The sequence below is a fragment of the Mycobacterium sp. IDUB_24 genome (assembly GCF_055419385.1).
In genome coordinates this window covers 681,196-736,386 of record NZ_JBVAXO010000001.1, presented here as the reverse complement: position 1 = coordinate 736,386, position 55,191 = coordinate 681,196, and the positions used below count along the sequence as shown (strand labels likewise).

At 66.7% G+C, this 55,191-nt stretch carries 59 protein-coding genes and 1 pseudogene (1 of these 60 only partly in view); 29 read left to right on the top strand and 31 right to left on the bottom strand.

All coding sequences use genetic code 11. The annotated features are described in order from the left end of the window. The first annotated feature begins 331 nt into the window (after positions 1–331). Both ACZYZF_RS03655 and ACZYZF_RS03650 read left to right on the top strand, forming a co-directional pair. Complete coding sequence (locus ACZYZF_RS03655; RefSeq protein WP_463834556.1) at positions 332–598, top strand: hypothetical protein; 267 nt, start codon at positions 332–334, stop codon at positions 596–598. 159 nt (positions 599–757) lie between these two features. Further along, on the top strand, positions 758–1,567 hold the full coding sequence (locus ACZYZF_RS03650; protein ID WP_463834555.1) for a L,D-transpeptidase: 810 nt from the start codon (positions 758–760) through the stop codon (positions 1,565–1,567). Positions 1,568–1,694: 127 nt separating this feature from the next. Here ACZYZF_RS03650 and ACZYZF_RS03645 read toward each other — a convergent pair whose 3' ends face one another. Both ACZYZF_RS03645 and ACZYZF_RS03640 read right to left on the bottom strand, forming a co-directional pair. Beyond that, positions 1,695–2,180 (bottom strand): hypothetical protein, encoded by a 486-nt coding sequence (locus ACZYZF_RS03645; protein WP_463743482.1) that lies wholly within the window; start codon positions 2,178–2,180, stop codon positions 1,695–1,697. A 232-nt stretch (positions 2,181–2,412) separates the two neighbouring features. Then, complete coding sequence (locus ACZYZF_RS03640; protein ID WP_463834554.1) at positions 2,413–3,279, bottom strand: DUF732 domain-containing protein; 867 nt, start codon at positions 3,277–3,279, stop codon at positions 2,413–2,415. A gap of 161 nt (positions 3,280–3,440) precedes the next feature. Between ACZYZF_RS03640 and ACZYZF_RS03635 the strand changes: the two genes are divergently transcribed. Then, positions 3,441–4,280 (top strand): SDR family oxidoreductase, encoded by an 840-nt coding sequence (locus tag ACZYZF_RS03635; RefSeq protein ID WP_463834553.1) that lies wholly within the window; start codon positions 3,441–3,443, stop codon positions 4,278–4,280. On the opposite strand, the gene ACZYZF_RS03630 is transcribed toward ACZYZF_RS03635, so the two are convergent. Next, positions 4,281–5,129 (bottom strand): class I SAM-dependent methyltransferase, encoded by an 849-nt coding sequence (locus ACZYZF_RS03630; RefSeq protein ID WP_463835129.1) that lies wholly within the window; start codon positions 5,127–5,129, stop codon positions 4,281–4,283. Between the two features lie 158 nt (positions 5,130–5,287). Here ACZYZF_RS03630 and ACZYZF_RS03625 point away from each other — a divergent pair, with 158 nt between their 5' ends. Next, complete coding sequence (locus ACZYZF_RS03625) at positions 5,288–6,433, top strand: glycoside hydrolase 5 family protein (RefSeq protein WP_463835128.1); 1,146 nt, start codon at positions 5,288–5,290, stop codon at positions 6,431–6,433. Positions 6,434–6,446: 13 nt separating this feature from the next. Beyond that, the gene (locus ACZYZF_RS03620; protein ID WP_463834552.1) at positions 6,447–6,914 is read left to right on the top strand and encodes a hypothetical protein; all 468 of its coding nucleotides are present in this window, start codon (positions 6,447–6,449) and stop codon (positions 6,912–6,914) included. Positions 6,915–6,923: 9 nt separating this feature from the next. Here the strand turns inward: ACZYZF_RS03620 and ACZYZF_RS03615 are convergent, their stop codons facing one another. Continuing rightward, the gene (locus ACZYZF_RS03615; RefSeq protein ID WP_463834550.1) at positions 6,924–7,988 is read right to left on the bottom strand and encodes an alpha/beta fold hydrolase; all 1,065 of its coding nucleotides are present in this window, start codon (positions 7,986–7,988) and stop codon (positions 6,924–6,926) included. An 84-nt stretch (positions 7,989–8,072) separates the two neighbouring features. Between ACZYZF_RS03615 and ACZYZF_RS03610 the strand changes: the two genes are divergently transcribed. Beyond that, positions 8,073–8,966: a LysR family transcriptional regulator gene (locus ACZYZF_RS03610; RefSeq protein WP_463834548.1), complete on the top strand. Its 894-nt coding sequence runs from the start codon at positions 8,073–8,075 to the stop codon at positions 8,964–8,966. Here ACZYZF_RS03610 and ACZYZF_RS03605 read toward each other — a convergent pair. Together ACZYZF_RS03605 and ACZYZF_RS03600 are read right to left on the bottom strand one after the other, a co-directional pair. Further along, a complete protein-coding gene (locus ACZYZF_RS03605) occupies positions 8,963–9,316 on the bottom strand; it encodes a VOC family protein (protein ID WP_463743488.1) in 354 nt (117 codons plus the stop codon). The genes ACZYZF_RS03610 and ACZYZF_RS03605 overlap by 4 nt on opposite strands. A gap of 40 nt (positions 9,317–9,356) precedes the next feature. Beyond that, complete coding sequence (locus ACZYZF_RS03600) at positions 9,357–10,277, bottom strand: TIGR03619 family F420-dependent LLM class oxidoreductase (protein WP_463743489.1); 921 nt, start codon at positions 10,275–10,277, stop codon at positions 9,357–9,359. A gap of 111 nt (positions 10,278–10,388) precedes the next feature. On the opposite strand from ACZYZF_RS03600, the gene ACZYZF_RS03595 reads away from it, so the two are divergent. Continuing rightward, positions 10,389–11,168: an SDR family NAD(P)-dependent oxidoreductase gene (locus tag ACZYZF_RS03595; RefSeq protein WP_463834547.1), complete on the top strand. Its 780-nt coding sequence runs from the start codon at positions 10,389–10,391 to the stop codon at positions 11,166–11,168. Here ACZYZF_RS03595 and ACZYZF_RS03590 read toward each other — a convergent pair. The 5 genes from ACZYZF_RS03590 to ACZYZF_RS03570 all read right to left on the bottom strand — a co-directional run bounded on the left by ACZYZF_RS03590 (position 11,133) and on the right by ACZYZF_RS03570 (position 18,350). Then, positions 11,133–11,756, bottom strand: a complete 624-nt coding sequence (locus ACZYZF_RS03590; RefSeq protein WP_463743491.1) for a TetR/AcrR family transcriptional regulator — start codon at positions 11,754–11,756, stop codon at positions 11,133–11,135. The genes ACZYZF_RS03595 and ACZYZF_RS03590 overlap by 36 nt on opposite strands. A 7-nt stretch (positions 11,757–11,763) precedes the next feature. Then, positions 11,764–12,987, bottom strand: coding sequence for an FAD-dependent oxidoreductase (locus ACZYZF_RS03585; protein WP_463834546.1), 1,224 nt, complete (start codon positions 12,985–12,987; stop codon positions 11,764–11,766). Next, positions 12,980–15,145, bottom strand: coding sequence for an RNA polymerase recycling motor ATPase HelR (helR, locus tag ACZYZF_RS03580; RefSeq protein WP_463744153.1), 2,166 nt, complete (start codon positions 15,143–15,145; stop codon positions 12,980–12,982). Before helR ends, ACZYZF_RS03585 begins: the two co-directional genes overlap by 8 nt. Positions 15,146–15,259: 114 nt before the next feature. Then, positions 15,260–17,815 (bottom strand): DEAD/DEAH box helicase, encoded by a 2,556-nt coding sequence (locus ACZYZF_RS03575; RefSeq protein WP_463743493.1) that lies wholly within the window; start codon positions 17,813–17,815, stop codon positions 15,260–15,262. A 61-nt stretch (positions 17,816–17,876) separates the two neighbouring features. After that, the gene (locus tag ACZYZF_RS03570; RefSeq protein WP_463834545.1) at positions 17,877–18,350 is read right to left on the bottom strand and encodes a carboxymuconolactone decarboxylase family protein; all 474 of its coding nucleotides are present in this window, start codon (positions 18,348–18,350) and stop codon (positions 17,877–17,879) included. A gap of 94 nt (positions 18,351–18,444) precedes the next feature. Here ACZYZF_RS03570 and ACZYZF_RS03565 point away from each other — a divergent pair, with 94 nt between their 5' ends. Next, a complete protein-coding gene (locus tag ACZYZF_RS03565; protein ID WP_463744154.1) occupies positions 18,445–19,302 on the top strand; it encodes an adenylate/guanylate cyclase domain-containing protein in 858 nt (285 codons plus the stop codon). On the opposite strand, the gene ACZYZF_RS03560 is transcribed toward ACZYZF_RS03565, so the two are convergent. Continuing rightward, positions 19,253–19,894, bottom strand: a complete 642-nt coding sequence (locus tag ACZYZF_RS03560; RefSeq protein ID WP_463744155.1) for a cutinase family protein — start codon at positions 19,892–19,894, stop codon at positions 19,253–19,255. The genes ACZYZF_RS03565 and ACZYZF_RS03560 overlap by 50 nt on opposite strands. Positions 19,895–20,005: 111 nt before the next feature. On the opposite strand from ACZYZF_RS03560, the gene ACZYZF_RS03555 reads away from it, so the two are divergent. After that, the gene (locus tag ACZYZF_RS03555) at positions 20,006–20,383 is read left to right on the top strand and encodes a nuclear transport factor 2 family protein (protein WP_463743495.1); all 378 of its coding nucleotides are present in this window, start codon (positions 20,006–20,008) and stop codon (positions 20,381–20,383) included. A gap of 51 nt (positions 20,384–20,434) precedes the next feature. Continuing rightward, positions 20,435–21,154 carry an NUDIX hydrolase gene (locus ACZYZF_RS03550; protein WP_463743496.1) on the top strand — a complete coding sequence of 240 codons (720 nt, stop codon included), beginning with the start codon at positions 20,435–20,437 and terminating at the stop codon, positions 21,152–21,154. Between the two features lie 4 nt (positions 21,155–21,158). Here ACZYZF_RS03550 and ACZYZF_RS03545 read toward each other — a convergent pair whose 3' ends face one another. Further along, a complete protein-coding gene (locus tag ACZYZF_RS03545) occupies positions 21,159–21,599 on the bottom strand; it encodes a flavin reductase family protein (protein WP_463835127.1) in 441 nt (146 codons plus the stop codon). Positions 21,600–21,679: 80 nt separating this feature from the next. Beyond that, a complete protein-coding gene (locus tag ACZYZF_RS03540; protein ID WP_463834543.1) occupies positions 21,680–22,414 on the bottom strand; it encodes a TetR/AcrR family transcriptional regulator in 735 nt (244 codons plus the stop codon). 55 nt (positions 22,415–22,469) lie between these two features. Here ACZYZF_RS03540 and ACZYZF_RS03535 point away from each other — a divergent pair, with 55 nt between their 5' ends. Then, positions 22,470–25,319, top strand: a complete 2,850-nt coding sequence (locus ACZYZF_RS03535; protein ID WP_463834542.1) for an MMPL/RND family transporter — start codon at positions 22,470–22,472, stop codon at positions 25,317–25,319. Here the strand turns inward: ACZYZF_RS03535 and ACZYZF_RS03530 are convergent. Together ACZYZF_RS03530 and ACZYZF_RS03525 are read right to left on the bottom strand one after the other, a co-directional pair. Beyond that, a complete protein-coding gene (locus ACZYZF_RS03530; RefSeq protein WP_463834541.1) occupies positions 25,252–25,704 on the bottom strand; it encodes a VOC family protein in 453 nt (150 codons plus the stop codon). The genes ACZYZF_RS03535 and ACZYZF_RS03530 overlap by 68 nt on opposite strands. After that, a complete protein-coding gene (locus ACZYZF_RS03525) occupies positions 25,701–25,850 on the bottom strand; it encodes a hypothetical protein (protein ID WP_463834540.1) in 150 nt (49 codons plus the stop codon). The genes ACZYZF_RS03530 and ACZYZF_RS03525 overlap by 4 nt, the downstream gene beginning before the upstream one ends. Before the next feature lie 157 nt (positions 25,851–26,007). Between ACZYZF_RS03525 and ACZYZF_RS03520 the strand changes: the two genes are divergently transcribed. The 12 genes and pseudogenes from ACZYZF_RS03520 (at position 26,008) to ACZYZF_RS03465 (ending at position 35,247) form a co-directional block, all read left to right on the top strand. Further along, positions 26,008–27,009, top strand: coding sequence for an AAA family ATPase (locus tag ACZYZF_RS03520; protein ID WP_463834539.1), 1,002 nt, complete (start codon positions 26,008–26,010; stop codon positions 27,007–27,009). A gap of 7 nt (positions 27,010–27,016) precedes the next feature. Beyond that, a complete protein-coding gene (locus ACZYZF_RS03515) occupies positions 27,017–27,883 on the top strand; it encodes a DUF58 domain-containing protein (protein WP_463834537.1) in 867 nt (288 codons plus the stop codon). Then, positions 27,873–28,346, top strand: a complete 474-nt coding sequence (locus ACZYZF_RS03510) for a hypothetical protein (RefSeq protein WP_463834535.1) — start codon at positions 27,873–27,875, stop codon at positions 28,344–28,346. The genes ACZYZF_RS03515 and ACZYZF_RS03510 overlap by 11 nt, the downstream gene beginning before the upstream one ends. Continuing rightward, a complete protein-coding gene (locus tag ACZYZF_RS03505; RefSeq protein WP_463834534.1) occupies positions 28,337–29,299 on the top strand; it encodes a hypothetical protein in 963 nt (320 codons plus the stop codon). Before ACZYZF_RS03510 ends, ACZYZF_RS03505 begins: the two co-directional genes overlap by 10 nt. Next, positions 29,296–30,213, top strand: coding sequence for a VWA domain-containing protein (locus tag ACZYZF_RS03500; protein ID WP_463834533.1), 918 nt, complete (start codon positions 29,296–29,298; stop codon positions 30,211–30,213). The genes ACZYZF_RS03505 and ACZYZF_RS03500 overlap by 4 nt, the downstream gene beginning before the upstream one ends. Beyond that, entirely contained in the window at positions 30,210–30,896 is a 687-nt protein-coding gene (locus tag ACZYZF_RS03495) for a hypothetical protein (protein ID WP_463743506.1), read from the top strand. Before ACZYZF_RS03500 ends, ACZYZF_RS03495 begins: the two co-directional genes overlap by 4 nt. A gap of 48 nt (positions 30,897–30,944) precedes the next feature. Then, positions 30,945–31,544 (top strand): TetR/AcrR family transcriptional regulator, encoded by a 600-nt coding sequence (locus ACZYZF_RS03490; RefSeq protein ID WP_463743507.1) that lies wholly within the window; start codon positions 30,945–30,947, stop codon positions 31,542–31,544. Positions 31,545–31,736: 192 nt separating this feature from the next. Further along, complete coding sequence (locus ACZYZF_RS03485; RefSeq protein WP_463743508.1) at positions 31,737–32,456, top strand: hypothetical protein; 720 nt, start codon at positions 31,737–31,739, stop codon at positions 32,454–32,456. 10 nt (positions 32,457–32,466) lie between these two features. Further along, positions 32,467–32,894: pseudogene (locus ACZYZF_RS03480) on the top strand (hypothetical protein). Beyond that, positions 32,895–34,157 carry a cytochrome P450 gene (locus ACZYZF_RS03475; protein WP_463834532.1) on the top strand — a complete coding sequence of 421 codons (1,263 nt, stop codon included), beginning with the start codon at positions 32,895–32,897 and terminating at the stop codon, positions 34,155–34,157. It begins immediately after the preceding pseudogene. A 40-nt stretch (positions 34,158–34,197) separates the two neighbouring features. Next, on the top strand, positions 34,198–34,737 hold the full coding sequence (locus ACZYZF_RS03470) for a hypothetical protein (RefSeq protein ID WP_463743509.1): 540 nt from the start codon (positions 34,198–34,200) through the stop codon (positions 34,735–34,737). 66 nt (positions 34,738–34,803) lie between these two features. Then, entirely contained in the window at positions 34,804–35,247 is a 444-nt protein-coding gene (locus ACZYZF_RS03465) for a hypothetical protein (RefSeq protein ID WP_463834531.1), read from the top strand. On the opposite strand, the gene ACZYZF_RS03460 is transcribed toward ACZYZF_RS03465, so the two are convergent. Continuing rightward, positions 35,226–35,864 carry a TetR/AcrR family transcriptional regulator gene (locus tag ACZYZF_RS03460; RefSeq protein WP_463743511.1) on the bottom strand — a complete coding sequence of 213 codons (639 nt, stop codon included), beginning with the start codon at positions 35,862–35,864 and terminating at the stop codon, positions 35,226–35,228. The two genes, ACZYZF_RS03465 and ACZYZF_RS03460, sit on opposite strands and share 22 nt — an antisense overlap. Before the next feature lie 106 nt (positions 35,865–35,970). Here ACZYZF_RS03460 and ACZYZF_RS03455 point away from each other — a divergent pair, with 106 nt between their 5' ends. After that, positions 35,971–36,876 carry an alpha/beta hydrolase gene (locus ACZYZF_RS03455; protein ID WP_463834530.1) on the top strand — a complete coding sequence of 302 codons (906 nt, stop codon included), beginning with the start codon at positions 35,971–35,973 and terminating at the stop codon, positions 36,874–36,876. Between the two features lie 78 nt (positions 36,877–36,954). Next, the gene (locus ACZYZF_RS03450) at positions 36,955–38,316 is read left to right on the top strand and encodes an FAD-dependent oxidoreductase (protein ID WP_463834529.1); all 1,362 of its coding nucleotides are present in this window, start codon (positions 36,955–36,957) and stop codon (positions 38,314–38,316) included. 21 nt (positions 38,317–38,337) lie between these two features. Here ACZYZF_RS03450 and ACZYZF_RS03445 read toward each other — a convergent pair whose 3' ends face one another. Then, on the bottom strand, positions 38,338–38,790 hold the full coding sequence (locus tag ACZYZF_RS03445) for a 6,7-dimethyl-8-ribityllumazine synthase (protein ID WP_463743514.1): 453 nt from the start codon (positions 38,788–38,790) through the stop codon (positions 38,338–38,340). 9 nt (positions 38,791–38,799) lie between these two features. Next, on the bottom strand, positions 38,800–39,561 hold the full coding sequence (locus ACZYZF_RS03440) for an alpha/beta hydrolase family protein (RefSeq protein WP_463743515.1): 762 nt from the start codon (positions 39,559–39,561) through the stop codon (positions 38,800–38,802). A gap of 142 nt (positions 39,562–39,703) precedes the next feature. Between ACZYZF_RS03440 and ACZYZF_RS03435 the strand changes: the two genes are divergently transcribed. Beyond that, positions 39,704–40,615, top strand: a complete 912-nt coding sequence (locus ACZYZF_RS03435) for a mycobacterial-type methylenetetrahydrofolate reductase (protein WP_463834528.1) — start codon at positions 39,704–39,706, stop codon at positions 40,613–40,615. 34 nt (positions 40,616–40,649) lie between these two features. Continuing rightward, the gene (locus tag ACZYZF_RS03430) at positions 40,650–42,527 is read left to right on the top strand and encodes an HNH endonuclease signature motif containing protein (protein WP_463834526.1); all 1,878 of its coding nucleotides are present in this window, start codon (positions 40,650–40,652) and stop codon (positions 42,525–42,527) included. Positions 42,528–42,626: 99 nt separating this feature from the next. Here ACZYZF_RS03430 and ACZYZF_RS03425 read toward each other — a convergent pair whose 3' ends face one another. The 6 genes from ACZYZF_RS03425 to ACZYZF_RS03400 are packed head-to-tail and all read right to left on the bottom strand — an operon-like array spanning position 42,627 to position 46,051. Further along, positions 42,627–43,076: an SRPBCC family protein gene (locus tag ACZYZF_RS03425; RefSeq protein ID WP_463834525.1), complete on the bottom strand. Its 450-nt coding sequence runs from the start codon at positions 43,074–43,076 to the stop codon at positions 42,627–42,629. 38 nt (positions 43,077–43,114) lie between these two features. Further along, positions 43,115–43,372, bottom strand: a complete 258-nt coding sequence (locus ACZYZF_RS03420; protein ID WP_463743518.1) for a hypothetical protein — start codon at positions 43,370–43,372, stop codon at positions 43,115–43,117. A gap of 58 nt (positions 43,373–43,430) precedes the next feature. Beyond that, on the bottom strand, positions 43,431–43,766 hold the full coding sequence (locus ACZYZF_RS03415; RefSeq protein ID WP_463834524.1) for a barstar family protein: 336 nt from the start codon (positions 43,764–43,766) through the stop codon (positions 43,431–43,433). Positions 43,767–43,773: 7 nt separating this feature from the next. Beyond that, positions 43,774–44,592, bottom strand: coding sequence for an SDR family NAD(P)-dependent oxidoreductase (locus ACZYZF_RS03410; protein WP_463834523.1), 819 nt, complete (start codon positions 44,590–44,592; stop codon positions 43,774–43,776). Positions 44,593–44,597: 5 nt separating this feature from the next. Continuing rightward, a complete protein-coding gene (locus tag ACZYZF_RS03405) occupies positions 44,598–45,002 on the bottom strand; it encodes a nuclear transport factor 2 family protein (protein WP_463743521.1) in 405 nt (134 codons plus the stop codon). Further along, positions 44,999–46,051, bottom strand: a complete 1,053-nt coding sequence (locus ACZYZF_RS03400) for an alcohol dehydrogenase catalytic domain-containing protein (RefSeq protein ID WP_463743522.1) — start codon at positions 46,049–46,051, stop codon at positions 44,999–45,001. Before ACZYZF_RS03400 ends, ACZYZF_RS03405 begins: the two co-directional genes overlap by 4 nt. Positions 46,052–46,167: 116 nt before the next feature. Here ACZYZF_RS03400 and ACZYZF_RS03395 point away from each other — a divergent pair, with 116 nt between their 5' ends. Then, complete coding sequence (locus ACZYZF_RS03395; RefSeq protein ID WP_463744158.1) at positions 46,168–46,998, top strand: IclR family transcriptional regulator; 831 nt, start codon at positions 46,168–46,170, stop codon at positions 46,996–46,998. Here the strand turns inward: ACZYZF_RS03395 and ACZYZF_RS03390 are convergent. Continuing rightward, positions 46,964–47,674 (bottom strand): fumarylacetoacetate hydrolase family protein, encoded by a 711-nt coding sequence (locus tag ACZYZF_RS03390; protein WP_463743523.1) that lies wholly within the window; start codon positions 47,672–47,674, stop codon positions 46,964–46,966. The two genes, ACZYZF_RS03395 and ACZYZF_RS03390, sit on opposite strands and share 35 nt — an antisense overlap. A gap of 23 nt (positions 47,675–47,697) precedes the next feature. Further along, complete coding sequence (locus ACZYZF_RS03385) at positions 47,698–47,922, bottom strand: acyl-CoA dehydrogenase C-terminal domain-containing protein (protein WP_463743524.1); 225 nt, start codon at positions 47,920–47,922, stop codon at positions 47,698–47,700. A gap of 24 nt (positions 47,923–47,946) precedes the next feature. Between ACZYZF_RS03385 and hrpA the strand changes: the two genes are divergently transcribed. Further along, entirely contained in the window at positions 47,947–51,840 is a 3,894-nt protein-coding gene (hrpA, locus tag ACZYZF_RS03380) for an ATP-dependent RNA helicase HrpA (RefSeq protein ID WP_463834522.1), read from the top strand. On the opposite strand, the gene ACZYZF_RS03375 is transcribed toward hrpA, so the two are convergent. The 4 genes in view from ACZYZF_RS03375 to ACZYZF_RS03360 are tightly spaced (at most 48 nt apart) and all read right to left on the bottom strand, a layout consistent with a single transcriptional unit that may run on beyond the window. Continuing rightward, positions 51,841–52,746, bottom strand: a complete 906-nt coding sequence (locus tag ACZYZF_RS03375; RefSeq protein WP_463743526.1) for a fumarylacetoacetate hydrolase family protein — start codon at positions 52,744–52,746, stop codon at positions 51,841–51,843. Then, a complete protein-coding gene (locus ACZYZF_RS03370; protein ID WP_463743527.1) occupies positions 52,743–53,585 on the bottom strand; it encodes an alpha/beta fold hydrolase in 843 nt (280 codons plus the stop codon). The genes ACZYZF_RS03375 and ACZYZF_RS03370 overlap by 4 nt, the downstream gene beginning before the upstream one ends. Positions 53,586–53,633: 48 nt before the next feature. Beyond that, positions 53,634–54,827, bottom strand: coding sequence for an acyl-CoA dehydrogenase family protein (locus ACZYZF_RS03365; protein WP_463834521.1), 1,194 nt, complete (start codon positions 54,825–54,827; stop codon positions 53,634–53,636). Then, positions 54,820–55,191, bottom strand: the 3' portion of a protein-coding gene (locus tag ACZYZF_RS03360) for an acyl-CoA dehydrogenase family protein (protein WP_463834519.1). The gene runs 831 nt beyond the window's last position; 372 of the gene's 1,203 nt are visible here — the last part of the coding sequence; its start codon lies beyond the right edge, outside the window — the gene reads right to left on this strand; it ends in the stop codon at positions 54,820–54,822. Before ACZYZF_RS03360 ends, ACZYZF_RS03365 begins: the two co-directional genes overlap by 8 nt.

Genomic DNA, 55,191 nt, shown 5'->3' with positions numbered 1-55,191 from the left:
GTGGCCACCGCCTTCGGTGGGTGTCGCCGGTCCAGCGTTGGGCCGGGCCGGCGTCCTCCAGGGTCGCCGCGTTGCGTTCCTGCGACCCGACCGGCATGCAGGGCTGTTGCGTCGCCGTGACGCACTTCGGCTTGCCCAAGCAGTCACAGCAAACAATGTCAAATTCAGGAATGTGAATTACGTCTCTGTTCAAGCTCTTTGGATGTGTAAAAGACGTTTAAGAGGGATCCTTAAGGAGTCCACGGCCAACTCGATGCACCGTCTCAGCTTGGCCGAGCACGCTTGGCACTCAGTATGAAGTGTCGTGAAGCTCCGCTGGAGGTCATTGAACATGGCGACAAAAGCTGCCGGCTCGACGGTTATCGAGTTGGCGACGCACCCATTGTGGTGTTCGTCGCAGCGGTACGCCCGTGAGCTGGCCGCGGCCAAGCGCAGACACCCGTCGTCCTATCGGGCTGACGAACAGGGCGACGGGCTCGAGGTGGAGTCCCAGCGTCCGTCGCAGTCCGGGCTGCGAACCACCGCCCTGGTGACGCCTCTGGCGTGCGCTCGGGTCCTCACATTGCATACCGCCGGCGGCGAGGTCGCTGCCGACTGACCGTCTACTCGGCCGTGTTCGCCGTTTGACGGCCACCGTGGCCGAACCGTGACGAACGCTTGACCGAATTGTCTACGTGTGACTACACATTCGGACAGCTGCGGGCCCATACGATGACATCGTTCAAGATCATGGGGGCATCGCAGAGAGATCGGTTTGATGCGCGCGGTTTTTCAGGGTGTTCTCGTGCTGGTCGTCGTCGCCACGACCTACTTCTCCGGGGGTAGCAACAGCGTCGATACGGCAGCGGTGAGTCTTCCGCTGACGTCGACCATCGAATCGATCGCGCCGGCCGACGGCGCCGTCGTGGGTGTGGGTCATCCGGTGGTGGTCACGTTCAAGAACCCGGTCACCAACCGCCCCGTTGTCGAACGTGCCCTCGGGCTCAAGTCGACACCGGCACGTGCGGGCACCTACGAGTGGCTCGACGCCAATGTCGTGTCGTGGAAACCGGCCGAGTTCTGGCCGGCGCACAGCACCGTGATGTTGTCAGTGGGCGGTATGCGGACCGAATTCCAAACGGGCCCAGCCGTTATCGGTGTCGCAGACATCTCCGAGCACACCTTCACCGTGACCATCGACGGAATCGGTGAAGAGCCGCCGATCGATCTGCCGGCGCCGCACCACCTGCCGCACGCCGGCGAAGCGGGTGTGCTGCTGGCGTCCCTGGGCCGTCCGGAATATTCAACCCCGGTCGGCACATACACCGTTCTGGGGAAAGACCGCACCGTGAAGATGGACTCGAGCAGTGTCGGTATACCCGTCGATGCTCCTGACGGATACCTTCTCGACGTGGACTACGCGGTCCGCTTCACCGAGCGTGGTCTGTTCGTGCATTCGGCGCCGTGGGCCGTGCCGTCGATGGGGCTGGACAACACGAGCCACGGCTGTATCAGCCTGATCCCGGCCGCCGCCGAGTGGTACTTCAACACGGTGCACATCGGTGATCCGGTGATCGTCCAGGAATAGCGAATCCTGCTGCGGGGCTGGCCAAAAGCGCGAAAACCAGGTACCCCGTAGCACCCGTGACATCCCAAGGCACGCAAAAGGCGCCCGGCTCGTGAGCCGGGCGCCTTTCGTAATGCCAGTGGATGGACTAGCCACCGGCTCCGTCCGCGGGACCGGGCAGCGTCGGCGTGCCGGCGACCGGACCTCCGCCGGGTGACACGGTCGGCACACCCTTACCGGTCGCGGTGCCGGCCGCTATGACGACCGGAGCAGCGATAGGCGCTGCGGGCACGGGAGCGGCAGCCGGCACGACTGGCACCGGTGGCGGTGCCAGAGGAACCGGCGGAACGCCTATCGGGGGCGGCGCCAGCGGCACTGGAGGAGGTACCACCGGTGGCGGCGCCAGGGGTACCGGAGGAACGGCGGCGGGAGCAATGCCCGCGGCTTCCACTGCCGGAGCGGCGCACACCGGTGCGCCGGGCGCTGCGCCGGCCGCGTCAACGCATTTGTATCCGCCCGTCTTGAGTGGCAGCGCCGCTGCGTACGGGCTCAGTGCCACCGCGGCGGCCACTGCGGTCAGGCAGATTCCCGCGCTGACAGCAGCCTTGACTGTGATGTGGGCAAAGGTGGTCATCCCCGATCGACTCCCTTTTTTCGTGCTGAAATTACATCGATGGAAATTGGGTCGAGCGCAACCGTAGAACTGCCCGATACCGGTGTCCATACAAGTTCTCAGATGGTTGCGGGGATGACGCGTGAGCGAGCCGCACTCGTGACCACATCGTTTCCAAACGCCGGCGTCCGCCGTGATATGGAAGGTGCGGCGTCGACGCAAACCGTGCGTCAGAGCGTCATTTTCGCAAACATCACTGGCCGAGCTGCATCAGAATGCCCTTGGCCGCAAGCTGTTCGAAGCTATAGCTGAACTCGCCACGACGTCCGACCGAAAGGACGTAGCGATCCTGACCTTCGGTCAGTGGCACGGTGAAGGAGAAGGTGCAGTTGGCGTCACCGCTCTTACCTGGCCCGAGGGTGGTGGTGGCCAGGACCTCGCCTTTGCCGTTCTTGACGGTGACGGGAGTAGCGGGATTGACGTCGGCGTATCCGTTTGCGCCCTGGCATTTTGCTCCGTCGGAGACGATGCCCTCCGCCCCGGAATTGTCGGTGAGTACGAAAGTGCCCGTGACGTCGGCCTTTTCGAGGATCCGGAAGCCCTGGGAGAAATGCGGACAGAAGGTGTCGACCGCGATCTTGTCGGCGAGCAGACCTTGCTGCGGTTCGCCGTCTTCCAGCCGGCGGCAAACCTGCCGTCCGTGGGCGACGGCGTTGGCGTCTGAATTGAACTGATCGCTGAGCCCGGAATCCTTCAGTGCGTTGAGATATCCGGCTTCGGGCGCGGGTGGCGGCCTGCGGCCCGCCACCATCAAGATCCAGACCACGGCCGCGGTCATCACGATGATCGTCGCCGCGGCGGTGGTCCCCAGCCAGGTCGCCCTGATGCCCGACGTCTTCAGTTCGAGGTAGTCGGGCAGCATCCGCCCACCATCCGGATCGGTCGATGCTCTTCTGCCGTCACGTACCCGATTCGTCGGATGCCCGGTGATGAAGTAGCGGCCTTCGTGGCGCGCGGTGGGGTCCGGGCGCCACCCGGTGGACGCGGACCCGTGGATCTGCCCACAGCGACTGCAGGTGTCGGCATCATCGAGTGGTGATCCGCAATACGGGCAGGTCATAGCGAGCGATCCGCCACCGGCAATCGACAACGGTTCGTCGGCGTCATCGTCGGGCCATCTGTCATCACTACCCGTTATATGCCGGTCGGTTCGGTTACACAGCGGGCCGCTGATATTGGCTGTGGGAAATGCCGCGGTGAGGGTCGTATACCGTGCTAGCCATGACACGGGTGACGGTGATCACAGGCGGCGCGGGCGGCATGGGACTGGCTACGGCCAAGGTCGTCGGTAGGGAACAGACAGTGGTGTTGTGCGATGTCCGGCAGGAGCGCCTTGACGACGCAGCCACCGCCCTCGGGGACGTGGGGATCGCCGCCAGAATCGTCAACGCCGATGTCACCGACCGGGCCGCGGTCGACCGGTTGTTGGAGACCGCGGCCGGCCTGGGCACCGTCAGCGCGGTCATCCATACGGCCGGGGTCAGTCCCAGCATGGGCGATGCCGATTACGTGATGAGGACCAACGCTCTGGGCACATTGCAGGTGAACGAGGCGTTTTTCGCCACCGCGGCCGAAGGCGCGGCGATCGTCAACGTGGCATCTATGGCGGCGCACCTGCTGCCCGAGGAGGTCATCCCGGTGCAGCAGTTTCCGCTGGCGCTGCAGGACCAGGACCGGTTCCTCACCGAAATGCTGGCCGCGTGCAGCATGGCTCCCCAAGACATGCGCTCAGGATTTTCCTATGCGATCAGCAAGGCCTTCGTGAAGTGGTACAGCTCGTCACAGGCTGAGCGGTTCAACGCCCGCGGCATCCGGATCGTTTCGATTTCCCCGGGCTCCGTAGACACCGAGATGGGCCGGTTGGAGGAACAGGCCGGCGCGGGCGCGATGGTGGCCGATGCCGCCGTTCCGCGATGGGGCAAGGCCGAAGAGATGGCCGATCTCCTGGCCTACTGCGCCAGCGATCGGGCGGGTTACCTCACCGGCACGGACATCCTCAACGATGGCGGCGTCGTCGCCTCGATGCGGGAGCGGGCCCGGCTGGCCGCCGCAGGCGGTTAGTCAGCCGAACTCCAGCAGCGTGTAGGCGCCGCGGAACTGCTTGGTGGGCCGGAACTGCCAGAACGCCGGGAATGCGGTGCGGAAGAACCACCCGCGTCCGCTGGGCATCGGCAGATCATGCACGGCTTTGATACCGGGCACCGTGTGGGCCAGGTTCGCCAGTTCGGCCGGTGACATGCTGAACGGCATCGGCGGCACGCGGTAGTGCCGTGAAGACCGCATGCCCTTGGGCGCGAACTTCTTCACCAGTACAGGCGGCAGATCGAAGATCATCTGGCCCCCGGGAAAACGCTTCGCGCACTCGGTGATCAGGCCCACTGCCTCCTCGGGCTGCAGGTACATCAAGAGGCCTTCCGCGGTGATGAAGACACCGTCGGAGGCGTCCACCCCGTCCATCCAGCTGTAGTCCAGCGCTGACTGGGCCCGGGCGGCGATCCGGTCGGAGGTGGGCAGAAGCTGCCCGCGCAGTTCGACGATCGGCGGGAAATCTACGGTCAGCCAACGGAACCGGGCGCCGGGCAGCGCGGCGTCGAGTCGCCAGAAACTGGTTTGCAGACCTTCGGCCAACGCGACCACCGTGGCGGACGGGTGTTTGCTCAGGTACTGCAGGGCAGCCTTGTCGAAGGCCAGCGAGCGTAAGGCCATCTCCTGGCCGGTCCGGCGGCCGAACTTGTCGAAGTCACAGTCGATGGAATCGGCCAATTGGACGGCCATGGCATCATCGATGATGGGGTGGGGATGGCGGGCCTGAGCAGCCCGGCCGTTCAGGGTCAGCAGTGCGGTTTCCGAAACGCCGGTCAGGGTGCTGACCCCGACCCGCTTGGGGACCTTCTCGTCGTCCGCGTGCATCACCAGTGCAACGGTACCGGCGGATGCGGAGTCGACAACTCATCGTGGAGTTGGGATCGCTTGTGGTGGGTACCCGTCGAGCGCCACGCGTTTTACACAGGAGATGCCATTTGATTCGTAAGTTCAAGCAGGTCAACGGAAAAGACGACGGCGCCAGTATGGGCCGTCGTGCCGCGTTCAAGCTGTCGCTGCTGATCACCGCGGGTCTGTCGGTGGCCAGGGCGCCGCGGGCCGATGCGCAGATCGACGGCCACGGGGCCCGCTGGTCACCTGAGCGGGCGCACCGCTGGTACGCCGAGCAGGGTTGGCTGGTCGGCGCCAACTTCATTCCGTCGAACGCGGGCAATCAGCTGGAGATGTTCCAGCCCGAAACCTATGACCTGCAGCGGATCGACAGCGAGTTACGCATCGCCCGGTTGGCCGGGTTCAACACTGTGCGCGTCTTCCTGCACGACCAGCTGTGGGCCCAGGACCGCATCGGCTTTCAGAGTCGGCTGGCCCAATTCGTTGCTCTTTCCGCCAGCCACGGCATCAAACCGCTGTTCGTGCTGTTCGACTCCTGCTGGGATCCGTTTCCCCGGTTGGGGCGCCAGCGGCGGCCACGGCCCGGGATACACAACTCGGTGTGGGTGCAGGGTCCGGGTGCGCAGAACCTGGACGATCACCGGTACCGGCGAACGTTGCGTGAGTATGTCGTCGGCGTGATCAGCCAGTTCCGTCGTGACGAGCGGGTGCTGGGGTGGGACCTGTGGAATGAGCCGGACAATCCGTCGGCGACCTACCGTGACGTGGAACGGCAGGACAAGGTCGCCCTGATCGAAGAGCTGCTGCCGCAGGTCTTCGGCTGGGCCCGGTCGGTCAATCCCGTACAACCGTTGACCAGCGGTGTGTGGGACGGCCCGTGGGCTGACCCGTTGGCGCGTAGTCGGATGGCGACACTCCAGCTCGACCTCTCCGATGTGCTGACCTTCCACAGCTACGACGAACCGGCCGGTTTCGAGGCCCGGATCGGTGAGCTGGCACCGATGGGCCGTCCGATCATGTGCACCGAATATCTGGCGCGAGGCGAGGGCAGCACCATCGAGGGTGTGCTGCCCATCGCCAAACGACTCAACGTCGGCGCCTACAACTGGGGTCTGGTGGCGGGTAAGACGCAGACCTACCTGCCCTGGGACTCCTGGGACCGCCCGTACCGAACACCGCCGCCGCTGTGGTTCCATGACTTGTTCCATGCTGATGGTCGGCCCTACCGCGACGGTGAGGTCCGCACGATCCGGAAGCTGACCGGACGGCCGTACCCCTGACGACGGGATTGTCATGACGGGTGAGAAGCGCACCGCGCTGGCACTGTGGTTGTTCTCCCTGGCGTTGCTGTTCACCGCATGCTCGACACCGGACGCCACGTCCCCCGGGGACAGGTCGTCGGGAGATCAGGTCTCCGCGGCGAAGGCCGCCGAGTTCGGCGACGTCGCTCTGCCCGGGGGAGCCGAGGTGTTGGACACAGATTCAGACTCGGGCATCGACACCCGCTACCGGTTGGCGTTGCGGATGAACGCCGCACAGTTACGGGAGTTGTTGTCGCAGTTCAAAGAACAGCCCCAGGCCTCGGAGATTCCCCGCACCACACCGGTGATCGCCGGACCGCAGTTGTCCGATGCGCCGAATCCGCTGTATGCCCAGGATCGGGTCACCACCAAGGCCGGGCGGACGGTGTACCGCGACATCATCGTCGACGAGCGGTCGCCCGATGAGGTGTACGTGCATCTGTCGATATTTACCACCTGAGCGGTGACCTCAGCGGCCCATGCGGCTGACATCAGCGATGGCGGCGACGAAATGTTCCGGTGCTTCCTGGGGCACGTTGTGCCCGATGCCGTCCAGGACGCGGTGTTCGTAGGGCCCGGTGTAGAGCGCGCGGTACCCGGACCCGTCCTTGGCCGCACCGTCGAAGTCGGAGCCGATCGTGATGGTCGGCACGGTGACGGGCGGCTTTCCGGCCAGCCGTGCTTCCTCGGCGTCGTAGCGGGCTTCGCCGGGAGCCAGGCTGAGCCGCCAACGGTAGTTGTGCACCACGATGTCGACATGGTCGGGATTGTCGAACGCTGCAGCGGACAGCTCGTAGGTGGAATCGTCGAAGTGCCACAGCGGTGAGGCCTTGGTCCAGATCAGCCGGTTGAACTCTCGGGTGTTCTGGCGGTAGCCGAGTTCACCGCGCGGGGTGGCGAAGTAGTACTGGTACCACCAACCCAATTCGGCCTCCGGCGCCAGCGGCTTGAGGTTGGCGGCCAGGTTGACGGTGATGTAGCCGCTCACTGCGACCAGTCCTGCACAGCGTTGCGGCCAGAGTGCGGCAACGTTGTTGGCGGTGCGCCCACCCCAGTCGTATCCGCCGAGCACGGCGTCGGGGATGTCGAGCGCGTCCATCAGCGCGATGACGTCCTGGGCCAACGCCGCCTGCTGGCCGTTGCGCACGGTGCCGGCGGAGCGGAACGTGGTCGAGCCGAACCCGCGCAGGTAGGGCACGATGACGCGGAAGCCCTTCTCGGCGAGCAGCGCCGAGGCGTCGGCGTAGCTGTGGATGTCGTAGGGCCAGCCGTGCAGCAGGATCACCGGAGGCCCGTCGGCCGGCCCGGCTTCGGTATATCCGACGTTGAGATCGCCTGCGTCGATCTGTTTCACCGGGTTCAGGGTGTGCGTCGGTTTCGCGGGGATCCCGGCCGGCGATCCCGACGACGGTGCCGGAGTGGCGGGTGTGCCGCAGGCCGCCAGTGTCGCCGCCCCGGCGGCGGCCGCCGTGAGGAAGCCGAAATTCCTTCTGCTCAAACCGTTCACCGTTGCTGCTCCTTGTCGCCGGCTCATACCGTCCATTCCACCGTCGTTCGTCCATCAAGTCCAACGATTGGATCTGATCAGCCCCATCGACAACATAGATAGGATGACACGGTGGAGTTACGACAGATCGAACACTTCATCGCAGTGGCCGGCGAGCTGAGCTTCACCCGCGCCGCCGAACGCGCGCATGTCGTGCAGTCGGCACTGTCGACGTCGATCGCGAAGCTGGAGCGCGAACTCGGCGTGGAATTGTTCGACCGGTCGCGGCAACGGATCAGCCTCACCGCCGCGGGGGAGTCGTTCCGGCCCCACGCCTATGAGGTGTTGCACGCAGCTCGTGCGGCCACCGAATCTGCCGGTCAGTTCCGCGGGGCTCTCATGGGCACAGTCGAATTCGGTTCGCTGATCTCGTATGGGCCGGTCAATGTCGCCGGTGCGCTCGGCGATTTTCACCGGGCCCACCCGTTCGTGCGGCTGCGGTTGCGGTTGAGCCAATCGGGCGCGTCGGCCTACCTGGCGGCTCTGCTGGAGGGCTCGCTGGATCTGGCCCTGGTATCGCTGCCCAACCGGTTCCCGGCACAGCTGGACATGAAGCTGCTGTTCGAGGAGCCGATGGTGTTCGTGTGCCGTGACGACCATGGCTTGGCGCGCCGTCGTCGCCTCGATCTGGGTGATCTGGCCGGCGAGGACCTCGTCGGATTCCCACCCGAATTCGGGCTCCGGCGCCTGATGGACGAGGCGTTCCACCGCGCCGGTGTGCAACCGCAGACACAGTACGAGGTCCCGGCCGGATTCGCCGCGATCGCCGAACTCGTCGGCAACGGTCTGGGCACGTCCTTCATGCCGGCGTCCGAGGCGCGGCGCTTCGGTGATCTGCGGGCTGTTGCGTTGCGCGACCCGGTGCTGTGGCAGGTCTATCTCGCCGCACCGCCGGCGGTCCGGATGACACCGGCTGCGGCGCGGCTGGCCGAAACTCTGCTCGCCGCAGCGGCTTCGGCGCGCTAGCGGGCCAGCGGGCTGTAGAACACCAGGCCGTTGCCCTTGTTGTCGTAGACCACGGCTCGGCGCTCGTGGGCATCGTCATACGGGTGCTTGATGATTCCGCCGCCACTGGCCTCGATGGCCTTGGCGGCACCGTCCACGTCGGCGGTCTTGATCCCGACGACCACCTGCCCGGGGATCGGGTGGTCCACCGCGGTGGCCAGGGCCAGAGTGAGGGATCCACCGTCGAGGGCGGCGAAGTGGGCGCCGTCGCGGAACTTCAGCGCCATTCCCAAGGTCTCGCTGTAGAACCGGATCGACTCATCCAGATCGTCGGTCGACAGAATGATCATCCGCACGTCGTGGTCGCTCATGAGTTACCTCCTATGGCTGAACGCTTTCAGGTTAGGGGTATCAGGGCACCTTCGGTCTGATCTCCTCGATCACCCACTGGGCATAGTCGAGATATTCGGCGACACCGCTGACGGCGGGCAGCGGCACGGCGCTGACGGTGACGCCTTGCTCCGCCAGCCAACACAACCGGTCGACGATTTCCTGGGCGCTCATGCCGGACCGGGCATCGGGATCCTCACGCACGGCATGCGCCTCGCCGACCCGTCTGGTCGCCATGCCGTGCACGACATCGAAGTCACGTTCGCCGTATTCCGGCTGCGACTTGATGAACGCGATCCGCTCGGCCAGCTTTTCCGGAGGGGTGAGAAACGACCACCACCCGGTGGCATACTTCGCCGCGCGTCGGAGCGCCCCGTCCGCATCCCCGCCGATCCACACCGGAAGGTGCGGTTTCTGAATCGGTTTGGGTTCGACGGCGATGTTGTCGAAGGACACGTACTGGCCGTCGAACCGCGGGTTCTCACTGGTCCAGAGCTCGATGATGGCCGCCAGGTACTCGTCGGCAATCCGTCCCCGTTCGTGAAAGGGAACGCCGAGTAGCTCGAATTCCCGTTGCAGCCAACCGACTCCGAATGTGACCATCATCCGCCCACTGCTCATCCAGTCGGCCGTGGCCAGTGACTTGGCGAGGATGAGCGGATGCTGGAGCGGCAGCACCGTGATGCAGGAGTTGAGCCGTATCCGTGAGGTGGCTCCCGCAAGGTAGGCCTGTGCGACGGTGGACTGCAGATAGTGCGGCCCGGACAACTCGACGTGTTCACGCGGGATGGCGAAATGCTCGGGCACGGCGATCATGTCGTAGCCCAGCTCGTCGGCCCGCTTCGCCATCCGGGTCTGATCGGCGCCGGTGACTTCGGCTTCCCACGGCTGCATCGTCGCTTTGAGTCGCAGCATGTGGGGCAGGTTGAAGATGAATTTCACCCGGGCTCCGTTCCGTCTTGGATGCGTCAGCGTACAGAACTCTACATATATAGAGACTCTGTGCGGTAGGTTGTCGGGAATCAAGCCGAACCACAGGAGAGCTCGCCGACGATGACATTGCAATTCGATCTGTCGCACCGGCGGGTGTTGATCACCGGTGCCGGCCAGGGTGTCGGCCGGGGTCTGGCCGAGGCGTTCATCGCGGCCGGGGCCACGGTATTGGTCAACGACCTCCGCCCGGACCGCGCCGAGGAAACCGCCGCTTCGTTGCGTGAGGCGGGAGGCGATGCGGTGGCCGTACCGTTCGACGTCACCGACTACGACGCCGTCACGCAGTCGATCGAAAAGGCCGGGCCCGTCGACATCCTGGTGAACAATGCCGGGAATGCCGGAGCCGAGGGATTTGCCGCCCGGATGCCGTTCGCCGAAACGTCACCCGGAGACTGGAACCCCTTCCTGCAGGTGAATCTGTACGGCGTGCTGCATTGCACGCGTGCGGTGCTGCCGACGATGGTGGAGGGGAAGTGGGGCCGGGTCGTCACGATCGTCTCGGACGCCGGCCGGACCGGGGACGCCAGCGGCGCGGTCTATGCGGCGGCCAAGGCCGGTGCCGCGGGCCTGACGCGGTCGATCGCGCTGGAGAACGGCCGCCACGGCATCACCGCCAACAACATCGCGCTGGGCACCATGCGCACACCGCTCACGGAACCGTTGTGGGCCGAGATGGGCGACTCCCCGCAGGCCAAGGCGATCCTGTCGCGCTACCCGATCCGCAGGCCCGGCATGCCCGAGGATGTCGCCTACCTGGCGGTGCTGCTGGCCAGTGACCACGGCTCGTGGATCACCGGCCAGACGCTACCGGTCAACGGCGGCTACTCCTTCGCGATGTGAGGTGGCCGGGGCCGCGGCGACGATCGCGGTGATGATGGCGTGGAGTTCCTCGTCGGAGTTGATGGTGCGGTCGCCGCGGGCGAGGGCCAGCATCAGGCCGCTGATGAAAGTCAGTAGTACATAAGCCTTTTCGTCGATCAATGCCGGATCGGTATCGGCCCGGCAGAGACCCGCCACCACGTTGCGGTGCAGTTCGAAGAACCGCTGCTGATTGTGGCTGAACGCTTCGGCCAGACCGGCATCGCGGCTCGAGGGCATGACCAGCTCGTAGCGGGCCTTGCTGCGGACCAGGCGCGCCCCGGTACCCGATCGGATCACCAGCCGGGCCAGGCCGCGCACGTCGCCATGGGTACCCGAGCCGGTGGCCGCGGTGAGATCGGCCAGGTCGAGATCGGCGATGCGGTTGGCCGTCGCCCGTACCAATGCCGCGCTGGTGCGAAAGTAGAACGACGTGGTCCCCTCGGCGACCCCCGCCTTGCGGTCGACCTTGAGGTGCGTGACGCCCTTGATGCCCTCGCGGGCCAGCAGACTGATTGCCGCGTCGCACAATTCGCGTCGCCGCTGTTCGGGGTTCTGTTTGCCCGCCACGCTGTACCTATCGGCGGGCCGGCGCGGCGACGTGCTCGGGCCGTACTCCGGTGCCGACCAGGTACGCCGGAATCGCGGTGAGTTGGGGGAACTTGCGGACGATGTTCAGCAGCGCGCCCGGTGGGGCGATCTCGGCGCCTGCCATCACCGGCGCCAGCACCTGACGATGCAGGATGCGTTGGAAGCCCTGGGTGAGCGTGGTCGGCAGGCTGCGTTGACGCTGGACGGCGGCCAGGTCGGATTCGCTGACCCGATGCTCGCGAAGCGGCTGGTACAGCAGGCGTGCGGCGGCCGCGGCATCCTGGATCGCGACGTTGATTCCGACCCCGCCCACGGGCGACATGGCATGCGCGGCATCGCCGATACACAGCAGGCCGTCGCGGTGCCACCGCTCCAGCCGGTTGAGTTGAACGTCGAGACACTTGACGTCGTCCCAGGAGGCGAGCGTGGCCGTATCGGCTTCGGGGATCAGCTCGGCGAGCTCGGCCCGGAAGGCGTCGAGGCCGCGGGCCCGCAGCCCCGCGTCGCTGCCCTTCGGGATCAGGTAGGCCACCTGGAAGTAGCCGGAGCGGGGAATCATGATCAACGCCCGGCCGGGTGCGGTGCGCGGGATCAGCGAGTACTGGCCATCCTCGGTGCGCGGCAAGCGGAACCACCACACGTCGAAGGGCACCGGATAGTCCCGGGTGCTCAGCCCGGCTTCCCGCCGGACCAGCGATGTGCGTCCGTCGCAGGCGACGGTGAGATCGGCACGCAGTTCACCGTCCCCGTCGGGCCCGGTGTAGCGCACCCCGACGATGCGGTCACCGTCGCGCAGCAGCCCGATCACCTCGGTCCGCATCCGCAGGGTGAAGTTGGGTTCGCTGCGGCCCGCATCGGCCAGCAGGTCGAGGAAGTCCCACTGCGGCACCATCGCCACGTAAGGGTGCGGTTGGCGCAGCCGACGGAAGTCGATGAGCGTCACCGGGTCACCGTCGACACCGAACTCGGCCTTCTCCACCTTGCTGTAGCCGAGCTTGTCGAACTCGCCGAAGAGTCCCAGCTCGTCGAGCATGCGCATGGTGCTCGGATGCACGGTGTCCCCACGGAAATCGCGCAGGAAGTCTGCGTGCTTCTCCATGACGGTGACCGCCACCCCGCACCGGGCCAGGATCAGTCCGAGCATCATCCCGGCGGGCCCGCCGCCCACGATCGCGCAGTCTGTCGCTTCTGGGCCGGGAGCGTCAGACATGTGCGAGTCCGTTCAACGCGTCGGGTAGCGGTTCGGTGTGCAGCACGCCGAGGCGCTGCGTCGCGCGGGTGAGGGCGACATACAACTCGGCGGCGCCGCGGTCGCCGTCGGCCAGGATGCGTGCGGGTTCCACCACGAGCACGGCGTCGAACTCCAGCCCCTTGGTTTCCGACGGAGCCACCGCGCCGGGTACCTCGGGCGGACCGATCACCACGCTGGTGCCTTCCCGGGCGGCTTCCTCCCGCACGAATTCCTCGACAGCCGAGGGAATTTCGTTGACGGTAAGTTGGCGCGACCAGGGCTGCACCCCGCAGGACCGGACGGACTCCGGTGCTTGGACCCCGGGCGCGAACTCGGCCAACAGCGCCCCGGCCACCGCCATGATCTCGGCTGGGGTCCGGTAGTTGACCGACAGGGTCCGGTAGATCCACCGGCCCGGCACATACGGTTCGAGCATCGCGTCCCAGGACCGGGCCCCGGCAGCCGAGCGGCGTTGGGCCAGATCCCCGACCACCGTGAAGGACCGGCGTGGGCAACGACGCATCAACACCCGCCAGTCCATCTCGGACAATTCCTGGGCTTCGTCGACCACAACATGACCGTAGGTCCAATCCCGGTCGGCCGCAGCGCGTTCGGCGAGTTCCCGGGTGTCGCGCTCGACGAACCGGTCGGCCAGGTCCTCGGCGTCGATCAGGTCGCTGGCCAGCAGGTGATCCTCGTCGTCCATCAGATCCTCGCGGGCGATCATCAGGTCGAGCACACCCGCGGCGTAGGCGGCTTCCTCGCGCCGTTCGCGTTCCGCGGCTTCGTCGGCCGCCTTGTCCCGGCCCAGCAAGTCGACCAGCTCGTCGAGCAGGGGTATGTCGGATACGGTCCAGGCGCTGCCGTCGGTGCGGAACAACCGAGGGTCGGCACCGGCTGCGGACAACCGTTCGGTCGACGAATACAGCGGGGCCAGCAAGGTCTCCGGGGTCAGGATCGGCCACAGCCGGTCGAGCGCGGCCGCGAAGGCGGCGTTGTCGTCGAGTTCGCTGACCACACTGGCCCGCAGTTCCTCCCACGCCGCCTTGTCCTGACGGCTCAACCACCCCTTGCCGATACGCGCGACCGCGCGTTCGGTGAGGACATAGGTGACGATGTCGCGGAACGTCGCACGGGCCTCGTTGTGCGGCAGCCCGGTTTCGCGGGCCTCCTCTATGGCCCACTGTGCGGTTTCGGCGTCGATGCGCACGGTGACGTCGGGGAGCTCGATCAGGATCGGCTCGTCGGGGACCTCCTGGCGGCCGGCCACCGCGGCGGCCAGCACGTCGAGGATCGTGAGCGCGCCCTTGATCGCAGCCACCTCGGGTGCATCCTCGGCGGTGACCTGCAGACCGTGCACCAGGTCACCGGGCGTCATGAACACCGCATCGGACTCGCCCAACGAGGGCAGCACCCGGCCGATGTGATGCAGGAACGCCTCATTTGGTCCGACCACGAGAACACCGTGACGCTCGATCCGTTCCCGGTGGGTGTACAGCAGGTAGGCCACTCGGTGCAGCGCCACAACGGTCTTGCCGGTGCCCGGGCCGCCCTCGACCACCAGCACGCCGGTGTGCTCGTTGCGGATGACCTCGTCCTGTTCGGCCTGGATCGTCGCGACGATGTCGCGCATGCCCTCACCGCGCGGCGCGTTCACCGCGGCCAGCAGCGCCGCATCACCTTCGTCGCCCTCGGCGGGCCGGCCCAGCACCTCGTCGGTGAAATCGAGCAGGCGGCGGCCCAGCGTGCGGAACTGGCGGCGCCGGCGCATGTTCTCCGGGTGGGCGCCCGTTGCGGTGTAGAACGGCCGGGCCAACGGGGCCCGCCAGTCCAGCAGCAGCGGCTCGTAGTCGTCCTCACGGTCGAAGATGCCTAGGCGGCCGACGTAGAGATGTTCTCCGGCAACGGTTTCCAGCCGTCCGAAGCACAGACCGTTGTCGGCCACGTCGAGCCGGGCGGCCTCCTTGGCCAGCGCCCGCACCTCGGCGTCGCGTTCCACCGCAGAGCCGCCGTGCTCGCGCAGGGCAGTGCGGTAGCGGTCACGCACCCGGATGCGCTCGGCGTCCAGGCGGGTGTAAAGCCCGTCGATGTAGCTCTGTTCGGTCTGTACTTCGATGTCGTGCTGGTCGAGTGGCAGGTTCACCACAGTTCCCTCGCTTATCCGTGGTTGGTCCGGCCAGCGATTGTGCGCCATCACCGGGGCCTTGCCGCAAGGCCCCGGGGTCGCGATAAAATCAGGGTCAGCAAGCGCTCACCCCATCCGGCCTGCATCCACGATACGCAGCACCGCGGCACCCTCCTCGTCGCTGGCGGCCAGGTCCACTTCCACGTCGAAGCCCCAATCGTGATCTCCTGCGGGATCTTCGAGGATCTGTCGCACACGCCACACCTGCGGCTGCCGGTCGAAGATCAGCAACGCCGGGCCCCGCGCGTCGGCGCCGGTGCCCACCTGCGCGTGTTCGTCGAAGTACTCCTCGCCGATTTCGGCCCAGCGCTGCGCTGTCCACCCGGATGACGCGTCCAGTGCGCCGAGCTCGTCCCAGCGGGAGCGGGCGAACAACTCCACCCGCCGGAACAACGCATTGCGCACCATCGCGGTGAACGCCCGTTCGTTGCCTGTCAACGGCCGCGGCCGGGCGGGCACGGCTCGGATTTCTTGGACGGGTGCGCCGGACTCTTGGTCCGGACTCGTCAGCTGCTCCCACTCGTCGAGCAGACTGGAATCCACCTGGCGCACCAATTCGCCGAGCCACTCGACGATGTCGGCCAGCGCTTCGGTGCGGGCGGCCGCCGGTACTCCTGAGCGCAGCGCCTTGAAGGCATCGGACAGGTAGCGCAGCACGGCCCCTTCGGAGCGGGTCAACGAATAGACGCTGATGTACTCGCGGAAGGTCATGGCGCGCTCCCACATCTCGCGCACCACCGACTTGGGGGACAGATGCCCGTCGGCCGCCCACGGATTGGTCTGCCGGTACACCTCGTAGGTGTGTTCCAGCAGTTCGGCCAGCGGCTTCGGATAGGTGACCTCGTCGAGTAGTTCGATGCGTTCGTCGTATTCGATGCCTTCGGCCTTCATCGCCGCCACCGCCTCGCCCCTGGCCTTGTTCAGCTGGGCGGCCAGGATCTGGCGGGGATCCTCCAGGGTGGCCTCGATCACCGAAATGACATTCAAGGCATAGCTTGCCGGATCTTCTGGTTCGGGATCGAGTACCTCGACGGCGGCGAGTGCGAAGGTGGACAGTGGTTGGTTGAGCGCGAAATCCGGTGGCAGGTCGACGGTGAGCCGGTAGCGCCTCCCGTCCGGCTCCGGCTCGGGAAGTCGCTCCACCACGCCGGCCTGCAGGAGCGAGCGGGCGATGCCGACCGCCTCCCGGATGTGCCGAAGTTGACGTTTGCGTGGTTCGTGATTGTCGGTGAGCAGGCGACGCATCGCGGCGAACGGGTCGCCGGGGCGGTCGACGACATCGAGGATCATCGCTGTCGATACCCGCATATTGCTGGTCAAGGCTTCGGGGGCGGCGTCGATCAGCCGGTTCATGGTGGCCTCACCCCACGGCACCATTCCCTCAGGGGCCTTGCGCCGTACCAGCTTTCGACGCTTCTTCGGGTCGTCGGCGACCTTGGCGAACTGTTTGAGGTTCTCCACCTCGTGGTCGGGCGCCTGTACGACGACGGTGCCCGCGGTGTCGTATCCGGCGCGTCCGGCCCGCCCGGCGATCTGGTGGAATTCGCGGGCGTTGAGCAACCGCATCCGGGTGCCGTCGTATTTGGACAACGCCGAGAACACGACCGTGCGGATCGGCACGTTGATGCCGACGCCGAGAGTGTCGGTACCGCAGATCACCTTGAGCAGTCCGGCCTGGGCCAGCTGTTCCACCAGCCGGCGGTACTTGGGCAGCATGCCGGCGTGGTGGACGCCGATGCCGTGCCGCACCAGCCGCGACAAAGTGGTCCCGAATGTCGTGGAAAAACGGAACTGGCCAATGTGTTCGGCGATCGCGGCCTTCTCCTCTTTGGTGCTGACGTTGACGCTCATCAGCGCCTGAGCCCGCTCCAGCGCCGAAGCCTGGGTGAAGTGCACGACGTAGATCGGCGCCTGTTTGGTGTCGAGCAGGTCGGCGATGGTCTCGTGCATCGCTGTGGTGGCGTACGAGTAGAACAGCGGCACCGGCCGTTCGGCACCGGCCACCAGTGCCGTCTCCCGCCCGGTGCGCCGGGTCAGGTCCTTGCGCAGGAATTCGACGTCACCCAGCGTCGCCGACATCAGCAGGAACTGGGCCTTGGGAAGCTCGAGCAGCGGCACCTGCCACGCCCAGCCGCGATCCGGGTCGCCGTAGAAGTGGAACTCGTCCATCACCACCAGACCGATGTCAGCATCGGCGCCCTCGCGCAGCGCGAGATTGGCCAGGATCTCGGCGGTGCAGGCGATGATCGGCGCGTCGGCGTTGACCGACGCGTCCCCCGTGAGCATGCCGACGTTGTCGGCCCCGAACACGTCGCACAGCGCGAAGAACTTCTCACTGACCAGCGCCTTGATCGGCGCGGTGTAGAAACTGACCCGGTCCGCGGCGAGCGCCGCATAGATCGCCCCGGTGGCCACCAGGGACTTGCCCGATCCGGTCGGCGTCGCCAGGATCACGTTCGCCCCGCTGACCAGTTCGATCAGCGCCTCCTCCTGCGCCGGGTACAGCGCAGTGCCGTTGGCCTCGGCCCAGCCGGCGAAGTCGGTGAACAGGGTGTCGGCATCCTCGCCCTTGGCGCGCAGCGCCGACAGGTCGCCCGGATCGTCGAGCAGGGGAGTGGTCATATTGATGACCAGCGTGCCAGTTGGCCTGCACCGCCGATCGCGCAGGCAGGCGAGACCGCCGCTATCCGAACTGGCCGGGCTGGTAGTCGCCGGCCGGCTGCTGCACGATCACGTTCAGGCGGTTGACGGTGTTCATGAAGGCGATCAGGCAGACGAGCGCGACCAGTTGGTTCTCGTCGTAGTGTTTGACCGCATTCGCCCACACCTCGTCGCTGACCCCGCCCGCCGCATCGGCGATGCGGGTGCCCTGTTCGGTCAGCTCGAGGGCCGCGCGTTCGGCTTCGGTGAACACGGTCGCCTCCCGCCATGCCGCGACCAGGTGGAGGCGCTGCTGGGTCTCCCCGGCGAGCACGGCGTCCTTGGTGTGCATGTCGGTGCAGAATGCGCAGCCATTGATCTGGCTGGCGCGTAGCGCCACCAGTTGCTGAGTTGCCTCGGGGAGCGCCGAGTCCGTGATCACCTTGCCTGCCGAGGTGACGTACTTGAGCATCTTGGCGGCGGTCGGGTTCTCGAAGAGGTTCAAACGAGCATCCATGGTGCACTCCTAATCGATCGATCTATGGTGTCTACCCACTCAAGACACCGCGGCTCGACGGAATGTGACATGCGGCGATAATCATCGGGTGCCGATGCCGTCCACTGTCGAGGTTGTTCTGCTGGTCGTTGTCGTCGTGCTGTTCGCGGCGTTCGTCACGTTCCTGGTGTTGTTCATCGTGAGCCGGCGGCAGCTGACGAATGCTCGGCGTGAGATCGAGCGCATGCGGTCAGAGGATGAGGACCGCCGGCGCAGGCGCCGTCGCGGTGTGGCGCCCTTTGCGATCAAGACGGTGTTTCAGACCGCGGACATGCTGATCAACAAGGGGCTGGGCGCTACCGTGCGCAACTCCATCGAGGATCTGGCCGGATGGGCTCAAGTGGAGCGCCCGGACCTCGCCCGGCTCACCGCCGATGGGCGGGTGGTCATCGTGTTCTCCGACATCGAAGGCTCGACCGAGTACAACGCGGCGATGGGTGACCGGGCCTGGGTGAAGCTGCTGGAGAAGCACAACAAGCTGGTGCAAGCGCGGGTCGACAAACACGGTGGCCACGTGGTCAAGACCCAGGGTGACGGGTTCATGATCGCGTTCGCCGACCCGGAGAATGCCGTGCGGTTCGCCACGGATGTGCAGCGTGCGCTGGCCGAGAGCCCACAGCGGTGGCAGGCGATCAGGGTGCGGATCGGCGTGCACATGGGTACGTCGGTGCGCCGCGGCGACGACTTGTTCGGGCTCGATGTCGCGATGGCCGCCCGGGTTGCCGGTCAGGCCGACGGCGGCGAGATCCTGGTCAGCGAGCCGGTGGAAGAAGCGGTCAAACATCTCGATGACGTCCGGCTGGGTGCGCCCCGCGAAGTCGAACTCAAGGGTCTTCCCGGGACCCATCGGCTCTACCCGGTTGTCAGCGCCGAGCAGCCGGCGCTGGAGGCGGCGGTTGGACGTGACGCGTGACCCATTGCGCGGCCAGCTTGATCAGCCCTGACTTCGGATAGCTGACGTGCGCATTCCAGTCCCGGCCCAGCGAACAGATGGGGTCGTTCGTATTGCACAGGTCCGCGGTCCTGGCGCCGAAGTCCGGGCTCATCCGGGTCAGCGGCTGGCCGAGCCGCGCTGACGGGTTGCCGAATACCACCACCGACGCGACGCGCGGGACAACCGCGGCGGGCAACGGGGCTGTGTAGCCGAGGCCGGCGATCGGCGAGGTGGCCACGACGTCGACGACAGCCGCGCCCTGCGAGTAGCCGCCCATCACGATCTTGGTCTTGGGGCATCGTGCCGCGGTGGCCTGGACGCGCTTGCTCATATCGCTGGCCCCGGCCGCGGCCTTCATGAAATCCCACGACGCGGGGTACTGCACCGCGTAGGTGCCGATCGTCGAACCTTTGACCATGGGACGCAGCGTGTCGACGAACGCCTTGCCGACGTTGCCGATGCCGGCGGGCTCGTCCGTGCCGCGGGCGAACACGACCTCAATGTCAGGACAGTCCGGCGCGGCCGAAGCAACTGGCGTCGAGATCGTGCCCACCGCGGCGGCCGCAGTCACAGCTGCGATGCCCGCGAGGGCCGAAGTCTTGACACCCACCAGTCACTTCTACCACTGTTTTAACACCGATGCCCAGGTATATCAGGTCGGGGTAACGGGTATCACCTAGCGGTGACCAGCCCACTTCTCGACCAACTCCTGCATATCGAACGCGCCGGGTGGGATTCGCTGTGCGAGTCGACCGGCGCCGACTTCTACGGCGATCTGATGCTGCGTGACGCCGTCATGGTCCTCGCCAACGGCATGGTGATGGACCGCAACACCGTCGTGAGCGCGCTGGCGCAGTCCCCGCCGTGGCGCGCGTACGAGATCAGCGGAGTGCGGCTGATCGCCGTGGACGACGACAATGCGGTTCTGGTTTACGTCGGCACGGCCTACCGCGATGGAGACGAGCCCGCGTTCGTCGGCGCCATGTCCAGCGTCTACCACCGGGTCGACGGGGCCTGGAAGCTCGCGCTGTATCAGCAGACGCGCAAGGCGGAACAGTAGGCAGCGTCACCTCGCCGGTCGCATCGCCCGCGCCCCGCATATGGTCGAGCGGTGACGATCGCCTACGACGAAGCCCTGCGGGAACGCATCGGGGCGCATCTGGAGGGGCACGCGCGCCGCGCCGTGACCGATCCGACGAAGCGACACGCGGCCGTCGCGGTGGTGCTGGTCGACTCCGAACTCGGTGAGGACCGGGTGGACCCGGCTCCCGTCGACGAGTGGATCGGGGGCCGGCCGATGCCGGAACCCGGTCTCGACGGACGCATGGTGGATGTTTCAGGTGGCGCCGCTTTCCTGTTGTGTCGCAGGACATCTCGGCTGTCGTCACACGCCGCGCAATGGGCGCTTCCCGGTGGCCGGCTGGACCCGGGGGAGACCGCGGTGGAGGCGGCGCTGCGGGAACTGGACGAGGAGGTCGGCGTAAACCTCCCGGACTCGGCGGTGCTGGGCCTGCTCGACGACTATCCGACCCGCTCCGGGTACGTCATCACCCCGGTGGTGATCTGGGGTGGCGGTCGGCTGGATCTGCATCCGTCGCCCGATGAGGTGGTGGCGGCGTACCGGGTGGGGCTGCATCAACTGCAGCGTGAGGACTCGCCCCGGTTCATCACCATTCCGGAGAGTCCGCGTCCGGTGGTGCAGATCCCGTTGGGCAACGACCTGATCCACGCCCCGACCGGTGCGGTGCTGTTGCAGTTGCGGTGGCTGGCCCTGGAGGGCCGCACCGATCCGGTCGATGAACTCGAACAGCCGGTCTTCGCCTGGAAGTAGGGACTCAGGCCTCGTGGCCGGGCTTGAGATCGGCCACGTCGGTGAGATTCACCCAGGGCCGAGGCTCGTCCGGGGCTTGGCCCGCGATCGGATTCAGCAGATACCCGACGTGGTCACCGAGGTCGACACGATCGAGGATCGCGCCCACGAACCACGCCGGTGCGGCATCGAGGATCGGCGTCGCTGCGGGCCCTTCATGCCAGCTGCACCGGGCGAACTTGTCGATCGCGTCGCCCGTCTGCCCACCGAACCAGCGGGCAAGGTCCAACTCGTCGGAGGCCAGCAGGTGCACGCCCAGGTGATCGGCTGTTTCCGCCGCGGCGAACGTGTGGTTCTGCTTCGAAATCCCGACCAGGAATCGCGGTGGATCGATACTTGCCTGCGTGGTGAATCCGACCAGACAGCCAGCCGGTCCAACCGAGGACGGCGCCGTCACGATGAACATCGGATAGTCGAGCAGCCCGACGAATCCGTCGAAACCTTCCCAGCTCTGCGCCACCAGACCATTGTCGGTCACCGGCGGGTTTAAGGGCTGCGAGTCCGGCGCCCGCGCCGGACCGTTGCCGTCGCGGGTGGACTCGGGGGTGGCGGTGCGGCAGGCGGTTTCAGCCGCTGAAACGACTGCAGGATTCGTTCCCGGTCACCACCGAGGCCGACGAGGAGATTGGTGATGTGCGGCGCGAGCACCCGCGAGACGCCGCTGCCGTCGGTGCCGAAGACGCCGATGATCTCGGCCAGCACATAACCGTGCATCATGGTCCAGATCTGGGCGGCGACAGCCACCGGATCGCCCTCGTCGATGGCCCCGGCGTCCATGCAACGCCTTACGAAGCGGGGGATCTGGGCGTACACCGAGTTGATCTCGGACAGCGCCGCCGGGTTGCCGTCGACCGTGATGTCGCGGCCGATCGGCAGGGCGATCGCCGGTGAGGTGATCCCGAACATCAGCCGGTACCGCTGCGGATAGGTGAGTGCGTACTCCCGGTAGGCCAGTCCGGAGGCGAGGAGGTCGGCCACCGGATCGTCGCTGTCGGGGTGCCGGTCCAGGTGTTTGCCGAAGCGGACGTAGGACTCGCGCACGAGCGCCTCGTACAGGCCCGGCATGCCGTCGAAATGTGTGTAGACCGCCATCGTGGAGGCGCCGATCCGTTTGGCCAGCATGCGTGCGTTGAGTGCCTCGGGCCCGCTCTCCTCGAGGACCTGCAGGCTCTCCTCGATCAGGCTTTCGCGAATTCCCATGGTCGCCATCGTCCTGGACATGCTGCCATAACAATGTTATACCTGCCAATAACATTGTTATGGAGGGTGGGAAGCGATGTTGAAGTCCGTTGCACGCGCGGCGAGCAGGTACGCCCTGTTGGTCATCGCGGCCTGGCTGTTGCTCGCCGGCGTCGGCAACATCGCGGTGCCTCAGCTCGAACACGTCGTGAAAGACCAGTCCCGGGCGTTCTTTCCGGCCGATTCCGGTGCCACCCGGGCAGCCCAGCGGATGGGCACCCTGTTCGGGGATTCGGACAGCAACAACATCGCCTATGTCGTCCTCGATGCCGACCGGCCGCTGGGGGAGCCCGACCGCGGCTACTACCGGGCCCTCGCCGACCGGCTGCGGATGGACACCCCAGGCGTCGAATCGGTGATGGATCTGTGGGACGACCCCACCGCGGCAGCCGTATTCGAGAGCCGGGACCACCAGGCGGCCTATCTGATGGCAAGGCTGTCCGGACAACTGGGGAGCAGCACTGCCACCGAGGCGGTGTCCGCCCTGCGCGCGGCGGTCGCCGCGGCCCGTCCGCCGGAGGGGCTGCGCACGTACGTCACCGGGCCCGGAGCCAGCCTGGTGGACGAATTCGCGGCTCTGGACGCACAATTGGCGAGGATCACGGTGCTGACCGTCGGCATGATCGCCGCCCTGCTGTTGTGCGTGTACCGCTCGCCCATCACCGCGGCGGTCCCGCTGGCGTCGGTGGGGCTGTCGCTGGCGCTCGGGCGTCCGGTCGTCGCCCTGCTCGGCGAGCACGGCGTGATCGAGGTGTCGGTGTTCTCGGTGGCATTGATGTCGGCCATGGTGTTGGGCGCGGGGACCGACTACGGCATCTTCCTGCTGGGCCGCTACCACGAGAACCGGCGGGCCGGTCTGGCTCCGCCGGATGCGCTGGCCGACGCCTATCGCCGAGTGGCGCCGGTGATCGTCGGATCGTCCGCCACCATCGCCACGGCGCTGTTCTGCCTGACCTTCGCCAAGGTGAATTTCCTGCGCAGCGCCGGGATACCCAGTGGCATCGGCATTCTCGCGGCGATGCTGGGCGCGCTGACATTGACCCCGGCCATGATCGGCTGGTTCAGCCGGCGTGGATGGGTGGAGCCGCGGGCAGCGCGGATCAACCGTCGATGGCGCCGGATCGGCACCGGGGTCGCCCGATGGCCGGGCCCTGTTCTGGTGGTTGCCGTCGGAACCCTGATCGTCTGCGCGGTTCCGTTGTTCGGTGCCGAGGTCAGCTTCGCGGAGCTGAGCGCACAACCCGCCACCACCGACTCCAGCCGCGGATACCAGGCGGTGCACGGAAGGTTTCCGGACAACAGGCTGCTCCCCGAGATCGTCTCGATCCAGGCCGACCGTGATCTACGCACCCCGGCCGGGCTGATCACCATCGAGCGCGTCACCCGCAAGGTCCTCGAGGTGCGGGGAGTGCGCACGGTGCAGTCCGCCAGCCGGCCCGCCGGGACCCCGGTGCGGCAGGGCACCCTGACCTATCAGGCCGGCCAGATCGGCGAACAACTCGACAGCACAGCACAATCCGCGATCAACGGGATGAACTCCGTGGATACCGTCGCGGCGACGATCGGACAACTCGACGCCTCGTTGGACGGCATGCAACGCGGGCTGACCGGTGCGGTCGACGGGTTGAACCGGGTCGGGGCAGGTTCGCAGGACATCGGTGCGGGCATGACCGGACTGCGGGGCAACCTGCAGCAGGTGTCCGGATATGCCGATCCGCTACGCCAATTCGTCAACGGCAACCCCGATTGTGCGGCCAACCCGATCTGTGCCGCGGTGCAGAAGATCGTCACGCCCCTGGACGACGCGGTCAGCGCGACGGGCACGCTCGCCGGGGGCGCGGGTGCCCTCCAAGAAGGTGCCGCCGGCGCCACCGACTCACTCGACGGTGCGGCGAAGGGTGTGGCGACGATGCGCGCGGCGCTCGCCGAGCTGCGCGGCCTCACCTCCACCCTGCGCGCCAGCCTGGGCACTGTCGGGCCGCAGATGCAGCAGATGACCGGCTACCTGTCACAGCTCAGCACCGACTTCGACGGCAGTTCTGAGGGCGGGTTCTACCTGCCGCCAAGAACTTTCGACGATCCGCACTACCGCCGGGCGATGGAGATGATGTTCTCGCCCGACGGCCGTGCCACGCGGCTGCTGGTCTATGGCGACGGCGAATCCTGGGGCCGGGACGGCGCCGACCGCTCCGGTGCGATCCGCATCGCCGCCGCCGAAGCGCTCAAGGACACCCCGCTGGCCGTCAGTGGCGTCGTCGACCTCACCGGGGTGGGAACCGCTACCGCAGAACTCATCACGTACGTCGGACACGACTTCACGCTGCTCGTCATCGCCACGCTCGTGCTCATCTTCCTGATCGTGGCCGCCATGCTGCGCAGCCCCGTGGCCGGGATCGTGGTGCTGGCCACCGTCACGCTCTCCTACGCCTCGGCGCTGGGCGCCAGTGTTGCCATCTGGCAGTTTCTGTTCGGCCAACCCCTGCACTGGGCGGTCCCGGCCTTGGCGTTCATCGCCCTGGTCGCCGTCGGCGCGGACTACAACCTACTGCTGGCGATGCGGTTACGCGACGAGTCCGAGGCCGGAGTCCGGACCGCGACGATCCGCACGTTCGCCGGCACCGGCAGCGTGGTCACCGTCGCGGGGATCGTGTTCGGGCTGACCATGTTCGCGATGCTGGGCGCCAGCGTCGTGACGATCGCCCAGGTGGGGTCCACCATCGGCATCGGACTGCTCATCGACACCCTGCTGGTGCGGACCTTCGTGGTGCCGCCCATCGCGGTGCTGCTGGGCCGCTGGTTCTGGTGGCCGCGTCGGGCCATCACGTCGACGAGCCCGTCCCGGCGTGAATACCGCTCAGCAGACCGGTCATCTGTCCAACTTCGATGAGATAGCCGTCTGGATCGCGCATGTAGCAGCGCACTTCAGCCTTTCGATCGATGGGTGGGGTCAGAAACTCGGCACCTTTCGCGCTCCACTTGCGATAACAGGCTTGGATGTCGGCCACCCGGATGTTCAGGAAGCTGGTCGCGGTGTGCGGATCGGTCGGCGGTTGCAGGGTCACGTCCGGTTTGTCCGGCGTGGGACCGCCGCCGGGGTTCATGATCAGCCAACTGTTGGCCAGCTTGATGATGCACGGGTCTTCGGCCATCACCACCTCGCCACCGAGCACTTCGCTGTAGAAAGCTCGCGAGCGGGGCACATCGGAGACGGTGAGAAAGTGGGTCAGCAACACACCCGTCTCGGGGTTGGGCAGCCTGTCGTCGAGGTTCATCTCCGATTCCCTTCCGCCTGGTACGGATGATCTTGGATGGCAATGAGATCCAGGCTCTGATCGGCGAGTTCAGCAAGCGCGAGCGTGTTGTCGGCGCGGGGCGTGACGAACAGCCCGAACTGTAATGGACGGCGGTAGTCGGTCATCGTGTGAGCACCCTCCCGGCGTCGAGCTCAGCTATTCCGACGGTAGTCGCCGAGGTGTCCGCACGGAACCGTTCTGGGCCGCCGCACCGCTCACGCCGGCATGACTTCGGCAAAGTCTGGGTACATACGCCGGGGAGGGTGAATACGGGAAGGACGCATGACGGCACCGCGATTGCAGGTTGACCAGCGCGACGCCGCCGAAGCCCAGCGCATTGCGGGTGCGGTGACCTCGGCGTTCGCCACCCGGGTGGTGGGTCAGGACCACCTGCGCGAATCGATGTTGGTCGCGTTGCTCGCCGGGGGACACCTGCTCATCGAAAGTGTTCCCGGGCTGGCCAAGACCACTGCGGCGCGGGTGGTGGCCGAATCCATCGACGGCAGCTTCCGGCGCATCCAGTGCACACCGGACCTGTTGCCGAGCGACATCATCGGAACCCAGATCTACGAGGCCGCGCGCAACTCGTTCGCCACGCAGTTGGGCCCGGTGCACGCGAACATCGTGCTGCTCGACGAGATCAACCGCTCCAGCGCCAAGACCCAGAGCGCCATGCTCGAGGCGATGGAGGAACGTCAGACCACGATCGCCGGCGTCGAATATGCCATTCCCGAGCCGTTTCTGGTGATCGCCACCCAGAACCCCGTCGACCAGGAGGGCACCTATCCGCTCTCGGAGGCCCAGACCGACCGGTTCATGCTCAAGGAGATCGTGGGCTACCCCTCGGTCGAGGAGGAGGTCGAGATCGCCGCCCGCATGGACGCCGGGCTCTACGACCGGGATCACCGCGCGGCTCCGGTCGTCACGATCGATGACGTGCGCCGCGCCCAGGGCATCGTGCGGTCGGTCTATCTGGATCGCGCGCTCGTCGAGTACGCGGGCCGGCTCGTCGCCGTCACCCGCGAACCCGGACAGTACCTGCCGGCGAACCTGGCCCGCCTGATCGAGTACGGGGCCAGCCCGCGCGCCACTCTGGCCTTCTGCCGGACGGCCCGGGCGCTGGCCGTGCTGCGCGGCCGCGACCATGTCGTGCCCGACGACATCGCCCGGTTGGCGCATCGGGTGCTGCGGCACCGGCTGATCCTCGGATTCGAGGCGGCCACGGCCCGCGTCACCCCCGATGTCATCGTCGACGCGGTGTTGCGTGCGGTGCAGGTCCCGTGAGGCCCCGATGGGCAGGTATCTGGACTCCGCCAAGGCGTACGTCGGCCGCGACGCCGGCGGTCTGCTCGAAGGTGGCCGCTACGCCCTGGTACACACCCGCAGCCTGGAGTTCGACGAGCTCCGGCCTTACGTTCCCGGTGACGACGTTCGCGACATCGACTGGAAGGCCACGGCGCGCTCCGGGCACACCCTGATCAAACGGTTCGTCTCGGAGAAGCACCACAAGGTGCTCGTGGTCGCCGACGCCGGCCGGAACAGTTGCGCACTGGCCCCGTCCGGCGAGCTGAAAAGAACTGTGGCACTGAACATCATCGGCGGCGTCGGATTGATGACGCTGCCCCGGTCCGACGAGATCGCGATGGTGCTCGGTGACCACCGCGGCACCGTGGACATCCGGCTGCGCCGCGGCGAGACCCATATCGAGAGCATGCTGCACCGCTTCCACCACCACGCCGCAGATCACCCCGGCCCGAGCGACATCCTGGTTCAGCTCGAATGGGTGGCCCGCCACTACCGGCACCGGCTGTTGATCTTCGTGGTGTCCGACGAACCGGAGGTCACCGACCGACTGGCCGATGTGCTGCGCCCGCTCACCGCCCGACACGACGTGCTGTGGGCACTGGTCGGCGACATGCCCGCGGTGAGCGGGCACCGGGACAACGGCCGCAGTTACGAGATCGCGGACGGCCGCCCGATCCTGGCCGATCTGGACCGCGATGTCATCGCGGCCTACCTGGACGCCGAAGCACAACGGCGCGAGCAGCTTTCCGAGTTCCTGATCAGGCAGCGGATACCGCACGCCCGGATTCCCGGCAGCCTGCGGATCAGGGCGGCCTTGACGGCGATGACCGGGATGTACGCCCGTGCCGGATGACCTGCTGCGCCATGTGATCGGTCCGACGCCCTACTCGCCGGTGTGGCTGTGGACCGCGATCGGCCTGATCCTGCTGCTCTGCGCCTGGTATGCGGCAGTCGTGGTACTGACATCGCAGCGCCGTGCGGTGCGCGACCTGCCCGTCGTCGGCGCCGCACGGGCGGAACTGCTGCGCCGCCGATCGGTCCGGGCGGTCCGTCGCATCGGGAATCGTTATCGCGCAGGTGATTTGAGCGCAGCGGGCACCGGCGCCGCGCTGAGCCGGGAACTCCGTGCTTTCCTGCACGCGGCCACCGGCCTGCAGGCCCAGTACATGCAGGTCGACGCCATCGCGGAAAGCTCGGCTGCACCGGCCGCGCCGATTCTGGCCGAGCTCACCGACATTCAGTTCAACCATCGTTCGGCGCTCGATGCCGGTACGGCCAGCGACGCCGCCGAGGAGTTGATCCGCGGATGGACCTGATCTGGTGGGTAGTGGTGATCGCCGGTTGCCTCGCACTCGCCGGGTGCGTGGCCCTGGCCCTGCTGCTGAGACAACCCACGGACCCGGACCGGCTCAGACCACTGGCCAATACCGGGCGGCTCACCCGGCTGCCCTCCTACGTGCGGAGCGCGCGGCTGCGGACCATCGCCGCCGTGGTTGCCATGGTGCTGTTGACGGCCGCTTTCGCAGGTTCTGTTCTGGCTGCCGCGCGTCCCACCGGGCTTCCGTCGTGGCCCCGCACCACCCAGGTGGCGACACCGGAGGACATCATGGTGTGCATCGGCGGCCCGGTGACCGACCCTGCGGTCACCGCCACATTGAATTACTTCGCCGGTCGGGCCGGCTCCTTCGGGACCGATCGGATCGGGCTGACCTCGGCCAACCGTCGCGTCATCCCGCTCACTCGGGACTATCAGTACGCCGCAGCGCAATTCGCGGAAGTCGGCCGGCAGGAAGGTGCCCGGCCGTTGGTCGCAGCGGTGTCCTATGTCGATTACACCGCCGGCGTCCAGGACGTGCTGGCAATGTGTCTGACCGGCTTCCCGTCCTTCGAGGAGAAGTCCGCACAGCGACGTTCGCTGATCTACGTAGGTCCCGAGTCCCTGCCCGGATCGACCGGATCCGCCCCGCTGTTCACCGAGGACAGGCTCCGTGACCTCGCGGTGACGGCAGGTGTTCAGGTCAACGCGATCACGTCCGGATCCGGCGAGGGGGCGGTAGCGGAGCTGACTCGCAGCACCGGCGGGCGATGGTTTTCTGATTCAGCCGATGCCGCCGCACATCTGACGCAGATCCGGGACCATCCGCCGCAGGCCGGGACGACCGGCGACACCGCGGACGTCATCTCCGCCGAAACCCCGGCGGTGCCCGTGTTGCTGGCATTGCTGGCGTTGGCAGTCCTGTGGTGGTGGCCTGTGGTGGTGCGCCGATGAGCCTTCATCCGGTTCTGCCGGCGTTGCTGTTCGCAGTGCTCGCGGTGGTGCTCGTCGCGGCGCGGGGGATGACCTTCGGGCGGGTCAGGGCGCGAGGTGGTGGCTGGGCGGCGGTGTGGCGCTGGTCGTCGGTGACGGCGGCCGGGGTGCTCCTGCTGATGGCCGCGCTCGGACCCACTGTGGGCGGGAGCCACGACACGGTGCCCCGGCCGGCCGGTGACCGGGACCCCAACATCTTTGTGCTCCTGGACCGTTCGCCGGAGATGTCGCAACCTGGTGCCGATGGACGCTCTCGGATGGCGGCGGCCCGCGACGATGTCGCGGCGCTGATCGAACGGTATCCCGACGCCCGCTTCGCGGTGATCGGGTTCGCCGGCCGTCCGTCCGTGGTGTGGCCGCTGTCCGCCGATACCTGGAGCTTGCGGCCGGTGGTGGCCGCTACCGATGCGTACCCGGCGACACCGGATTCCAACGTCGGTGCGGCCGCCAGCGTGCTGCGCTACCAGCTGATCAGTGCGGTGCAGCAGTTCCCGAGAGCCCAGAACCTGGTGTTCTATCTCGGCGCCGGTGCGCCCGAATCTCAAGCACCGCAACGGCAATTCGAGCTGCCCGAGGACGCCGTGGACGGCGGCGCGGTCCTGGGCTACGGAAACGCCGGTACGCCGGCGCTGCGCGGCGTCGCCGAACAGATCGGGGTGCCGTTCGTGCCGCGTACCGGCGCGACACCGCTGGAGGTTGCACTGCCCGCCGACAAGACGCCGAGCCGGAGCCCCGTCGCTGCCCCGGACCGCGCTGCCATCGAGCTGTACTGGGTTTTCGCCGGGTCCGCAGCGCTGCTCATATTGATCGAGCTCTATGTGGTCCTGCGGGGATTCCGCCGCCTGAAGTCGATCGATCTGGGGTCCGGGCCATGAACCGGTTGCGTCGCAGGCTGCTGCTGTACTCGGCCCCGGTGGTGCTCATAGTCCTGATCGCCGTCGTCAAACTGCTGTCGGTCGTGGTGATCGGCCACTCGGCGGCAGCCGATTTCGCCGACCGCGACACCGAGGCGATGGCAGGCGACGTGGCCAGGCTGCAGGTACTGAACATCGTCGAACCGGGCAAGGCGGACTATGCCGCGGGCGCTCTGGCTGTCCTCGAGAACCGGCTCGATGACGCCGACCGCCATTTCAGCGTGGCGATGGATAGGCATGAGGCCGGTGAAACATGTTCGGCCAGGGTGAACCTCGAACTCGTACGCGAGACTCTCGGTGATCGCGCCATCGCGGCGATGGATCCCGAAGGGGCACTGACCCGCTATCTGGCAGCGCGCGATGTGGTGGAGAAGGCTCCGGTGGGGTGCTTCGCGGGTAACACCGACCCGGACCCGGATCGGCGAACCATCCGCAACGAGGCGCTGGGACGGTTGAACAGCAAGATCGACGCCGCCGCCGCAATCTCGCCGCCACCGGTGTCCTCTCCACCCCCGGCCGCCCAGACACCGCCCCCGGCGATGGGGGGTACGTCCACCACGCAGCCGCGGAATCGGCTCGACCCGACCGTCGGCGATCCGGTGGACCGGCTGCAACAGATCCTGCGCGATGCCGCCACGGGTTAGATTCGGGTGAGTCGGGCTCGTTGAGCCCGGTCGACACGAAGGAATGAAATGGCTGTGGCGGACGGGCTGTCGGCGCGTGAGGCGAAGCGCCTGCAGACGCGTGAGCGGTTGATGGGCGCGGCGATCGCCGAGTTCAAGCGTGCCGGGATGGCGGAAGCGGACGTGGGCACGATCGTGACGGCGGCCGGCGTCGCGCACGGCACGTTCTTCTTCCATTTCCCCACCAAGGAGCATGTGCTGCTGGAACTCGAGCAGCGCGAAGAAGTCCGCATCGCCAAGCAGTACGCCCAGTTCCTCAAGAAACCGCACAGCTTGGAGGATGGGCTGCGCGAGTCGATGCGGCTGGTTGTCGGCCTGGAACGGCGGCTCGGCGGCGTCCTGTTCAAAGACTTTCTCGCCCTGCACTTCTCGCAGACGCGGCCCCCTGCGCCGGACAGTCAGGAGCACCCGGTGATCTCCGGGGTGGCGCGGGAGATCGAGTCGGCCCAGCAACAAGGTGAGGTCGCCGCCGACGTCAACCCGTGGAACAGCGCGGTCTTCTTCCTGCTCGGCTTCTACGCCCTGCTGATCACCACCAACGACTGGCCCACGCGCGATGCCCTGCTGGACGACTATGTGGTCAGGACCATGCGCAGCCTGATGCCTTAGTGGTCCTGGGCGGAATTGTGATGCGACGAGGTCGTTCCCGCCGCGGATTTCCACGTCCGGGTCGCGCCGGCGGCCGATCGGCAACCCAGCTGTAGAAACCGGCGCGAATACGCATACCCCGGGCCCCTGTCGAGCCGGCGAATCGTTGACTATAGCCAGTCAACAGTTCGAGACCGGCCTACAGGAGGACCCTTGAATCTGCCGACGATCAGATCGCGCGGCGCGGCTGCGGCCGGCCCGCGCGAGCAGTCGGTGGCCGACCACGACGAGCAGTCCCGGACTGCACAACGGCAGGCCGACAAGTGGCTGATCGTCGGATCGCTACTGATCGGCAGCGCCGTCCTCGGCATCATCGGGCTTCCTATTTTCCTGCGTGGCGTGTGGTTGCTCCGGCGTGCGCAGCGTGACGGACTCTCGGTGCGGCCGATGATGGTCACCCTGCTCGGCTACCTCGTCATCATCGACGCCGCGATCAATGCGATGGGTTGGTCGCTGGACCTGATCGGGAACCACTCCTTGCTGGCACGAGTGCTTCTGACCGGCTGGGGCAACATGTTTGACGCCGGCTACTTCTGGCACTTCAACGAGCTGTGGGTGGGCGGCGCCGGCGGGCCGGGGGAGAAGGCCTGGGAGGTCGCCCTCATCCTCACCGTCTTCACGATGCGGATTGCTACGGGCATCGGCTTCCTGCAGATGAAGCGCTGGGGGCAGCAGTGGATGATCGTCACCTGCTGGATGGGCGTGGTGATCTGGTGTGTCTATGTCTTCAACATGACGATGTTCGCCGATGTCCGCTATGCCGGGGTGATCTTCCCGGTGATCGGCTGGTGGCTCTACGACATCTTCTACATCACACCATTCCTGGCGATCCCGTACCTGCACACGGTCAACCGCGAAATCTTCACCGACTGAACAACTTCGAATGGAGCGCATTGTGTCGACATCTACCGAGACCGATCAGGACGCGGGCGAGGACCTACCCCCGGGCACCACCCCGTACTACGCGAACATACACAAATGGATCAAGCGGGCGGTGTTGGTGTGCCTGGTCGCCCTGGTGGTGGAGGGCGCTTCACGTTGCCGTTCATGGCCGTCTACTACGGCTATCCGACGCTGAGCATGACCCAAATCTGCAGCGAGCTGCTGAAGGTGCGCTACTCCGATGACACGCTGGAGTGCAAGCACCCCTACCCGATGTTCGGACCTCCCGAAGGTGCCGAGGGTAAGGACACCGCCCGCGATGAGTGGGGTGTGCAGCCGACATCGAAGTACGACCGGTTGGGGTTCCGCGAGTTGGTGCGCCGCTACGAGGAACGTCAGGCCCGTCAGGCCCAAGAGCCGGGCAAATAGATGCCCAAATCGCCTGCGTCCAAGTCAACTGAAGAGCACGCCCTCAACTGGGATCTGCGCCACGAGGACTTCAACGATCACGATCTGCTGTACGAAGTGTATTCGGTGATGCGCCAGCGGGCGCCGATCGCGCATACCGAGGCGCCCTTCTTTCCCACCGATGGTGCGTGGGTCGCGCTCGGCTATGACGAGTGCTATCGGATTGCGCAGGATTGGGAGCACTTCTCCAGCAACCCCACACCCGAGGGTGCCCGGCAGGCCGGCGGTGATCTGGTGATCACCCTCGACCCGCCGCGGCAACAAAAGTTCCGCAAGGTACTCAACCCGTATTTCTCCCCGGCGCGGATGAAGGCGCTGACGCTGCAGATCCGGGCCGAAACCGATCTGCTGATCGACGCGTGCATCGAACAGGGGCGGGGGGATCTTGCCAAGATCGCTTGGCAGCAACCCGGCATCGTGTTCTTCAAATATCTGCTCGGCATGCCCGTCGGTGACGTCCCGTTGTGCCTCGAGTTGGTCGACACCGCCCTCAACGGTGCCGTCGAGCAGGACCGGATGCTGGCCTGGGGCCGGCTGTATCAGCATCTGCACGATGCGGTATCGGCCCGCAGCGCCGAACCTCCGCGCGATGACATGATCGACGTGCTGCTGCGCGCCGAGATCGACGGTGAACCGTTGCCGTTCAATGACATTGTCGCCAACGCCATCCTGCTGGTCCAGGCCGGTCTCGAAACAACGGCCGGCGCAATGTCTTTCGCATTCCACTACCTGGCCACCCACCCTGGCGAGCGTGACCGGCTGATCTCCGAACCGGAGATCCTGCCGAAGGCCGTCGAGGAGTTCGTCCGGTTCGCCGGATCGATCCACGGCCTGCCCCGCACGGTGGCGAAGGACGTGGAACTGAGCGGGCAGCGGTTCTGCCCGGGCGAGGCCGTTGTCCTCAACTACGCCGCGGCGAACCGGGACGCCACCCAGTTCCCCGAGCCGGACCGCTGCGTGCTGGACCGCTCGGCCAACCGCCACCTCGGTTTCGGGGCCGGAGTGCACCGGTGCCTCGGTTCCAACCTCGCTCGTCTGGAGTTCGCCGTCGGCCTCGAGCAGGTACTGACCCGGATGCCCGATGTCGCCGTGGATCCCAGCGCCACCGTGGTGTTCCACGGTAATTCCGTGACGCGGGGCTACCGTCGGGTCCCGGTCGTGTTCTCCCCGGGAGAACCGGTTGTATTGCGGGGACCTAACGATTCGGCGCTGTCTCGGGGCTGACGCCCCCGTAAGCAGCAAAGCCGTGGTTCAGTGGTAACCGATGTCTGGTGCCTTGTCCCCGCGTCGCTGTCTCACCGCTGCGGTGACGGCGGGTGTCACGTTGCTCGCGGTGGGTAGTCCGTCGGCTTCGGCCGCCCCGGCCAGTGATGGCCGTGGGTATGTCGACTCCACGGCGCGGTGTGCCAGTGCGGAGGCGACCGTGTTGTTCGGCAGCACCGACGCCTCCAGGGTGGCGATCTGTTCGGTGTCGGGCGGCACGTACGAGTACCGCGGTGTCCGACTGCGCGACGGCGCCAAACTGATCGTGCCCGCGAAGCGCAACGACGACGGTGCGTTCCGGGTGGAGAACGCCGGGATCGAATACCTGGTGACGGCGAAGTCGCTGGTGCTCAGTGCGGGGGAAAAAGTGATCCGCGAGGAGGCGATGATCGACTTCCACCGCCCGGGTTCGCCGGCGGCGCAGGATTCGGCGAAGTCTCCCGGTGCGGCGCCCGCTCCGGCAACCGCGTCGCCCACGCCCACGACGCCGTTGCCGCCGCCGCTGGCTGCCGAAGTCGGTGGCGGCAGCACTCGTCGCTGAACCGCTGAGCAGCGCACTTGCCCGCGGAGTTGAGGGCAACTGATGAAAATGATAATCATTAACGGTATGCGTGCGTGTTCGTCGTCCCTGCCGCCATCTGATCTGGACCGGCTGCTGGACCAACTCAGGCCGGGAACAATCTGTCTGACCGTCCCGCTCGTCGACGATGTCGTCCAGGTCGGCATCGGCGGTGACTTCGAAACCACTACGGTCGCGGTCACCGTCACGGCCACATCGGTGCGGGTCCGGCGGGTCGACGGCAGGCGCCTGCAGGTACACCTGGTCGAGGGCTGGTCCGAGACGAGCGCACCAGGGGTGGCGGTCCCGGTGTTCGACGAGCCGGTGGACGCCGTCATCCTCGAACGCTGCGACAGACGATGGGGCGCCGGCGCCGGCCTGCGCGCTGTCCGACTCGCCGACCTCGATCGGTTCGTCGGCACGCTGACCCGGTTCGCCCTGGCCAAGCAGTTCCGCGACGGGGGCTTTGATCAGGCGGTAGGTGCGGCGTAGGTCTGCAGGTACTGCGTCAGCGCCCGTTGGCCCTCGGTGAGGATCGCCCGGTCCTTCTCGGGGCCGGCGTGAAAAGCCATCTCCAGCAAGCGATCACCCATCTCGACAGCGACCATCGTCACCAGCGGATCGGTGCCCTCGCGCAGCAGCCCCCAATGCAGCAGCCCGGCATGCAGCGCGTTGGCGAACTCGGCCCGGCGCATGCGGGGATCGGCGAGCTGCCCGGTGGCCAGGCTGGTGTAGTGCAGGTTGACCAGATGTGGATGGTTCCGCAGGTGTTCGTAGTGGAACTCGAAGATGCCGTGGGCCACCTCGGCCAGGCTGGTCGGTGCCAGTGCGGCCAGGACCGCTGCGCCTTCGGCGTCGCGCCGGTCGAGGTGGTCGGTGACGATCTCCTGCAGGATCGCGTCGCGATTGGGGAAGAACTGGTACACCGTCGCGACCGGTACGTCGGCGCGATGGGCGATGGCACGGGTGGTGACAGCGTCGACACCCTGGGTCTCGAGCAGCTCGAGCGCTGCGGACCGGATTCGCTCGACGCGTCGTCTGCTGCGCTCCTGTACTGGTTGGCGGCGCCGTAGGGGCTTGTGGGTGACCACCCGCAAATCGTCGCACATGGCTAACGTGATCCCAATTCATGTTGTCTTGTGGTCCAGGGCGGGGATCGATGCTCGCGCGGGTACGGTCGATGTCGCTTATCGCGACGAGCCCCAGAAGGAAACCGTGTCGATACTGTCCACGCCGATGTTGGCCGATGCTCTTGCCCGGTTGTTCTCCGTGGGGGTGAGACCGGGGCCCATGCGTGGCGTTCGGTTCCCCGACATACCCGGCCGCACAACGCTCACCGAGATCCCGACCCGTCACGGCGACGTTGCCGCCACGGTGTATCACCCGGAGGCCGGCGAGGAGAAGCCCGCGGTGTACGTAAACGTGCATGGCGGTGGCTTCGTCGTCGGGCACCGAGAGCAGGACGATCCATGGTGCCGTTTCCTCGCCGCGCACGCGAATGTGATTGTGGTCAACGTCGATTACCTGTTGGCCCCCGGGCATCGGTTCCCGACGCCGGTCGAGCAGATCTATGACGTGCTCACCTGGGCCTCGGAACCCGAGCGGGACTGGGACGGCACCCGGCTGTGCGTCGGAGGCCAGAGCGCGGGCGGCAGCCTGTCCGCTGCTGCCGCGCGGTTGGCGTTGGAGAGTGGCGGGCCGCGGATCGCACTACAGGTCTTGCACTATCCACCGCTGGACCTGGTCACCGCCACCAAGGACAAGCATTCCCCGGCCGGCGCCAAGGCGGTGTTGAAGCCGTGGATGGGGGAGGTGTTCGACACCGCCTACATCCCCGATCGTGCCCGGCGCAGCGACCGCCTGGCGTCCCCGGCCTGGGGCACCAACGCCGACGGACTCGACGGGATCGCTCCGGCGCTGATCGTCACAGCCGAATACGACCGCCTGCGCGACGAGGCGTGGCAGTACGCGCAGAAGCTCGATGCGGTGGGCGCCCTGGCCGAGTATCACGAAGTGCCCGACGTCGATCACGGTTACAACATCATGAGCAATGCGGCCGAGGTCACGAGGAAGGTCTACGAGCGGATCGCCGGGCACGTCCGCCGCGTCACGGCACCGTGACGCGGATCTCGTCGGGGAGCTCTTGCGGGATCTCCGGCTCTATTTAGGCTTGCCTTACCTAAATGTGTAAGGGCGGTCATGAGGAAGATCCAGGTAGCAGTCATCGGCGCGGGCCCGGCGGGCATCTATGCCGCCGACATTCTCACCAAGGAGTACGAGCACGCCCGTGTCGACGTCTTCGACCGGCTCCCAGCGCCGTATGGGCTGGTGCGCTACGGCGTCGCCCCAGATCATCCGCGGATCAAGGAGATCATCAAGGCGCTGCGCCGGGTGCTGTCCCGTGACCAGAACAGCGTGCGATTCATCGGCAATGTCCACTACGGCACGGATCTGAGGCTGGCCGATCTGCGGCGCCACTACGACGCGGTGATCTTCTCCACCGGGGCGCGGGCCGACCGGGCGCTCGACATCCCCGGCATCGACCTGGAGGGAAGCTACGGCGCCGCCGACTTCGTGTCCTGGTACGACGGACATCCCGACGTGCCGCGCACCTGGCCGCTGACCGCCAAGCACGTCGCGGTGCTCGGCGCGGGCAACGTGGCCCTCGATATCGCCCGGATGCTCGCCAAGCCGGCCGACGAGCAGCTCGTCACCGAGATTCCGGGCAACGTCTATCAGGGCCTTGCCGCCAATCAGGCCACCGACGTCCACGTGTTCGCCCGACGCGGGCCCGCGCAGATCAAGTTCAGCCCGATGGAGTTTCGCGAGCTGTCGCATTCGCCGAGCGTGGACGTCATCGTGCATCCCGAGGGGTTCGAGATCGACGAGGCCAGCCAGCACGCCATCAACACGACCAAGTCGACCCGGCTCGTAGTGGACACCATGATGAAGTACCTGCAGCGCGAGCCGACGGGCGCACCGCACCGTATCCACCTTCATCTGTGCCAGGCGCCCGTGGCCGTGCTGGGCACCGACCGGGTCCAAGGCCTGCGCACCGAGCACATGGAACTGTGTGGGGATGGAAATGTCCGTGGGACAGGAGAATTCACCGATTGGCCGGTCGAAGCTGTGTACCGCGCCGTCGGCTACCTGTCCACCCATCTGGCGGATCTACCGTTCGATCATCACGCCGGTGTGGTGCCCAACGATGCAGGCCGGGTGCTGGATATCGACGGTGGGTTGATCGACGCGGCGTACGTGACGGGCTGGGTCAAGCGCGGCCCGATCGGGTTGATCGGGCATACCAAGTCCGACGCGGCCGAAACCGTCACGAGCCTGCTCAACGACCTGTCAGGCCTGCGGGCGCCCGAAACCGGCGATCCCGATGCGATCCTCGAGCATTTGTCGGCCAACGGCGTCGACTACACCACGTGGGCGGAGTGGGAGCGCCTTGATGCCCACGAGATGTCCCTGGGCGAGGTGCAGGGACGCGAACGTGTGAAAGTGGTGGCGCGGCAGGACATGCTGCGGGCCGGACGCGACGCCTTGGTGCGCGACTGAAATGCGATCGTGCCGCGGTCGTCAACCCAGCGAACTGTGCACGGCCAGGGTGGCCGCGACGGCGTTGGCCGCTTCGGCGCCCTTCTTGACGAAGTGCTTCGTGAAGTAATCGATGTGCTCATCGTGCTCGTGGAAATGGTGCGGGGTGAGCACGACAGAGAACACCGGCACGTCGGTGTCGAGTTGCACGCGCATCAGCCCGTCGATCACCGCGGTGGCCACGAAGTCGTGGCGGTAGATTCCGCCGTCGACGACGAGTCCCGCCGCGACGATCGCCCGGTACCGCCCGGTCAGTGCCAGACGCTTTGCGGTGAGCGGAATTTCGAACGCACCGGGCACTTCGAAGAACTCCAGCGCGCCGCCGGCGATCCCGTGGCTGCCGATCTGTTCGGTGAACCCCTCGCGGGCCTTGTCGACGATGTTGCGATGCCAGGTGGCTTGCACGAACGCGATCTGAGTGGCTGCGTCAGACATGTAGTGACGCTATCGCACGTCGAGGTAGGCGTCGGCCCAGGCGCCGATGATTCGTCCGGCGCGTTTGGCCTGCCCGGGTCCGGTCAGAAGGTGTTCGGAACCTTCCAGTGAGACGAAACTGCGCGGGTGGCGCGCGGCCCAGAAGATGTCGCTCGCGTTCTTGATGCCGACGGTGTTGTCGGTCGGGGAGTGCAGGATGAGCAGCGGCATTTTCAGCGCCGTGATCTTGTCGCGTAGGTCGGCGGCCCGGACGTCCTCGACGAATGCGCGCTTGAGGGTCAGGGTCTTCCCGCCGACCATCCACTCACCGCTGCCCTCGGCGCAGACCTGCTCGATCACCGCGTCGTATTGACGTTCCACGTGTGTGGGGTCGAACGGGGCACCTACGGTCACCACGGCCCGCACGCCGGGGGACTGCCGGGCTGCGGCGATCACCGCGGCGCCGCCGAACGAGTGGCCGATCAGAATGTCGGCCGGCGTTCCGCGCTCGGCCATGAAGGTGCAGGCGGCGATCACGTCGTTGACCTTCACGGTGAACGAGCCGTCACCCCAGTCACCCTCGGACGCGCCGAGACCCAGTGCGTCAAAGCGCAGCATGCCGATCCCGTCGCCGGCGAGCTGTTTGCAGATGCGGGACGCGGCCGGGGAGTCCTTGCCCAAGGTGAAACCGTGCGAGAAGACGCCCCATCCCCGGATCGGACCCTCGGGCCGGTCGATCACACCCGCCAGCGTCGGGCCGGTCGAACTCGGGAATGTGACGCGCTCAGCCATGACGGTGGTTTACCACGTGACCCGCGACGGGGCGGCGATTAGCCGGAGGTACCTGCGAGGTTGCCGGCCCAGCTCCGTAATGTGGAGATCATGGCTGCTGCTGGTCAGTGCTGCCCGGCAAGCTGCGACTGAATGTATTGAGATGTGGAGCAAGTTCGTGCCCCTGAACACCATCGCGCTGGAACTCGTCCCGCCGACCCTGGAACGCGGCCTGCAGTACCCCGTCGAAGAGGCGCGGAAAGTGCTCGCACTGGCAGCTGAAACCGGCATCGAAGGCCGGATCCGCCACGTCATGATCCCCGGAATGATCGACGAGGACGACGACCGTCCGATCGAGATGAAGCCGCGGATGGATGTCCTGGACTACTGGAACATCCTGCGGCCCGAACTTCCCGAGATGCGGGGTCTGTGCACGCAGGTCACGTCCTTTCTGGGCCAGGAGGCGTTGGGCAAGCGCCTGAACGACCTCAGCGGGGCAGCTTTCGACGGCATCGCATTCGTCGGCGTGCCCCGGACCATGAAGGACGGCGAGGGTGAAGGTGTCGCCCCCACCGATGCCTTGTCGATCTATGAGGATCTGGTCCCCAACCGCGGTGCCATCCTGATCCCCACCCGCGACGGTGAGCAGGGCCGGTTCAACTTCAAATGTGAGCAGGGCGCCACCTACGGCATGACCCAGCTGCTGTACTCCGACGCGATCGTCGAATACCTGACCGAGCTCGCCAAGACCACCGAACACCGGCCCGAGATCCTGCTGTCGTTCGGTTTCGTGCCGAAGATGGAGACCAAGGTCGGCCTGATCAACTGGCTCATCCAAGACCCCGGCAATCCTGCCGTCGCTGCCGAGCAGGAGTTCGTGAGCCACCTGGCCGCTATCGACCCGGCCGAAAAGCGCAAGCTGATGCTCGACCTCTACAAGCGGGTGATCGACGGGGTCGCCGATCTCGGCTTCCCGCTGAGCATCCACTTCGAGGCGGCCTACGGGGTGTCCAAGCCCGCCTTCGAGACGTTCGCCGAGATGCTGGAGTACTGGGCTCCGGACCGCGCGGGCTAGCCGTTGCCAGGCGGCCGTTCTTGTCGGTGGTCGAATGTATGTTCGAGTCATGCAGGCGGGTGCGGTCCAAGCGGTAGAGGGGTTGCGGGCCGCCTACGACGCGTTCGCCGCCTGTGATTTTGGGGTGTTGACCCGGACTGACTTGCTGGCGGTGCTCGACGAGTACGAGACCCTGGCGTGTCAGTTGCCCGGCCCGCTGCATCGGTTGCTGGCCCAGCTCCAAGTTGAGGCCGCGCCACGTGAGTTGGGTGCCAAATCGTGGAACGAGGTGCTACGGATCCGGTGGCGGTTGTCGAGCGCTGAGGCCGGCCGCCGCCTGGCCGAGACCGCCGAGTTGGGGCCCCGGCGCACCCTGACCGGGGAACCCTTGCCGCCGGTGCTGCCCGTGGTCACCGCCGCCCAGTCGGCGGGGTTGCTCACCGGTGATCACGTCAAAGTGCTGCGTGAGGCCGTGGGGGATCTGCCCGGCTTCGTCGACCAGACCACCCGCGAACAGTTCGAAGCCGACCTGGTCCGCGTCGCCGTCAGCGTGGGCCCCAAAGAACTCAAAGAAACAGCCGGACTGCGCCTGTTCCTGCTCGATCAGGACGGACCCGAACCCGACGAGACCGAACGGGCCCGCAAGCGCGGGGTCACCATGGGCAAGCAGGGCCGCGATGCGATGACCGCCCTGATGGCCAACCTGAACCCCGAAGCCGCCGCGGTGTTCGAGGTCTTGTTCGCCAAGTTCGCCGCCCCGGGTATGTGCAACCCCGACGATGACCCACCGTGCACCACCGGCACACCCACCCAAGCTCAGATCGACAGCGATCACCGCAGCCTGGCCCAACGCCAACACGACGCGCTGCTGGTCATCGGGCGGATCGCGTTGATGAGCGGGGACCTCGGACAGCTCAACGGGCTACCGGTGTCGGTGATCATCCGCACCACCCTGCAAGACCTCGAATCGCGCGCCGGGATCGGGGTGACCGGAGGCGGCCGCAAAATCCCCATCAAAGACGTCATCCGGATGGGCGCCCATGCCCACCATCACCTGGCGATCTTCGATCAGGCCACCGGCGCGGCGTTGAATTATTTCCGGGCCCGCCGTGTCGCCAGCCCGGCCCAACGCATCATGCTCATCGCCCGCGACGGCGGGTGCACCAAACCGGGCTGCACCGTCGGGGCCTACGGCTGCCAGATCCATCACGCGGTGGCGGATTGGGCGGACGGGGGCAACACCAACGTCGACGACATGACCCTGGCCTGTGGGCCGGACAATCGGATGGTCGGCGCCGGCGGCGGCTACACCACCCTCATCAATCCCGACGGTGAAGTGGAATGGCATCCACCTCCGGGACTGGATCACGGTCAACACCGCATCAACTACCACCACCGCCCCGAACTACTCCTGACCCCACCCGAGGACCAGCACCCCGACCCGCAACCGGGCCCCGTGCCGGAAGCGAAGCCAGACCCTGCACCGGAGCCAGCCCCGCCGGCCTGGCAGCTAGCGCCAAACCCCGAGTTGGCCCCGGACCTCACCGCAGATGACCACCCAGGCCTCGAATGGACCGCGCACCGCGATCCCGACCCCGACTGGGCTTTGGTACCCGTCCGTGTACCCGAACCGCACTGCGACGAATGGGACCAGGACTGGAACCCGCAGTGGGACCTACAGCGCGACGCAGCTTTCGGCGAGACCACACCGGTCTCGCCCAATGTCGAACACCTCTGCAACCCAGACTCGTCCGACACAGACACGACCACCCCAAAGCCGTTCAACCCAGCCATCCCGCCCGGCTGGGAACTGCTGCCCGACGACGCACCACCAGCCGAATCCCACCACGACACATACACATACGACGACCCCGACCCATGGCCACCCATCGACCACTACGCCCTCAGCAGCAAGCCAGCACGCGGTCCCTAAGCATCCGAGCAAGCCCGGCGCTTGCCCGCGCCATCTCGCCAGTGACTGCCTGCGTTTATCTGCAACCGCGGCCTTTGGGGCGGGATACTAGTCATGGATTCAATCCGTCCGGGGGCATCGGCGGGCCATGCGAACAACGCCCGCGCCAGCCAGACGCATGGCAATCGCGACGAAAATCTGCGTGCCCGGGATGATCGTCCGAAACGTGATTGTCGTCGACATCACGCTGCCGCTTTCCGCGGGCTCGACGGTGATCTGGCCGGTGTAGTCGCGAAAGGGTAGTCCCGACACCAGGCTGTACCGCAGTATTGTCGGCGGCTCGAACCACGTGATTCGTTCGCGGATAACCGGTCCGAACATATGGAGAGCCCGGACCGCGCCCACACCGTTTGGATCGGGGCTGCCGGGATTTTCCAGAACCACCGTGTGAGACGGCGTCCACTCGGACATCCGTTCGTGGTTCGAGATGATATTCCAAACGACTTGTGGGTCTGCGGCGACCCGACGAACATCGGTGTAGCGGTACGACCGTCCCATCAGATCAGACAATCACTGCCGAAGTGTGCTGTCGAGGTCCGTCGCGGTAGTCAGCCGAGCGATTGGACCCGCGCTGCGAGGGTGGCCGTCCACTCCTTCAGGTACTCGTCATCGGTCGAGGGCGTTGTTGAACGACGGAATAGGTTGGAGGAGAAGCGTTCTCCGAGCAGGCTGTTGATTCCGAGTGTTGCCAGAACTCGCGTCTGCTCGGGCGACTTGTTCGGCGCCCAGACGCTGATCCATCCATTCAGTTCTTCGCACAGCCCGTCGACGAGCGCAGCGTAAGCGGTATCGAGGCGGTCGGACAATCCCGCGGGCGTGCGGGCGGCGATTTGGAGCGATCGTCTCCCCGTGAGCTGATGAGAATCAACGAGATTCGTTCAGAACCAGCACGATCAGTTCTTCCAGGCTGTTCAGTCGGGCCCTGTGGTTGACTGCCTCGACTGCCGAAATGACAGTGCGCACGACACTTTCCGGGCACGAGGCCAAGTTCTTGACATGAAGCTCGAGGCGATCTTCCAGGTTGTCGAGGACAACGCTGCTCATGCCGTCGTCGGGATACCGTAGGCTCGACCAGCAATCCACCAAGGCGGGGTAGTTGCCGCCGTAGAAATCCGGGAATCCGAACGTCTTCTTCAGAACGGCATGTAGTTGCTCGGTTGTCTTCGTTCCACTCAGGTCAATTGAGATCGTCTTGTCCATAGACGAGTCAGTTTCCCTCGCCCATCGCCGTGCCGACCGCTTGGGCGATGAAGCGCACGGCGTCATTGCGGCTCACCGAGGCCATCAACTGTGCGGCGGCTTGGATCTCTGGGCCCACCAGACAGGTGGGGCCCTCGGTGAGATGGGCGAATGCCGTCGCGACCACGTCATCGACCGCAGCCGCACCCGGCGGGGTTTGATCCGGCGAGTCGATCTGGCCCCGTTCATGTTCGAGTCTGCGCAGCGCGGGAGTGTCGGTCTTGCCGAGGATCAGCCCGAGCACGTCAACGCCCTTGTCGTGCAACTCAGTCCACAACGCTTCGGCGAACACCATGTCGAAGGCCTTGCTCGCACCGTAGGCCACCATGTTCGGACCACCGGCGAATCCGGCACCCGATCCGAAAACGATGATGCCGCCGCGGGCTCGATCCACCATCGGCTGTGCGTAGTGGTGGCACAGCTGCATCGGCACCATGCAGTTGCGCTGCACGAGCGATTCGGCATCCGAGAGCGGCCCTGACAAGAACGGGGTGAACTTGGGATCGGCACCCGCGCAGTACACCAGGAAACCGATGTCCAGATCCGAGGTGGCTGAGATCACCTCGGCAGCGGCCCCGGCCGTGGCCAGGTCGATTGCCAGCGTGCGGGTTTGCACGCCAGTCTGCTGCCGGATCTTCGCGGCGACGTCATCGAGTACCTCTTGGCGCCGGGCCAGCAGCACCACGTTGAGGCCGCGCCGGGCCAGTTCCTCGGCCATGGCCGAGCCGACCCCGTCGGAGGCGCCCGCCACCAGTGCCCACGGCCCGTACTTGTCTGCGAATTCCATTGCCCCTAGACCTCGACCACTCGAATCGGGGTGAAGCGTCGGCGTGCAACGCGCCACCCCTCGTCAGTCCGCACCAGCTCGTCGTCGTAGAAGCCGACGGCGTTGACACCGGAGTTGTTGTCCTGAGCCATGATCAGCGCGTCGACATAGGTGCGTGCCGTCGCGCTGGCGCCATCGCTGGCGATTGCATGGTTGCTCAGTCGATGCATGGTGTGCCCGGCCATCGCATGGGATCGCTCCATGAACTCGGTGACCGCGTCCGCCCCGTTCCATTGCCCGATCTCGCCGTAGTCGAGCACGCAGTCACCGGTGAACACGGTGCGGAACAGCGGCCAGTCCCGCCGGTCGATCCCGGTGGCGTAGCGAACCAGCACATCGACGATGTCCAGGTGGTCTTCGTGGTAGGTCACGCGTGTTCTCCGTTCGGATGCACAATGATTCGGGCCGGTCCCGCCGACCGGCGAGCCAAGTCGAGGGCGTCGGGAACCCCGTCGAGCGGCACCACCATGCCGATACTGGGTGTCGGGTCCAGGTCTCCGGACGCGATCGCGTCCAGCGTCCCGTACCAGTCCTGCGGCCACGGCCCGCCGCCGAACTGCAGGGTCACTCCCTGTCGGGTGGCAGTGGTGATGTCGAGGGTGTCTCCGGTGTACCAGCCGCCGGCGCAGTAGATGCGGGTGCACATATCGGATTCCTCGACGATCTTCTGGATCAGCCCCGACGCGCCGACGCATTCGAACACGACGGCCGGGCCCCACAGGTTGCGTTCGGCGCGCACCTCGCGCCAGACCTCCATCGGTGAGCGCTCAGCCGGGTCGACGGCGATGTGGGCGCCGAACTCCTTGCAGGCCAGCGCCCGTCGATCCGCTTGGTAGTCCGAGACGATGATCGGTTCGACGCCGCGGCGGGCCAGGGCCGCCGCGGCGGACAGCCCGATCGCACCGGCACCGACCACGATGGGGATCTCGCCGGGTTCGAGTCGAGCACTGCGGACGTAGAACTCGCCGACTGCGAAGGCATCCGTCAGCGCGACGGCATCGTCGGAGGCGTCGCCCGTGACGGCACGGGCGATCGCTTCGGTGACCACCACCATCTCGGCGAAACTTCCCTGCGAATCAGGGTGCTGGCCGATGATGTGCCCGCCGTCGGCGCCGCCGTTGATCAGGCGCAGTGGAATCGAGGTGACCCGGGTGCCGACGGGGAACTGATCGGTGCAGCCGGGACCGTGACCGATGACCTCGCCGACGAACTCGTGGCCCAGCACCACATCCTGTCCGGTGTCGTAGAGCGATCGGCCCGTCGGATCGTTGAGTCCGAGTTCCGGGTGGTCCATGAAGTGGACATCGGACGCACAGATCGCGGTACTGAGTACCCGCAACAGAAGCTCACCTGGACCCGGTACGGGATCGGGGATCTCGCGCACACTGAGTGCGCCTTCCCGTAAGACGACTGCGCGCATCGCACCTACCAATTCTCGAATAATCGAGATAGTCTCTCGAATTGACAAGACGACTGTAGGAATCGCCAAGAACGGAGTCAAGGGTGCGTGGTGCGGGCTCGGCGCCGACAGGCCGGGTGCTCGATGTGGTCGAGTTGCTGGCGAGTTCCGGTGACGCGCGGTTGCGGTTCTCCGATGTGGTCAGCGCACTGGACCTGACTCAGGCCACCGCACACGCGATCCTCAAGACCTTGTGCGACCGGGGCTGGCTGATCCGTGATCCCGTGGACAAGACGTTCGCCCTCGGGCCGGGTCTGGCCGTGGTGGCCGCCCGAACCGAGTCGGTGCGTCCGCTGGCACATGCGGCCCGCCTTGCCGCGCAGGAACTTTCACAGCAGCTTGGGTACGCCGCCTCGGTGGTCGAGCGAGCCGCGGAGGAGCTGGTGATCACCGCCTTCGAAGGCGCTGGGCCCCGGCCCGCGGGCACACCGGGCGATCGCATCCGGTACGCACCACCGTTCGGCGTCGCCTTCGCAGCCTGGGACTCGCCTGCGCAGCAGCGGGCCTGGATCGACCGAGCGCCCACGACGGGCGACGCTCTCACCGAACGGCTCATCGAGGTTCTGGCCCAGACCCGGGAGCGGGGTTTCGACGTCGACTGGACGACACCGGAGCTGACCCGGGCGGCGCAGATGGTCGGCTCGCTACCGAGTGACGGACTGCCCGAGCACGTCCGCGGCATCACCGATCAACTGCTCGCCGAATTCACCACGATCGGCCTGGCCCCGGGCGGCGCCGCGGGAGGCAAATCGCAGCCGGTGGCTACGATCGCCGCACCCGTGTTCGACGCTCACGGCCGGGTCGCGCTGATCCTGTCCGTACACCCGCTGCGGTCCATGACCATCCGCCAGGTGGACACTGCAGGACAGCGGGTCAGGCGGGCGGCCGATCGGCTGCCCCGACCGTAAAGGTGAAGTCCGCGACTCCTCCGACGCCACCGGAGACCACGTCGCCGGGTTGCATCGGACCGACCCCGGCCGGGGTTCCGCTGTAGATCAGGTCGCCGGGTGCGAGGTCCACGGCCGCCGAGATCGCGCCGATGACTTCCGGCACCGACCAGATCAGGTCCTTGAGGTCGCCGTGCTGCTTGAGTTCGCCGTTGACGCGCAGCCAGATCTCGCCGTTGTCCGGGTGACCGACTTCGTCGACCGGATGGATCGGGGTGCATGGGGCGGACGCATCGAAGCCCTTGGCCCAGTCCCAGGGCCGGCTGAGTTTCTTCGCCTCGTCCTGCAGGTCGCGCCGGGTCAGATCGACACCGACGCCGTAGCCCCAGATCAGGTCCAGCGCGTCGTCCGGTGCCACGTCGCGGCCGCCGGCACCCAGCGCCACCACGAGCTCGATCTCGTGGTGAAACGACGAGGTCAGCGACGGATAGGGCACTGTTCCTGCCGCATCGATCACGGCGTCGGCCGGCTTCATGAAGAAGAATGGCGGCTCCCGGTCGGGGTCTTTGCCCATCTCACGCGCATGGGCCGCGTAATTGCGTCCGACGCAGAACACCCGCCGCACCGGAAAGCGGCCGGGCCCGGTACTGACCGGGAGCGACACCTGCGGTGGGGGTGGGATCACGAAGTCGGCCATGGGAACCATCTTCCCCGACCGTGTCAGAACGCGTCGGTATCCAGTGGCATGACGTCGCCGTCGATCGATTCCACAACCTCACGAACCGCCGTCAGCAGCGGCAACATGTTGTGCGCGAAGAACTTCGCCACCGCGATCTTGCCTTCGAAGAATGCCCGGTCGCGGTCGGTGGCCGGCCCGGTCAGACCAGCCAGGGCAGACTGAGCGACCTGCGCACCGACCAGCAGGCGCTGATCTACATCACGCACGGTCCAGCCCCTATCCTTGACCGAGTGTCCGAACCGTCAGTCGCCGAGCTGCGCTCCCGCCTCGACGGGCTGACCATTCGCGACGCAGACCGGTTACGCCGCCGGCTCCGGAATCTCCGAGGCGGTGAGCCCGCCAAGATCGGGCAGCTCGCCGAACAGATCGCCACCGCCGAAGGTCTTGTCCTCACCCGCCAAGCTGCCGTCCCGGCCATCAGCTATCCCGACCTGCCGGTCAGCCAGCACCGCGACGAGCTGGCCAAGGCCATCCGCGAGAACCAGGTGGTGGTGGTCGCCGGCGCGACCGGCTCGGGCAAGACCACGCAGCTGCCCAAGATCTGTCTGGAGTTGGGCCGCGGCATCCGGGGGACCATCGGCCACACCCAGCCCCGCCGGCTGGCCGCACGTACCGTGGCCCAGCGCATCGCCGACGAACTCGGCACCCCACTGGGCGAAGCCGTCGGCTACACCGTACGTTTCACCGACCAGGCCAGCGATTCGACGCTGATCAAACTGATGACCGACGGCATTCTGCTCGCCGAGATTCAAAGGGACCGCCGCTTACTGCGCTACGACACCCTGATCCTCGACGAGGCCCACGAGCGCAGTCTCAACATCGACTTCCTTCTCGGGTATCTGCGCGAGCTGTTGCCGCGCCGCCCTGACCTCAAGGTCATCGTCACGTCGGCCACCATCGAGCCGGAGCGCTTCGCGGCGCACTTCTTCGGTGCGCCCATCGTCGAGGTATCAGGGCGGACCTACCCTGTCGAGATCCGTTATAGGCCTTTGGAAGTGACTGTCGGCGCCGACGATGACTCCGAGGACCCCGATGATCCCGACCACGAAATCGTGCGCACTGAACTACGCGATCCGACCGAGGCCATCGTCGAGGCGGTCCGCGAGCTGGAAGCCGAACCGCCCGGCGACGTGCTGGTGTTCCTATCGGGCGAACGTGAAATCCGGGACACGGCAGAGGCGTTGAAGGATCTGCGGAACACCGAGGTGCTGCCGCTGTATGCGCGCTTGCCCACCGCCGACCAGCAGAAGGTGTTCCAGCCGAGTCGCACCGGCCGACGAATCGTATTGGCCACCAACGTGGCCGAGACATCGCTCACCGTGCCCGGTATCCGGTATGTCGTCGATCCCGGTACCGCGCGGATCTCCCGCTACAGCCGTCGCACCAAGGTACAGCGGTTGCCGATCGAGCCGATCTCCCAGGCCTCGGCGGCACAGCGGGCCGGTCGTTCCGGACGTACCGCGCCCGGCGTCTGCATCCGGCTCTACTCGGAGCAGGACTTCGAATCCCGGCCCCGCTACACCGATCCGGAAATCCTGCGGACCAACCTGGCCGCGGTCATCCTGCAGATGGCTGCCCTGCAGCTGGGTGACATCGCGGAGTTCCCGTTTCTCGATCCGCCGGATGCCCGCAGCATCCGCGACGGTGTGCAGTTGCTGCAGGAGCTCGGCGCGTTCGATGCGGCGGGTGCGCTGACCGACGTCGGACGACGGCTGGCCAGGTTGCCGCTCGATCCGCGGGTCGGGCGGATGATCCTGCAGGCCGACACCGAGGGCTGCGTGCGTGAGGTGCTGGTGCTGGCGGCGGCGCTGTCGATCCCCGACCCGCGCGAGCGCCCGTCTGACCGGGAGGAAGCGGCGCGTCAGAAGCACGCCCGGTTTGCGGCGGACTCCTCTGATTTCGTGTCCTACCTCAACCTGTGGAACTATCTGCGTGAGCAACGAAACGAGCTTTCCGGCAATGCCTTCCGGCGGATGTGCCGCGAGGAATTCCTGCACTACCTGCGGATCCGGGAGTGGCAGGACCTGACCGGACAGTTGCGTAGCATCGCCCGCGACATCGGGATCCGCGAGAGTGATGAGCCCGCCGAGCCGGCCGCCATTCACGCTGCATTGACGGCGGGCCTGCTGTCCCATGTCGGGCTGCGTGAGGGCGAGGGGCGTGACTATCAAGGTGCCCGCAACTCCAGGTTCGTGCTGGCGCCGGGGTCGGTGCTGACCAAGAAGCCCCCACGCTGGATCGTGGTGGCAGATCTGGTCGAGACCAGCCGGCTGTTCGGTCGCGTCGCTGCCAAGGCCGAACCCGAGGCGATCGAGCGCGTGGCGGGACATCTGGTGCATCGCAACTACAGCGAGCCGCACTGGGAGGCCAAGCGCGGCGCGGTGGTGGCGTTCGAGCGGGTCACGCTGTACGGGCTGCCGCTCGTTCCGCGCCGGAAGATCGGGTACACCCAGATCGATCCGGAGCTGTGTCGTGAGTTGTTCATCCGACATGCCTTGGTCGAAGGGGACTGGCAGACCAGGCACCACTTCTTCCGTGACAACGCGCGGTTGCGCGCCGAACTGGAAGAGATCGAGGAACGGGCCCGCCGGCGCGATCTGCTGGTCGGCGACGACGACATCTTCGCGCTTTACGACGCCCGCATCCCGGCCGACGTCGTGTCTGCCCGTCATTTCGACGCCTGGTGGAAGAAGCAGCGACACAAAACGCCTGACCTGCTCACCTTCACCCGTGACGATCTGCTGCGTTCCGAGGACGGTGCGGACAATCCCGATACCTGGCAAGCCGGCGATCTCGAACTGCCGCTGACCTACCGGTTCGAGCCCGGGGCTGCCGACGACGGCGTCACCGTACATGTCCCGGTGGGCGTACTGGCCCGGCTCGGCGGCGACGGCTTCGCTTGGCAGGTACCGGCCTTACGGGAGGAACTGGTCACCGCGCTGATCAAGTCGCTGCCCAAGGACCTGCGACGTAACTTCGTCCCCGCCCCCGACACCGCACGGGCCATCCTGGGCGACATCGATCCGTCCGCCGGGTCACTGCTGGACGAGGTGCAGCGCGAACTACGTAGGCGCAGCGGCATTCTGGTGCCGATCGATGCGTTCGACCTGAGCAAGATCCCGGACCACCTGCGAATGACCTTCGCCGTGGAATCGGCCGAGGGCAAAGAGGTGGCGCGGGGTAAGGACATCGACGCGCTGCGTGAGCGGTTGGCCGTGCCCGTCGCCCAGGCCGTGGCCGCGGCGCTGGGCGGGGACCTGGAACGCGCAGGGCTGCAGGCCTGGCCCGAGGACCTCGACGAGCTGCCGCGCACCGTGGAAAATGTGAGCGGCGGTCACACGGTCCGCGGATATCCGGCCTTCGTGGACACCGGGAAGGCCGTCGACATCAAGGTGTTCGCCAATCCGGCCGACCAGTCCGCGGCCATGCGGCTGGGCCTTCGCCGCCTGCTGCGGCTGACCGCACCGTCACCGGTCAAGGCGATCGAGCGGGGCCTGAGTACCCGCACCCGCCTGGCGCTCAACGCCAACCCCGACGGCACTCTGGCTGCGCTGCTCGACGATTGCGCCGACGCGGCCGCTGATGTGCTGCTTCCCAAGTCGGTGTGGACGAAGGCCGAGTTTGCCGGAGTCCTGGCCCGGGCCGGTAAGGAACTCGGCCCCACCACACAGGCCGGAGTGAATCGGGTGGAGAAGGTTCTGGCCGCCACGCATGACGTGCAGGTCGCGCTACCCGACAAGCCGTCAGCCGCCCAGGCCGATGCCGTTGCCGATATCCGATCTCAACTGGATCGCCTGTTGCCCAAGGGGTTTGTCGCGGCGGCCGGTATCGCGCGCCTGAACGATCTGGCCCGATATGTCACCGCGATCACCCGCCGGTTGGAGCGGATGCCTCAGGCGCTCGGCGCCGATCGGGACCGGATGTCGCGTGTGCACGCCGTCGAGGACGCTTATGACGAACTGATTCAGGCACTTTCTCCGGGCCGTGCGGCGGCCACTGACATCCGTGACATCGCGTGGCAGATCGAGGAGTTGCGCGTCAGCCTGTGGGCCCAGCAGCTCGGCACACCGCGACCGGTCAGCGAGCAGCGCATCTACAAGGCGATCGACGCCGCTGCCCGGTAGTCAGGCGATCCGGTGCTCGATGTGGCCGATGCCGTCCAGGGTCAGCGTGAGGGTGTCCCCGGGTCGCAGCCAATGTCCGGTCTCCATTCCGCTTCCGCCAGGCAGCGTTCCGGTCCCGAAAAGCTCGCCGGGACAAAGTGGTTCGCTGCGTGAGGCGTGCGCCAGCACCTCTCCGAGGCTGTGCTGCATCCCGGCGCTGCTGACCGTGCTGACCACTACCCCGTTGAGCGCGACGGAACCGGTGAGGGAATCGATCCGGGGCAGGATCTCATCGGCGGTGACCGCGGTATCCGACATCGAACTGGCGAAGTGCTTGGACTTCTGCGGTCCGAAACCGCTGAGCATCTCCGGGCGCTGCACGTCACGGGCGCTGAAGTCGTTGAGGACGACGAACGCCCCGATGGCCTTGGCCGCTGCCTCCGGTGTCGCGTTGAACAACGGTGCGGCGAGGACGAATCCGATCTCCAGTTCGAAGTCGAGCGCCTGTGAATAGTCCGGTATCGCCACGGGGGTGCCGGTCGGGACGAAGGTCTGCGCGTTGGACATGTAGTAGATCGGCTGCTGATAGAACAGCGGCTTGGGTTTGAACTGCGGCACCGGCCGGCCGGTCACACGTTCGTACAGGGACGTCACCCGGTACAGACCGGGATGGAAGCGCCGGATAAGCCCGCGGGCGGCGTCGATGTTGTGCTGTTCGTACAGCATGAAGTCGCGGAAGGACACCGGCTGGAACGGCAGCAGGTGATCGCTGTGCTGTAGCTGGCGCTCGGCCGACGCCGCCAACCAGGCGTCGTCGAAGACGCGGCCGCCCAGCGGTGTGAGGTCCGACTGCACAGCCCAATTACCCTCGGAATCAAGCGATTGCACGGCCAGGCCGGTGGCCGTGCGGATGCGGCGCAGCTTCACCGGGCGGCCTTCCCGAGTTGCCGTCGCAGGAACGCGGTGACGTGTCCGGCCACCACATCGGGCTGCTCGAGCCATGGCCAGTGACCCGTTCCGGGCACCGGCTGCACTTCGCAGCTCCGGAATATCCGGCGGTAGTCGTCGGTCTGTGCGAATGGCACGTAGTGGTCATCGGCGCCCCACACCACCAAGACGTCGCCGCCGAACGCTCCGAGCCGATCGATATACGGCGCAAGGGCATTCGGTCCGGTGGACCGGTACAGCTTCAGCACGGCATCGGGCGTTCCACGGGCGAACATATGCTCGGCGATCGATTCCAGTGCGTCGGCCGGAAGGCCTGGGTCTCGCATGGCGAGCACGCGGCGCAGGACCGCCGGGTTGCCGATTCGGGACAGCGCCTCAGCCAGCACAGGTGTGCGCCACAGCTTGGCGGCGAAGTGGTTGATCACCACGGGGGCGTTGATCAGCGTGATGCTGGCGACGGAGTCGAGATGGTCCACCGCCCACGCGAGTGCCCAGGGCCCGCCGAAGTCGTGGGCGACCAGGTGCGCGCGTTCGACACCGAGTTGGTTCAGGATCGCGTCGAGGTGGGCCGCGTAGGCACTCACCGTGTACGGCCACTGGGGTGGCTTGTCTGCCGCGCCGAAGCCGGGCATCTCCGGAGCGATCACCCTGGCGAAACCGGCGACCGGCAGCAGCAATCGATCCCATTTCGCGCCGGCGTTGTTGCCGTGCACGAACACCACTGCCTCGCCGGTGTCCAGCCCGGCCGCCCCGCCGACGAGCACCGGTGACCGCACCCCGTCGACAGCCAGCGTGCGGAGTTCGGCAGCGCTGTCCATCAGCGGGATTTTACGGTCGCGCAACCTTTACCGCGCGCTTTCAGCCGATCATCGGGTGCCCGTCGCCACCCACGGGGCACGCTCGGCCGCCACGTCGTCGAGCACCAGTTCGGCGACCCGCGACCGGTGGGCCTCCGCACTGCCCAGTAGCGCGGCGTCGGTGGTGGCTCGTTTGAAGTAGAGATGGGCCTGGTGCTCCCAGGTGAACCCGATCCCACCGTGCACCTGAATGGCGTCCGCCGCGATCTTCGCAAACGCCGCCGACGCGGTGGCCTGCGCGATGCTGGCTGCCAACGCGGGGTCGTCGGTGCCGTCGGTCAGTGCCCACGCGGCGTGATAGGCCGCCGAGCGGGCATGCTCGAGATCGACCAGACAATCGGCCAACCGGTGCTTGACGGCCTGGAACGAGCCGATCTGCCTGCCGAACTGCAGCCTCGATTTCGCGTACTCCACCGACAGATCCAGCAGATGCTGTGCGGCACCGACCTGTTCGGCGGCCAGCAGCGCCGAGGCCACCTGGAATGCGTGCGTGATGACGCGGTCAGCCTCGTCGGTGCCGGCCACCAATTGCGCGGGGGCAGCGGTCAAGAGGATGTCGGCCTGGGGCCGGGTCAGATCGAGGGTGACCAGAGGAGTGCGTTGCACTCCTGGGCCTGACGCCTCGACGGCGTACAGAGCCACGCCATCGGGCCCCGTCGCGGCGACCAGCAACACGTCACCGGCCGCACCGTCTACGACCCGCTCGACGGTGCCGGTAAGCGTCCCATCTTCGGCGACAGTGACATTCACCGCGGCGGGGTCGAATGCGCCCGCCTCATCCGCGATCGCGAACGCCGCGGTGCGGGCGCCTTCGGTGAGTGCGCTGAGCAGTTCGTCGCGCGCCGGGCCGGCCGAGGCGGCGACGAGCGCCGGGATCGACAGCAACACGGTGCCGAACACCGGACCGCATGCCAGTGCCGCTCCGAGTTCCTCGACCGCGATGGCCTGGTCGACGAGCGTGCCGCCGGCGCCGCCGTCGGCCTCGGGAACCGCCAGGCCGAGCACGCCGAGTTCGGCGCCCAACCGGGCCCACACCGACGGGTCGAACCGAGGCTCGGACTCCATGAGCGTGCGCACCGTCTGCTCGTCGAAGTTCTCGGCACAGAACTTTCGGACCGCCGTCCGCAGCTGAGCCTGTTCTTCGGTGAAGGTGTATTCAGCTTCAACATCGCCATTGGGTTGATCCGCAAGCTTCTCAACCACGGGGAACCTCCTTCCACGGCATACCGGCATCAGCCCGCAGATCGCCGGGCAACCCGAGGATCCGTTCGCCGAGAATGTTGCGCATCACCTCTGAGGTACCGCCTTCGATGGTGTTGGCCTTGCTGCGCAGGAAGCGCTGCTGGATGGGGCCGCGCCAGTCCTTGCCGTCCTGGTCGTCGTCCCGGTCCCCGGTACCGTACCCGTGATACAGGATCCCTTCGGGGCCAAGCAGATCCATGCACCACTGATAGATGTGCTGATTGAGTTCGGCGCCGACGAGCTTGCCGATGGACCCTTCCGGACCCGGTCCGCCGACGGTGGCGGCCGCGCGGGAACGTTCGGCGGTCAGCCGTTGAGCCTCCGA

Excerpts from the sequence above, each read along its gene's own strand:
- ACZYZF_RS03655 (WP_463834556.1), top strand. The coding sequence starts at position 332 with ATGGCGACAAAAGCTGCCGGCTCGACGGTTATCGAGTTGGCGACGCAC.
- ACZYZF_RS03650 (WP_463834555.1), top strand. The coding sequence starts at position 758 with ATGCGCGCGGTTTTTCAGGGTGTTCTCGTGCTGGTCGTCGTCGCCACG.
- ACZYZF_RS03645 (WP_463743482.1), bottom strand. The coding sequence starts at position 2,180 with ATGACCACCTTTGCCCACATCACAGTCAAGGCTGCTGTCAGCGCGGGA.
- ACZYZF_RS03640 (WP_463834554.1), bottom strand. The coding sequence starts at position 3,279 with ATGACCTGCCCGTATTGCGGATCACCACTCGATGATGCCGACACCTGC.
- ACZYZF_RS03635 (WP_463834553.1), top strand. The coding sequence starts at position 3,441 with ATGACACGGGTGACGGTGATCACAGGCGGCGCGGGCGGCATGGGACTG.
- ACZYZF_RS03630 (WP_463835129.1), bottom strand. The coding sequence starts at position 5,129 with ATGCACGCGGACGACGAGAAGGTCCCCAAGCGGGTCGGGGTCAGCACC.
- ACZYZF_RS03625 (WP_463835128.1), top strand. The coding sequence starts at position 5,288 with ATGGGCCGTCGTGCCGCGTTCAAGCTGTCGCTGCTGATCACCGCGGGT.
- ACZYZF_RS03620 (WP_463834552.1), top strand. The coding sequence starts at position 6,447 with ATGACGGGTGAGAAGCGCACCGCGCTGGCACTGTGGTTGTTCTCCCTG.
- ACZYZF_RS03615 (WP_463834550.1), bottom strand. The coding sequence starts at position 7,988 with ATGAGCCGGCGACAAGGAGCAGCAACGGTGAACGGTTTGAGCAGAAGG.
- ACZYZF_RS03605 (WP_463743488.1), bottom strand. The coding sequence starts at position 9,316 with ATGAGCGACCACGACGTGCGGATGATCATTCTGTCGACCGACGATCTG.
- ACZYZF_RS03595 (WP_463834547.1), top strand. The coding sequence starts at position 10,389 with ATGACATTGCAATTCGATCTGTCGCACCGGCGGGTGTTGATCACCGGT.
- ACZYZF_RS03585 (WP_463834546.1), bottom strand. The coding sequence starts at position 12,987 with ATGTCTGACGCTCCCGGCCCAGAAGCGACAGACTGCGCGATCGTGGGC.
- ACZYZF_RS03575 (WP_463743493.1), bottom strand. The coding sequence starts at position 17,815 with ATGACCACTCCCCTGCTCGACGATCCGGGCGACCTGTCGGCGCTGCGC.
- ACZYZF_RS03570 (WP_463834545.1), bottom strand. The coding sequence starts at position 18,350 with ATGGATGCTCGTTTGAACCTCTTCGAGAACCCGACCGCCGCCAAGATG.
- ACZYZF_RS03565 (WP_463744154.1), top strand. The coding sequence starts at position 18,445 with ATGCCGTCCACTGTCGAGGTTGTTCTGCTGGTCGTTGTCGTCGTGCTG.
- ACZYZF_RS03545 (WP_463835127.1), bottom strand. The coding sequence starts at position 21,599 with ATGTTCATCGTGACGGCGCCGTCCTCGGTTGGACCGGCTGGCTGTCTG.
- ACZYZF_RS03540 (WP_463834543.1), bottom strand. The coding sequence starts at position 22,414 with ATGTCCAGGACGATGGCGACCATGGGAATTCGCGAAAGCCTGATCGAG.
- ACZYZF_RS03535 (WP_463834542.1), top strand. The coding sequence starts at position 22,470 with ATGTTGAAGTCCGTTGCACGCGCGGCGAGCAGGTACGCCCTGTTGGTC.
- ACZYZF_RS03530 (WP_463834541.1), bottom strand. The coding sequence starts at position 25,704 with ATGAACCTCGACGACAGGCTGCCCAACCCCGAGACGGGTGTGTTGCTG.
- ACZYZF_RS03525 (WP_463834540.1), bottom strand. The coding sequence starts at position 25,850 with ATGACCGACTACCGCCGTCCATTACAGTTCGGGCTGTTCGTCACGCCC.
- ACZYZF_RS03520 (WP_463834539.1), top strand. The coding sequence starts at position 26,008 with ATGACGGCACCGCGATTGCAGGTTGACCAGCGCGACGCCGCCGAAGCC.
- ACZYZF_RS03515 (WP_463834537.1), top strand. The coding sequence starts at position 27,017 with ATGGGCAGGTATCTGGACTCCGCCAAGGCGTACGTCGGCCGCGACGCC.
- ACZYZF_RS03505 (WP_463834534.1), top strand. The coding sequence starts at position 28,337 with ATGGACCTGATCTGGTGGGTAGTGGTGATCGCCGGTTGCCTCGCACTC.
- ACZYZF_RS03500 (WP_463834533.1), top strand. The coding sequence starts at position 29,296 with ATGAGCCTTCATCCGGTTCTGCCGGCGTTGCTGTTCGCAGTGCTCGCG.
- ACZYZF_RS03495 (WP_463743506.1), top strand. The coding sequence starts at position 30,210 with ATGAACCGGTTGCGTCGCAGGCTGCTGCTGTACTCGGCCCCGGTGGTG.
- ACZYZF_RS03490 (WP_463743507.1), top strand. The coding sequence starts at position 30,945 with ATGGCTGTGGCGGACGGGCTGTCGGCGCGTGAGGCGAAGCGCCTGCAG.
- ACZYZF_RS03475 (WP_463834532.1), top strand. The coding sequence starts at position 32,895 with ATGCCCAAATCGCCTGCGTCCAAGTCAACTGAAGAGCACGCCCTCAAC.
- ACZYZF_RS03470 (WP_463743509.1), top strand. The coding sequence starts at position 34,198 with ATGTCTGGTGCCTTGTCCCCGCGTCGCTGTCTCACCGCTGCGGTGACG.
- ACZYZF_RS03465 (WP_463834531.1), top strand. The coding sequence starts at position 34,804 with ATGCGTGCGTGTTCGTCGTCCCTGCCGCCATCTGATCTGGACCGGCTG.
- ACZYZF_RS03460 (WP_463743511.1), bottom strand. The coding sequence starts at position 35,864 with ATGTGCGACGATTTGCGGGTGGTCACCCACAAGCCCCTACGGCGCCGC.
- ACZYZF_RS03450 (WP_463834529.1), top strand. The coding sequence starts at position 36,955 with ATGAGGAAGATCCAGGTAGCAGTCATCGGCGCGGGCCCGGCGGGCATC.
- ACZYZF_RS03445 (WP_463743514.1), bottom strand. The coding sequence starts at position 38,790 with ATGTCTGACGCAGCCACTCAGATCGCGTTCGTGCAAGCCACCTGGCAT.
- ACZYZF_RS03440 (WP_463743515.1), bottom strand. The coding sequence starts at position 39,561 with ATGGCTGAGCGCGTCACATTCCCGAGTTCGACCGGCCCGACGCTGGCG.
- ACZYZF_RS03435 (WP_463834528.1), top strand. The coding sequence starts at position 39,704 with ATGTGGAGCAAGTTCGTGCCCCTGAACACCATCGCGCTGGAACTCGTC.
- ACZYZF_RS03430 (WP_463834526.1), top strand. The coding sequence starts at position 40,650 with ATGTATGTTCGAGTCATGCAGGCGGGTGCGGTCCAAGCGGTAGAGGGG.
- ACZYZF_RS03415 (WP_463834524.1), bottom strand. The coding sequence starts at position 43,766 with ATGGACAAGACGATCTCAATTGACCTGAGTGGAACGAAGACAACCGAG.
- ACZYZF_RS03410 (WP_463834523.1), bottom strand. The coding sequence starts at position 44,592 with ATGGAATTCGCAGACAAGTACGGGCCGTGGGCACTGGTGGCGGGCGCC.
- ACZYZF_RS03400 (WP_463743522.1), bottom strand. The coding sequence starts at position 46,051 with ATGCGCGCAGTCGTCTTACGGGAAGGCGCACTCAGTGTGCGCGAGATC.
- ACZYZF_RS03390 (WP_463743523.1), bottom strand. The coding sequence starts at position 47,674 with ATGGCCGACTTCGTGATCCCACCCCCACCGCAGGTGTCGCTCCCGGTC.
- ACZYZF_RS03370 (WP_463743527.1), bottom strand. The coding sequence starts at position 53,585 with ATGGACAGCGCTGCCGAACTCCGCACGCTGGCTGTCGACGGGGTGCGG.